Raw genomic sequence first — 57671 nt, 5'->3', positions numbered from 1 at the left:
ACCCACAATATCTTTAAACTGGCGGAACTTTTGTCTGAGCGTCTGGACCAGAAAAAAATGGTGGTAGATATTTGGGAGAAAGCCGATAAAATCGTTGAAGATCTGCCTGTTGAGCGGAAATATCCGTTTAAATCAGGTGTGAACATCATGTTCGGCTGTAACAATTTCTGCAGTTACTGCATTGTTCCATATGTCAGAGGACGGGAGAGAAGCCGGAATCCGGAAGATATTGTGGCTGAGATCAAGTCTCTTGTGGCAGACGGGGTTATTGAAGTGATGCTGCTGGGACAGAATGTGAATTCCTATGGAAAGAATCTGGAGCAGCCTGTCTCATTTGCAGAACTCCTTCAAATGATTGACGAGATTGAAGGGCTGGAACGGATCCGCTTCATGACCTCCCATCCAAAGGATCTGTCGGACGAACTGATCGAGGTGATGAAAAATTCCAAAAAGGTATGCCATCATTTACACCTTCCTCTCCAGTCGGGAAGCAGCCGTGTATTAGAGGTGATGAACCGGAAGTATACGAAGGAGCAGTATCTGGAGCTGGCAGAGAAGATCAGGGCGGCAGTGCCTGATATCTCGCTGACCACCGATATCATCGTAGGATTTCCTGGTGAAACAGAAGAGGATTTTCAGGAGACACTGGACGTGGTACGCCGGGTGCGTTATGACAGCGCGTTCACATTCATCTATTCCAAGCGGACCGGAACGCCTGCCGCCGCAATGGAGGATCAGGTTCCTGAAGAGGTGGTAAAAGACCGGTTTGACCGGCTTTTAGAAGAAGTTCAGCATATTTCGGCTGAAGTTTCCGGCCGCGATGAACATACGGTTCAGAAAGTCCTGGTGGAGAATATGGACGACCACCAGGCAGGTTTTGTAACAGGGCGGATGGATAATAACACCATCGTCCATTTCCCGGGAGACGAATCCCTGATTGGAAAAATTGTGGATGTATATCTGGATGAATCCAAAGGATTTTACTATATGGGGACACAAATAAAAAACTAAAGAAAAATTACTGAAATTAGAAAAGAGGAAAATTATGGGACTGTCACCTATGATGGTTCATTATACTGAAACCAAGAAAGAATATCCTGACTGTATTCTTTTTTACAGGCTGGGAGATTTTTATGAAATGTTTTTTGAAGATGCGCTGATCGTATCGAAAGAATTGGAGATCACCTTAACCGGAAAGGAATGTGGTTTAGAGGAACGTGCGCCTATGTGCGGCGTTCCTTTTCATGCCCTCGATAACTATCTGTACCGCCTGGTTCAAAAGGGGTATAAAGTAGCCATCGCGGAGCAGATGGAAGACCCCAAGCTGGCAAAAGGGCTGGTGAAGAGGGAAGTCATCCGCGTCGTCACCCCCGGTACGATTACCAGCGCCCAGGCGCTGGATGAAACTAAGAACAACTATCTCATGGGCATTGTTTATCTGGACGAATCCTTTGGACTGGCAACCGCAGATATTACAACCGGTGATTTTCTTGTGACAGAAGTGTCCAATGAAAGAAATTTATTTGATGAGATCAACAAGTTTGCCCCTTCTGAGATCGTCTGCAACGAGGCGTTTAATATGTCCGGCGTGGACCTTACAGATTTGAAAGAACGGTATCAGGTGACCATATCCTCTTTGGATAACCGTTTCTTTGCAGAAGAAACCTGCCATAAAATCATAAAAGAACATTATCGTGTCAACTCTCTGGAAGGGCTTGGGCTGAATGACTACGAGATCGGTTCCATCGCGGCCGGCGCTGTGATGCAGTATCTGTACGAAACCCAGAAGAACACATTAAACCATATCACCACGCTGATCCCGTACACAACGGGACAGTTTATGATGCTCGATACTTCCACCAGACGAAATCTGGAACTGGTGGAGACCATGCGTGAAAAGCAGAAACGGGGGACCTTGCTCTGGGTGCTTGACAAGACGAAGACCGCCATGGGCGCCCGTTTGCTGCGTAATTTTCTGGAACAGCCGCTGATCGACCGGGATGAGATATTGAAAAGGCAGAATGCCATTGAAGAACTCAACATGAATTTCATTTCCCGTGAAGAAATATGTGAGTATTTAAATCCGATCTATGATTTGGAGCGTTTGATCGGCCGGATCAGCTATAAAACCGCCAATCCCAGAGATTTAATCGCTTTTAAAAATTCTCTGGAAATGCTGCCCCATATTAAAAACATCCTAAAAGAATTCAGTTCCGGGCTGTTTCGGGAATTGGATGAAGACCTGGATCCGCTGGATGATTTATACCAGTTGATCGACAAGGCCATTGAAGATGATCCGCCCATATCCGTCCGGGACGGGGGCATGATCAAGGACGGATTCCACGAAGAGACGGACAAACTGCGCCATGCAAAAACAGAAGGGAAAACATGGCTGGCTGAATTAGAGCAGCGGGAAAAAGAAAAAACAGGCATAAAAAACCTGAAGATCAAATATAATAAAGTATTTGGATATTATTTCGAAGTGACCAATTCATTCAAGAATATGGTGCCGGATTATTTTATAAGAAAGCAGACATTGGCCAATGCGGAACGTTTTACAACAGATGAGCTGAAGAATCTGGAAGATATCATACTGGGAGCTGAGGACAAGCTGTTTTCCCTGGAATATGAACTGTTCTGCCAGGTCCGGGATCAGATCGCCCAGGAAGTATTAAGAATCCAGAAATCAGCCAAGGCTATTGCAGGAATCGATGTATTCGCATCCCTTTCCGTAGTGGCCACCAGGAATAATTATGTAAAGCCTTCTATCAATGAGAAGGGGATCATTCAGATTAAAAACGGCCGCCATCCGGTGGTGGAAAAAATGATGCGGGACGACCTTTTCGTCTCCAATGATACATACCTGGACAATGGGAAAAACAGAATTTCCATCATAACAGGTCCCAACATGGCCGGTAAATCCACATATATGAGACAGACGGCACTGATCGTTTTGATGGCCCAGGTGGGCAGCTTCGTTCCTGCGGAATCGGCCAATGTGGGGATCTGCGACCGCATTTTCACCCGTGTGGGGGCTTCCGATGACTTAGCCAGCGGACAGAGCACATTCATGGTGGAGATGACTGAAGTGGCCAATATTCTCAGAAATGCCACGAAAAACAGCCTGCTTATTTTAGACGAGATCGGCCGCGGCACCAGTACATTTGACGGTCTGAGCATTGCATGGGCTGTGGTTGAACATATCAGCAATACCAAACTGCTGGGCGCCAAAACCCTGTTTGCCACCCATTACCACGAGCTGACGGAACTGGAAGGAACCATGAGCGGTGTTAATAACTACTGTATCGCTGTAAAAGAGCAGGGAGATGACATCGTTTTCCTGAGAAAGATAGTCAAGGGCGGGGCGGATAAAAGTTATGGAATCCAGGTTGCCAAGCTGGCCGGCGTGCCGGAACCGGTGATCGAGCGGGCCAAAGAACTGGTAGAAGAACTGAGCAGCGCCGACATTACGGCCAAAGCAAAAGAGATCGCCCAGTCCTCCACCAACGTAAACCAGCGGAAATCCGTTCCCAAGCCGGATGAAGTGGATCTGCTTCAGATGTCTATTTTTGAGACGGTAAAGGACGATGACATCATTAAAGAGATATCGGAACTGGAACTTGGGAAAATGACACCCATCGACGCGTTGAATATGTTGTACCAGCTTCAGACAAAGATTAAAAACCGCTGGTAGAAGGAAAGGAATTTATGCCGAATATTACAGTACTGGATCAAACTACAATCAATAAAATTGCGGCCGGCGAAGTGATCGAGCGCCCGGCTTCGGTGGTCAAAGAGCTTTTGGAAAATGCCATCGATGCAGGGGCTACGGCTGTCACGGTGGAGATCAAGGACGGCGGAATCTCTTTTATCCGGGTTACTGATAATGGATGCGGAATTCCGAGAGAGGAGATCGCACTGGCCTTTTTGCGCCATTCCACCAGTAAAATCCGGTCGATAGAAGATTTATTTACCATTTCATCTTTGGGTTTTAGAGGTGAGGCGCTGTCCAGCATCGCGGCGGTCGCCCAGGTGGAACTGATCACAAAGGTCAGTTCCAGCATAACGGGCAGCAGATACCAGATTGAAGGCGGGGCGGAAAAGGGGCTGGAAGAGATCGGCGCGCCGGAAGGCACCACCTTCATTGTGCGCAATTTATTTTTCAACACTCCGGTGAGAAAGAAATTTTTAAAGACGGCTCAGACGGAGGGGGCCCATGTGGCGGATCTGGTGGAGAAGATAGCCCTTTCCCATCCTGAAGTATCCATCCGTTTTATCCAGAATAATCAAAACCGCCTTCACACATCGGGGAACCATAATGTGAGGGACATCATATATACGGTGTTCGGGCGGGAAATTGCCGCCAATCTGCTGGAAGTTAAAACCGGTGATGCCGAAGCCGCTGTCAAAGGATTTATCGGAAAACCAGTGATCGCAAGGAGCAACCGGAATTTTGAGAATTATTATATTAACGGAAGATATATAAAGAGCAGTGTAATCGCTAAAGCCATAGAAGACGCTTATAAACCTTATATGATGCAGCATAAATATCCGTTCACCCTGCTTCATTTTTCCATTGATCCGGAATCACTGGACGTAAACGTCCATCCCACTAAGATGGAGCTGCGCTTTTCCCAGCCGGAAAGGGTCTACCAAATGGTATTTGAGGCCTTATCAGCGGCTTTGGAACAGAAAGAGCTGATACCGGAAGTATCGTTGAAACAGGAAAAGAGGGAAAAGGAAAAGCCTGTGCCCAGACGGGAGGATGTGCCTGAACCGTTTGAGAAAAGACGGCGGGAACTGACGCAGACATTTACCCGGGAAGCCTCGCCCGGATGGAAGTCTGACCGGGAAGTGATGAAGGAAATCATGGGAGAGAAGGGCAGAGTTTCTGAAAGCCTTCCGTTTAAAAGCCCGGAACGGATACCGGTTCCGGTTTTAAAAGATATTCCTAAGGATTTTTCAAAAGATATTCCCATCCGCGACGCCCTGATCATTCCCGGGCGGACACCGAAACAAGGTGGCAGTTTGGCGGGAAATGGGGAGAGTACAGAGACGCGGGAGACGTTCGAAGGAGGACGGCCGGGACAGGCAGCGGAGGAACAGGAGCTGTCTGCGCAGGGTCAGAGTGAACAAACGCAGCCCGTCCAGAGCGGGACTTCGGAAAAAATCCCGGAAAAAGCGGAGCAGCTGGATCTGTTTGAGGAAAAGCTTTTGGAACCAAAGGCCAGGGAACGCCACAAATTGATCGGCCAGTTGTTTGATACCTACTGGCTGGTGGAATTTAACCAGCAGCTCTACATCATCGACCAGCATGCGGCCCATGAAAAGGTTCTGTTTGAAAAGACAATGGCCTCACTAAAGCAGAGGGAATACACATCTCAAATGGTGAATCCTCCCATCATTCTCACTCTCAGCGGAAATGAAGAGATATTATTAAAAGAGTATTTGGAATATTTTAATAAAATGGGATTTGAGATAGAGCATTTCGGCGGTAAAGAATATGCGGTCAGAGCGGTTCCTGACAATCTGTTCTCCATCGCCAAAAAAGAACTTCTGATGGAAATGATCGACGGGCTGTCTGGTGAAATAGCCGGACATAACCCGGATATTATCTATGAAAAGGCTGCGTCCATGTCATGCAAAGCCGCAGTAAAAGGAAATCACCGGATGTCGGCGCTGGAAGCGGACAACCTGATTGACCAGCTTCTGGAGTTGGACAATCCTTACGCCTGCCCCCACGGAAGGCCCACCATTATCTCCATGAGCAAATATGAGCTGGAGAAAAAATTCAAGCGCATTGTTTAAATACAGGATTCGCGCAAAAAATGTTTCGTCATGGAGGAATATCATGAAACAACCAATTATCATTTTAACCGGCCCAACGGCGGTAGGAAAGACAGCGCTGTCCATTGAACTGGCTCACGCCGTGGGAGGGGAGATTATCAGCGCCGATTCCATGCAGGTTTACCGCCATATGGATATTGGGTCAGCCAAAATCCGCCCGGAGGAAATGGACGGGGTTCCCCACCATCTGATCGATGTTCTGGAACCGACGGAGGACTTTAATGTGGTGGTTTTCCAGTCCATGGCAAAAGAGGCGCTGAGTAAGATCTATTCGGCCGCCCACGTTCCCATTGTGACCGGGGGAACCGGTTTTTATATTCAGGCCCTATTGTATGATATTGACTTTAAAGAGGATGACGGGGACAGCCGGATCAGACGGGAACTGGAAGAATTGGCGGCAGAACAGGGAGCAGAATTCATGCATGGCCTGCTGGCGCAGATCGATCCGGAATCAGCGGACGCCATTCATCCCAACAACCAGAAACGGGTGATCCGTGCCATTGAATATTACCGCCTGACAGGAGAAAAGATATCAGCCCATAATGAGGAGGAACGGAAAAAGGAATCCCCTTACCGTTTTCTTTATTACGTGATAAATACGGACCGGGAAAAACTCTATTCCCAGATAGACCTCCGGGTGGATCAGATGATAGAAAACGGTTTGATTGATGAGGTGGAAAAACTGGCATCCATGGGATGTGAGAAAGGAATGGTGTCCATGCAGGGACTTGGCTACAAAGAAATCCTGGATTATTTAAATGGGGAATGCACCCTGGAAGAGGCCATATATGTTTTAAAAAGAGATACCAGGCATTTTGCCAAGAGACAGTTGACCTGGTTTAAACGGGAACGGGATGTCAGATGGTTAAATCTGCCGGAGTTCGGCTATGACCGCAGCCTTGTCCTTAAAAAAATATTAGATGATGTGGAGAACGAAAGATGGAGTTAGATCAGATGTATGAACAGCTTGGAATCAGCAGTAAAGTGCTGGATTTCGGCAGAGAAATTGAAAAATCCCTGAAAGAACGGTTTGAGAAAATAGATGAAACAGCGGAGTATAACCAGTTAAAGGTGTTAAAAGCGATGCAGGATAACCGGGTAAGCGATATTCATTTTGCCGCCACCACCGGTTATGGATATAATGATCTGGGAAGGGATACGCTGGAATCCGTGTATGCCAGCGCATTTCACGGGGAAAGCGCCTTAGTAAGACCCCAGTTAATCAGCGGAACCCATGCGCTTCATATCGCCCTGTCAGGCAACCTGCGTCCGGGAGATGAGCTGTTATCCCCTGTGGGGAAACCGTATGATACCCTGGAAGAGGTGATCGGCATCCGTGAATCCTGCGGATCCCTGAAAGAATATGGAGTGGTTTACCGCCAGGTGGATCTGTTGGAAGACGGATCATTTGACTATGACAATATCAGAAAGGCCATTAATGAAAAAACAAAACTGGTTACCATCCAGCGCTCCAAAGGTTATGCCACCAGACCTACCTTGTCGGTGGAAAGAATCGGGGAACTGATCCGGTTTGTGAAAGAAGTGAAACCGGATGTGATCTGTATGGTGGATAACTGCTATGGAGAATTTGTTGAAAAAATCGAGCCGACGGACGTTGGAGCCGACATGATCGTAGGTTCTCTGATTAAGAACCCCGGAGGCGGGCTGGCCCCCATCGGCGGATATATTGTAGGCCGTCAGGATTGTATTGACCGGGCGTCTTACCGTCTGAGCGCGCCTGGGCTGGGCAAGGAAGTGGGCGCCAGCCTGGGGCTGAACCAGTCCTTCTATCAGGGCCTGTTTTTATCGCCTACAGTGGTCGCAGGCGCTTTAAAAGGAGCCATATTTGCCGCTAATGTCTATGAAAAGCTTGGCTTTTCCGTTGTGCCTGACAGCAAAGAATCCAGGCATGACATCATACAGGCAGTAACATTCGGAACTCCTGAAGGTGTTATCGCATTCTGCCAGGGAATCCAGGCCGCCGCTCCGGTGGACAGTTTTGTAACCCCTGAACCTTGGGCTATGCCTGGATATGACGCGGATGTGATCATGGCAGCAGGCGCATTTGTACAGGGTTCCTCCATTGAACTGAGCGCCGATGGGCCGATTAAGCCGCCTTATTCGGTATTTTTCCAGGGAGGGCTTACCTGGTATCATGCTAAGATGGGGATTTTAAAATCTCTTCAGAAGCTGGTGGAAGCCGGTATCGTTACTTTGCAGTGACGGGCAAAGTAAGGAGAAAAAATTGTATACATGAGGACAAACTTATGATACAATGATTCAATACGAAAAAGAGGAACGTCAGATGAGAAATAAAAATTTCTGGGTATTATTGCTTTTGATGCTGTCCGGGATTGTGCTGGGCGGCTTCATCGGTAACCTGGCAGAAGGGGTGTCCTGGCTGTCCTGGCTGAATTTCGGGCAGTCCTTTGGACTGGACAGTCCCTTGATTCTGAATTTTGGAATTCTGGTTATCACCTTCGGCCTGAGTATAAAGATTACGATGGCGAGTATTATCGGCGTCATTATTGCCCTCATCACTTACCGTATGATATAATTCCTGACAAAAGTTACTTGGAGAGTTGCGTAGTTGGGAGAAATATGGAAACAATAACTATGAAAGACATCCCCGCCGCTGAACGCCCCTATGAAAAATGCCTTCAGTACGGCGCGGCTTCCCTGACCGATGCCGAACTGTTGTCCATCATCATAAGGACCGGCAGAAAGGGAGAAAACTCCTTAGACCTGGCAAATAATATATTAGCCTTAAACTATCCGGGTGAGGGTATTTTAGGGCTTTTGCATCTTTCCCTCCCTGAACTCATGAATGTAAAGGGGATCGGACAGGTAAAAGGGACACAACTGCTGTGTATCGGGGAATTATCGAGAAGGATTTGGAAACGGGCCGCTGTTAACGATACGGTTTGTTACGACCATCCCCGTGCCATTGTCAATTATTACATTGAAGATATGAGGCATATGGAGCAGGAACAGCTTAAAATAATGCTGCTCAACACAAAAAACATGCTGATAAAAGACGTTTTGATATCTAAGGGGACAGTGAACGCCTCCATTGCCACGCCCCGTGAGATCCTGATCGAAGCGCTGCGGTATCACGCGGTGAAGATGATTATGGTCCACAATCATCCCAGCGGGGATCCTGCGCCGAGCCAGGATGACCTGCGCCTGACAAAGAGGGTGTACGAGGCCGCCGAACTGGTAGGAATCGAACTTTTAGATCATATCGTCATAGGAGACAACTCTTATATCAGCTTTAAAGAAAAAGGAATGTTATAATGGATTCAAAGCGCAGTAAATACATTTTAATGGGGTTAACCGCATTTTGTGTGCTGTTAATCGGAATCACCTCAATTAATGATACATGGCTTTCTCCACTTCGGACAGGAGTGGGGTATTTTTTAATACCGGTCCAGTCCGGAGTCAACACCGTTGGACGGGCTTTATATGAGGATATCACGGATTTTAAAAAGTTAAAAACCGCCTTAGAGGAAAACCAGAAATTAAAGGACGATATCTCAGCCCTGACCGAAGAGAACAACCGCCTTCAGTCAGAACAGTTTGAACTGGAGCGTTTGAGAGATCTCTATCAGTTAGATCAGGATTATATGCAGTATGAGAAGATCGGTGCCAGGGTCATTGCCAATGATTCCGGCGACTGGTTCCAGGTCTTCAGAATCGATAAAGGATCGGCCGATGGAATTGAGGTCGATATGAATGTGCTCGCAGGCGGCGGCCTGGTGGGCATTGTGACGGATGTGGGGGCTAATTATGCCACCGTGCGTTCCATTATAGATGACTCCAGCAAAGTCAGCGCTATGGCAATGCAGTCGGGTGACACCTGTTTTGTGGGAGGGGATCTCACTTTATATAAAGAAGGCAGGCTCAGGATTACCAATATCAAAAAAGGCGGAGATGTGAAGGATGGGGATAAGATCATCACTTCCAATATCAGTTCAAAATTCCTTCCCGGCATTTTGATCGGCTACGCTGCGGATATTACGGTGGATGCCAACGAACTGACCAGTTCCGGGTATTTGATTCCGGTCGCGGAGTTCAGCAGTCTACAGGAAGTCCTGATTATAACAAAAGTAAAAGAAACGGAAGATCAGGCAGGTGAATCATGAAACGTGCGTTAATTAATGTGGTTCTCATCATACTGGCATTTACCATACAGAATTGTGTGTTTCCGCTTTTGCCGTTTTTATCGGCGGCCCCTAACCTTTTGCTGATTTTGACCTTTTCCTTCGGATTTATCGAGGGGAAAGAGGCAGGAATGTTCTACGGGCTTTTGTCCGGCTTGCTGCTGGACCTGTTTTACAGCGGGCCTTTTGGTTTTTATACGCTGATTTATATTTATATCGGTTATACCAACGGGATCTGCACAAAATATTATTATGAAGATTATATCACCCTGCCATTGATTTTAAGTGTGGTCAATGAGCTGGCATATAATATATATATCTATGTACTGCGTTTCCTTATCAGGGGGCGTCTGAACTTTATGTTCTATTTCAGGGAGATCATTATTCCTGAAATCATTTTTACCGTTGTGACAACGCTTTTGGTTTACCGGTTGTTCCTGTTTACCAACAGGCGCTTGGAAGGACTTGAAAAGAGGAGAGACGGCAGGATTGTTTAACGACTTATGTGAAGTGCTGAAAGAATTTTTAAAAAAAGTGTTTACTTCCCGATTGTTTGCGCTGGCAGTGATTTTTACCTGCCTGTTCAGTATGCTGGTATCCAAGCTTTTTGACCTGCAGATTGTAAATGGCAAACAATTTTTAGATAACTATGTTCAAAAGACAATGCGGACGGTTTATACGGCGGGCACCAGGGGCAACATCTATGACAGAAAAGGAAATATCCTGGCTTATAACCAGCTGGCCTATTCTGTAACCATTCAGGACACCGGTGCCTATAAAAAAAACCAGACGAGAAATACTATGCTTTTAGAGCTTGTCCGGATTCTGGACAAACACGGAGAGAACGTACAGGGAAAATTTGAAGTTGCAATTGATAACAATGGTGATATGGTGTATACGTCATCGTCGGAAGCCGCCAGGAAGCGGTTTCTTCGGGACCTTTACGGCCGGACATCCGTCGATGAACTTACGGATTCTTCCGGAAAATACCCATCCACCGTCACTGCACGGGAATTATTTGAAAAAAAGAAAAAAGATTACGAAATTGACAAGTTAAAAGATGAAAAGGGCAACCAGCTGATCGTGCCTGATGATGTGGCTCTTAAAATGATCAACATCCGCTATACCATGTCACTGACTGCCTACCAGAAATACGAAACCACCACAATCGCATCCAATGTCAGCGATGAAACGATGGCAGATATTATGGAACATACGGCCGAACTGCAGGGTGTCGGCATAGAGGAATCCACAATCCGCGTTTACAACGACAGCAAATATTTTGCCCCCATAATCGGATATACGGGCAAAGTCCAGGAAGATCAGTTAGAGGAACTGAGAAAGGCAGACGAAAACTATCAGCCCACGGATATTGTGGGACGAATCGGAATTGAACAGGCTATGGAAACAGAGCTTCAGGGCAAAAAAGGGGTCAGAAACATGTATGTGGACAATGTGGGCCGGATCCTGCAGATCGAGGATGACGAAACACAGCCTGTAGCGGGAAAGAACGTATATCTCACCATAGACAGGGATCTGCAGATAGCCACCTATAACCTGATTGAAAAGCAGCTGGCCGGTATCCTGGCCAAATGGCTGGTCAATGAAGATGTGGAACCGTCGATCCTTACCGACCCTTCTAAAAAGAAGATTCCGGTTAAAGACGCATATTACCAGCTGATCAACAACAATGTGCTTTCACTGAAGAAAATAGCGGCTGAAGATGCGTCCGACATTGAAAAACAGATCTATTCCAAATTTTTAAACTCCCGGGAGCAGATTCTTGGTAAGATAGAAGCGGAGCTCCAGAGTGAGCAGGCGGCTGTTATGAACGACCTGCCTGAAGATCTGGTGGCTTACATGCAGTATATCTATACCTATCTTTCCTCTCCGACTGTAGGCATCATCATGAAGGAAAAGATCGATACTTCAAGTCCGGAATATCTTGCATGGACAGACGGCACCATCAGCCTGAGGGATTTTATCTATTCAGGTATTGCAAACAGTTGGATTGATACGACTAAACTGGAGATAAAGAGTAAATACTCTAATGCAGATGACAGTTTTAATACTCTGGTCGATTATGTGCTGACTCATCTGGTGGATGATACGCAGTTTACCAAAAAGATATACAGGTATCTGGTCAACGACGAGGTGGTTACGGGAAGGGAACTCTGTCTTGCATTATATGCGCAGGAAGTGCTGCCTTATGACGAACAGCAGATCGCAATGCTGACCAATAATGGAGATAATTATGCCTTTACCTTCATTGTGGATAAGATATCCAAGATTGAGATAACGCCGGCCCAGCTTGCTCTCGACCCATGTACGGGAGGGTGCGTGGTTACCGATGTAAAAACCGGCGAAGTCCGGGCTCTGGTCACATACCCCAGCTATGATAATAACCGCTTATCGGGAACCGTGGATGCGGCATATTACAATCAGCTCAATGAAGATATGTCGCTGCCCCTTTGGAACAATGCCACCCAGGTTAAAAAGGCGCCTGGTTCCACGTTCAAACCGATCACGGCCATTGCGGGGCTGGAAGAAGGGGTGATTTCCCTGACAGACACCATCAATTGTACCGGAGAATATGAAGAGGTGGCTCTGCCCATTAAATGCTGGATTTATCCTGGACGTCACAATCAGTTGACAGTTGAAGGCGGAATCATGAATTCCTGCAACTATTTCTTCGCGGAAGTGGCCCACCGGCTCAGCACGGAACCGGACGGAACCTATTCTACCCAAAAGGGACTGGAAACGATTCAGAAATATGCCACCATGTTTGGGCTTGACCAGCCTTCCGGTGTGGAGATCGCGGAGACTATGCCGGAGATTACCACGGAAGACCCGGAACGTTCCGCCATGGGACAGGGAACCAACTCCTATTCCAATGTACAGCTGGCGCGTTATGTTACAGCCATCGCCAACAGGGGAACGGTGTTTGATCTGACTTTAATTGACAAGATCACCGATTCCAAAGATAATCTGCTGGAAGAACGGCAGCCCAAAATCCACTCCCAAATTGAAATCGCAGATTCTACCTGGGATGTGGTCCAGAGCGGTATGCGCGGAGTGGTTGCCCAGGGCTCGGCTAAGGACATTTTCAAAGATCTGGAAGTCAATATTGCCGGAAAAACAGGTACGGCCCAGGAAAACAGGATGAAACCCAACCATGCGTTCTTCATTTCCTATGCGCCGTTCGACAACCCTGATATCTGCGTAACAGTGAATATTCCATTTGGATATTCCTCTTCCAATGCAGCTACAATCGCCAAAAACGTGTACCGGTTCTATTACGGATATACACCGCTTGACCAGATTTTAAATACCGGTGCGTTAGATGTATCCAATGTAACGATTGGGGACTAAAAAGATAAGAGGTGTTACTATGCACAGTTCAGTGGTCATCAAGGGCAATAAATCCGGAATGTCTGTTTATCTCGATCCTGAGATTCCATTTGAACAGCTTCTGGAGGACATTGCCAGAAAATTTCACGAAAGTTCAAAATTCTGGGGATCGGTGCAGATGGCGCTGACCCTGGAAGGAAGAGAACTTACCTCCGATGAAGAATTTCAGATAGTGAATACCATTACGGCCAACTCAGACGTTGAAATTCTATGTCTGATCGATACGGACGCCAAGAGAATTGAACGGTGCGAAAAAGCATTGAATGAGAAACTGATGGAGCTTTCTTTCAGCACCGGGCAGTTTTATAAAGGCAATATTAAGAGAGGCGATACTCTGGAATCCGAATCCAGCATCATCATTATCGGTGATGTGAATCATGGCGGAAGAGTGATCGCCAAGGGCAATATCATTGTGTTGGGCGAGCTGCGGGGCAGCGCCCACGCAGGAGCCGCAGGCAATAAAAACGCCGTTGTGGTGGCCCTTGAGATGGCCCCGGTTCATCTTAGGATCAGTGATTTTACCGGCCCTGGCTCTGAAAAAGGCAAACGGCTGGGCAAGAATCCCATGATGGCTTGTATCGAAAACGATACAATTTGTATCAAAAACCTTAAAAAGAGTTTTTTTAGCCTATTAAATTCCATTTAATACTGGAAATATTTCGAATTTTAAGGTAAAATGGATACGTTAGGGTTATAAAGAAAACGGAGGAATTGGCATATGAGTGAAGTCATTGTTATTACTTCCGGAAAAGGCGGAGTCGGCAAGACGACGACTTCAGCAAACATCGGCACCGGCCTGGCTATGCTGGGCAAGAAGGTGGTTCTCATTGATACGGACATCGGGCTTAGAAACCTGGATGTGGTCATGGGGCTGGAAAACCGGATTGTATATAATCTGGTGGATGTGGTTGAAGGAAATTGTCGCATGAAACAGGCTCTGATAAAAGACAAAAGATATCCTAATTTATATTTACTGCCGTCTGCACAGACAAGAGACAAATCTTCGGTGAATCCGGAACAGATGATAAAGCTGGTGGATAACCTGAGAAGTGATTTTGATTACATATTACTGGATTGTCCGGCGGGAATCGAACAAGGTTTCCAAAACGCCATAGCAGGCGCCGACCGGGCTCTGGTAGTAACTACCCCAGAAGTTTCAGCCATCCGTGATGCGGACCGCATCATCGGCCTCTTAGAGGCGGCTGAACTGGAACAAATTGACCTCATTGTAAACAGAATACGTATGGACATGGTAAAACGGGGAGACATGATGTCGATTGACGATGTCATGGATATACTCGGCATGGATATTATCGGAGCCGTGCCGGATGATGAAAGCATTGTGGTTTCCACCAATCAGGGGGAACCGTTGGTTGGGTCGGAGTCTACGGCCGGACAAGCTTATATGAATATCTGTAAAAGGATTTTGGGCGAAGATGTCCCGCTGCTGGATTTAAAAGTTCCCAAAGGCATTCTCTCCAGGCTGAGCTATTTTATCAAGACAGCCAGCTTCTGAGAAAAGGACAGGAGGGAACGGCATGAATCTTTTATCTTTTTTCCAAAAGAAAAATTCAGGGGAAATTGCCAGATCAAGGCTGAAAATCCTGCTTGCATCGGACAAGCTAAACTGCTCTCCTGAAATCATGGAGATGATAAAGGATGATATGATTCATATGATCTCAAAGTACATGGACATTGATCCGGGCGGTGTTGAGCTTGAGATAACGCATAATATAATCAATGGCTGCAGCGACACACTTCCCTGTCTTTGCGCGAATATTCCAATTCAGGCCATACCATACAAAAGGACCTTTTAAATATGTTGTTTGACTATAAATTAAAAAATTTTAATTTCCGCATCATCATCTATATGCTGGTATTGAGCTGTATTGGGATTGCTGCCATATGGAGTGCAACAAACCAGAACAGATCTATGGTAATGAAGCAGATATTAGGTATTATGGTAGGGCTGACAATCGCTGTCATTCTGTCTCTGATCAATTACCACCGTATATTATCGCTGAGTTTTATCGTCTATCTGATCTGTGTGATCAGCCTGGCTGCCGTTTTATTGTTCGGCAAGAGCAAGGGCATTGCCGTCAGATGGATTGTATTACCGGTAATCGGTCAGATACAGCCGTCGGAGTTTGTTAAGATAGGGCTGATTTTATTTTTCTCCTGGTATTTCGATAAATATCAGGAGAAAATCAATCAGGCGTCAACTCTGGCAATCGCTTTTGTTTTGTTCTCACTGCCGGTTGCCCTGATATTAAAACAGCCGAACTTATCGACCAGCCTGGTAATTGTCGTGATTATCGCTTCCATAGTTTTTACGGCAGGAATCAGTTATAAATGGATATTGGGCACCTTAGCGGTGATGACGCCGCTAGCGGCCTTATTTATATATTTATTACAATATGAAATGATACCATTTTTAAGGGGATATCAGGCGAGGCGTATTCTGGCCTGGATTGATCCAAAAAAGTATGCAGAAGCCTATTATCAGCAAGAGAATTCCATCATGGCCATTGGTTCGGGAATGCTCACGGGTAAAGGCGTTAATAATACATCGATCGCTTCAGTTAAGAACGGTAATTTCCTTTCAGAGGAGCAGACAGATTTTATCTTCGCCATCATTGGTGAAGAACTGGGATTCATCGGAGCAGTGGTGGTGATTGCATTGTTTCTGCTGCTCGTGTATGAATGCCTGATTATGGCAGGCAGGGCCAAAGATATGGCCGGCCGGCTGATTTGTACCGGCATGGCAACGCTGATCGCATTTCAGGGATTTGCCAATATCGCAGTAGCTACCGGTATTTTTCCCAACACTGGTCTGCCATTACCGTTTGTAAGCTATGGAGTTAGTTCCCTTCTGAGTATTTTTATTGGGATGGGCTTTGTATTAAATGTTGGACTGCAAAGAAAAATCAGCAACTAATTTAAGGAGGTATATGAGATGAATGTCGGATTTATTGCCCACGATTCAAAGAAAAAATTAATGCAGAATTTCTGCATCGCTTACAGAGGAATTTTAAGCAAAAATGAATTATTCGCTACAGGAACTACGGGAAGATTGATTGAAGAGGTGACTAACCTCAATATACACAAGTATCTTGCAGGCCATTTGGGCGGCGAACAGCAGATGGGAGCTCAGATCGAGCACAATGAGATGGATCTCGTTATTTTCCTGCGTGATCCTTTAAGCCCCAAGAGCCACGAACCGGATGTCAACAACGTAACCCGTCTTTGTGACATCCATAATATACCAATTGCCACCAATCTGGCCACTGCCGAACTTTTGGTGAAAGCCCTTGACCGTGGCGATATGGAGTGGAGAGAAATGTATAAATAGGAGCCGGCATTGAAACCTTATATTCAGATAATGAGCCTAACGGCGGTATTATGCCTTGCAACAGGCTGCGCGCCGGGCAAGGTGAAGTTAGAAAACCAATATGACTTTAATGAGAGAACCATTGTGACGGCCGGACAGACAGATACTGAAGATCTGGCGGTTCCTTTTGCCGCCGGGCTTTGCGTGATATTTGACGAAAGCCAATATGAAGATACTGCCGTCAATTCGGAAGCCGCCGGGCTTTTTGATATTTCCGACGCCCGGGCTATGTACAGCAAGAATGCATTTGAACGGCTGTATCCGGCCAGTACTACAAAGATTATGACGGCTCTTCTGGCTATTAAATACGGCAATCTTACGGATGAAGTTACCGTTACGGAAGACGCTGTGATCACGGAACGTGGGGCTACCCTGTGCGGCATTAAGCCTGGGGACGTACTGACGATGGAGCAGTTATTATACGGCCTTATGCTTCCTTCCGGCAATGATGCCGGGGCTGCCATTGCAGTCCATATGGCGGGAAGCATCGAAGGGTTCAGCGACATGATGAATGAGGAGGCCAGAAGTTTAGGCGCCACAGGCACTCATTTTGTTAATCCTCACGGCCTGTCCGATGAACAGCATTATACGACGGCGTATGATTTGTATTTGATGTTCAATGAAGCTTTAAAATATCCTGAGTTTAGAAAAATCACCGGTTCCACTGCCTATACGGCGGACTACAAAAACAGCCAGGGAGAATCCGTTTCCAAAACCTGGTCCGGAGGAAACTGGTATTTAACCGGAGAGCGGAAAACACCGGATGGGGTAACTGTTTTCGGCGGAAAAACCGGAACCACCAATGCGGCCGGTTATTGTCTTGTGATGGCAAGCCGTGATGAATCCGATAAGGAATATATATCGGTGGTGCTGAAAGCAGGCAGCCGACCCAACCTATATGAAAACATGACAAATATAATTTCTAAAATTGTCAATTAGTGATTGCGTTTTTTATTAATTTATACTATAATTACATTAATATTAAATGACTTTTTATACAAATTAAATAAACTCAAGGAGGACATTATTATGGTGCAGATTATAGCAGGGAAAAAGGGAAAGGGCAAAACAAAGCATTTGCTGGACAAGGCGAATGCAGCCATAAAGGATTCCAAGGGCTCGATCGTTTATTTAGACAAAAGTTCAAAACATATGTATGAATTAAGCAATAAGATCAGACTTATTAATGTGAATGAATATTCGATTACCTGCAGCGAAGGATTTTTAGGTTTTATCTGTGGAATTATTTCACAGGATCATGATTTAGAGATGATGTTCTTAGACAGTTTCCTGAAACTGTCCTGCCTGGAAGGCGAAGATATTTCGGAAACAGTGGCGGCTTTGGAAAAAATCGGTGAAAAATATCACGTGACATTTGTACTGAGTGTTTCCTTGGATGCGAATGAACTTCCTGAGAATGCTAAGAAAAATGTGGTTATTTCATTATAATATACATAGAGAAAAGGGACTGAAATTCAGTCCCTTTTTCCATGTTGGGAAATGAACCTCTTTGTTATGCTTGAACTTTTATAAGATTCCTCTTATAATACTTAAAGGAAGGAGGCTTCATTCATGGCGAAGAAAAAAAACAAGAAAATTGTACGCTATCGCAAGCCTTTAAATATCAATGTGGGTATGATCATATTCGCTTTGATTTTTGTTTATATGGCATTTAGTGTTTATACATATATGAGAAAAGAAAAGGTGCAGTTTTACGAGGTGGTGGAAGGGAGTATCGTAAAAGACAGAAGCTATACGGGAATTGCATTGAGAGAAGAAAAAACCAAGTATACGGACCGGGCCGGTTATATTAATTATTATATCCGGGAGGGAAAAAGGGCATCCGTGGGGACAAGCATCTATTCCATCGATGAAACGGGTGCGCTGGCCAATTTTCTGGAGGAGCACGCCGACGAAGGGACGGGAATGAGCCCGGAGGGCCTTTCCGATATAAAAAAGCAGCTTTCCGCCTTCAGCCTGTCCTTTTCGGACGACAGATTCCGGTCCGTGTACGATGCAAAATATACGTTAGAAGCCACGGTCCTGGAATATGCGAATTTCAGTTCCATGGAAAATATGGATACTTTAATGAAAGAAAAAGGCATCAGTTTCCAGCAGGTGCGGGCGGATCAGGCGGGCGTGATTTCCTATGCCATAGATTCGTATGAAGAACTGACTGCAAGCGGAATCTCGGAAGCGGTATTTGACCGTGCGAATTATTCAAAAGCAATTACAAAGACCGGCCTGATCGATAAAGACGCTCCGGTTTATAAAGTGATAACATCTGATTCCTGGTCGCTGGTATTTCCATTGACAGAAGAGGACATAATTCAATATGCGGATAAAAAAAGCCTGCAGGTTTCTTTTACCGGCCACGATTTAATCACCTCAGGCGCATATTCACAGATCATGGGAACAGATGGAAAACCATACGGTAAGCTGGATTTTGATAAGTATATGGTGGAATTTGTGTCGGACCGCTATATCGATTTTGAAATCTTGTCGGATAAAGTTTCAGGTCTTAAAATTCCTGTCAGCGCCATTACAAAAAAAGATTTTTACCTGGTTCCGGCAGAATATCTGACCAAAGGCGGCGACAGTTCGGAAACAGGCTTCTTTAAAGAGACTTATGGAGAAACCGGAACTTCGGCTGTTTTCGTTCCAACCACTCTTTATTATGCGACGGAAGAATATTATTATATTGATTCAGGCCAGGGGGCCGCATTTGCGGCAGGGGATTATATCGTAAAGCCCAATTCAACCGAGCGCTATCAGGTGGGCCAGACCGCATCCTTAGAAGGCGTATATAACATTAATAAGGGTTATGCCGTATTTAAGCAGATAGAAACTTTAGATTCCAATGATGAGTACTGTACGGTGAAGAAAAATATGAATTACGGCCTGTCCGTCTATGACCATATCGTTTTGGATGCGGATATTATCGAAGGCGAAGGCGTGCTAATCTATCAATAGGAGAGTGAAAAGAATGGTTGCAGAGAATATAACCCAGGTAACGAAACGGATTGAAGAGGCCTGCCGCCGCAGCGGAAGAAACCCGGAAGAAGTTACGCTGATTGCAGTGAGCAAGACAAAACCGGTATCCATGATTAAGGAGGCCGCAGAGGCCGGAATCAGGGATTTCGGAGAGAATAAAGTACAGGAGATTCTGGAAAAATCCGTTCAGTTTCCGGATGATTTCAGATGGCATATGATCGGCCATCTCCAGAGAAATAAAGTTAAACAAGTGATTGATAAAGCCTGCCTGATCCACTCTGTGGATTCTCTCAGACTGGCATCCCAAATAGAGGAGGAAGCCGGTAAAAAAAGCAGGATAGTTCCTATACTCTTAGAGGTCAACGCAGCCCGCGAGGAGAGCAAATACGGCTTTTATATGGAGGATGTGGAAGCTGCCGTCAGAGAAATTAAAAATTATCCCCATGTTAAGATATGCGGCCTTATGACAATTGCTCCGTTTGTCGAAGATGCAGAAGAAAATCGCGAAATTTTTAGAAAATTAAATCAATTTTATGTTGACATGAAAAGTAAAAACATTGATAATGTTACTATGAGTGTGCTCTCAATGGGAATGACAGGCGACTATGAAGTAGCCGTTGAGGAGGGCGCAACCATGGTAAGAGTTGGCACCGGTATTTTCGGCGCAAGATAAGAGTAGAGAGGTAAAGGTATATGAGTCTTTTAGGAAAGATTATGGACACAATGCGTTTAAACGATAGAGAAGATGATGACTATTTTTTAGATGATGAATACGATGACGATAAAACGGTAAAAAGAGGCATTTTCAATAAGAGGGAAGACGATTATTACGATGACGGCGATGACCTTCCCGAACCGGCAAAACCCCGCTTTTTAGGCCGTTCCAATAAAGTGGTTCCGATGAAACGAGGGATGGAAGTATCCCTGATTAAACCAACTTCCATTGAAGATGCCAGAGAAATCTGTGATTATCTTTTGGCCGGTAAAGCAGTTGTGCTGAATATGGAAGGACTGCATATGGAGATTGCCCAGAGAATCATTGACTTTACTTCAGGAGCAACCTATTCTATGAACGGAAATCTTCAAAAGATCTCCAATTACATATTTATCGCAACGCCGGAATCCGTGGAGCTGTCGGGAGATTTTACCGACCTTTTGAATAATGGGACTTTGGATGTATCCGGTCTTAACTTTCGCTTATAACAATTGAATGGTTTATGAGAGATCAGGGCCTTTTGCGCCCTGTTTCTTTATTCCATAGGAAGATTTTTTCCTGTTCCACCCAACGGTTTTATTCTACAGAAAAATGAGGTGTTTATTATGTCTGAATTAATGACTGTCCATATGAATGGAACCCCTGTCTATGATATTATATTGGAGTCCTCTTTTGGAAAACTGAAAGAAGAGGCTGCTAAACTCGGCACTTTTGGGAAAAAACTCTGTATTGTTACGGATACCAATGTGGCCGGCCTTTATCTGGATGAGGTGACGGAGATTTTAAAAGAATGCGGTAAAGAGGTTCATTCTTTTGTCTTTCCGGCTGGAGAAGAACACAAAAACCTGGATACGGTAAGGGAATTATATACCCATCTGATCCGGCTCCATTACGACCGCAATGATATGCTGATCGCTTTAGGCGGCGGCGTGGTGGGGGATTTATGTGGTTTCTGCGCTGCAACTTATCTGCGTGGGGTGGACTTCATACAGATTCCCACAACGCTGCTTTCCCAGGTAGACAGCAGTATCGGCGGTAAAACGGGTGTGGATTTCGACGCTTACAAGAACATGGTGGGGGCGTTCCATATGCCCAAACTGGTTTATACCAATATACAGACACTGCTCACGCTGCCGGAAGAACAATTTGCTTCGGGTATGGGGGAGATTATTAAGCATGGCCTGATTAAAGACAGGGAATACTATGCATGGCTGTCAGAACATGCAAAACTGATTCAAAATCGTGATCTCACTGTATGTGAAAAGATGATCCATATCAGCAACCTGATCAAGAAAGAGGTTGTAGAGGGGGATCCTAAGGAAAAAGGGGAACGGGCGCTTCTGAACTTCGGCCATACGCTGGGACACGCCATTGAAAAACTGATGAATTTTCAGATGCTGCATGGACATTGTGTGGCGGTTGGATGTCTGGCCGCGGCCCATATCTCAGCAGTCCGCGGGCTGATCTCATCAGAAGAGGTGGAGCAGCTTCGCAGTATATTGAAGTATTTCCGGCTTCCCACCGGTGTTTCCGCCCTGGATCCTGACAAAGTGATAGAGGCTACGAAAAATGATAAAAAGATGGAAGCCGGCGTCATTAAATTCATTCTGTTAAACAGCATTGGCTCTGCCTATGTGGACCGTTCTGTTACAGAAAAAGAGATGAAGTCCGGGCTGGAATATATTACTGAATAAGGAGTTATTATCATGGAGAAAAGAAAACATATAATATGGTTTTTGCTGGGCACCGTTATAGCTGTGGCATTTGACCAGTGGACCAAATGGATGGCGGTTTTACATTTGTCGCCCAATCCGCCTTTTGTATTATGGGACGGAGTATTTGAACTGCATTATTCAACTAATGACGGCGCGGCATGGGGGATGCTTTCCGGAAAACAGGGCTTCTTTTTCCTTGTGGCGGTTGTTGTCGCCGCTTTAGTGGCTTATACCCTCTATAAACTGCCGGCTGAGAAAAAATATCTGCCTCTGGAGATCTGTATGATGCTGATCTTATCGGGAGCTGTGGGCAATATGATTGACCGGGTAAGACAGGGATATGTTGTGGATTTTCTCTATTTCAAATTGATTAACTTCCCGATTTTCAACATTGCAGACTGTTATGTGACCATCGCAACGGCGTTATTGCTGGTATTGTTATTTTTCAAATACTCGGAAGAGGATCTGGCCTTTTTTTCCTGGAAGAAGAGAGGAGAATGAGTTTGAAACAGCAGTTAATTGTTTCGGAAGATCTGGCGGGAACACGGATTGACAGATATCTTTCTCTGGTATGTGAGGAGATTTCGCGTTCTTATCTGCAGAAACTGGTGAAATCAGAAACCGTTCTGGTGAATCAGAAGGCGGTGAAAAGCAATTATAAGGTGGCTGCCGGAGATCTGATTGATTTAGAAATTCCGGAAGCTGTAGAGCCGGAAATAGAGCCGGAGAAGATGGACCTGGATATTTTATATGAAGATTCTGATATCATCTTAATCAATAAGCCGAAGGGAATGGTGGTGCACCCGGCGGCAGGTCATTACAGCGGAACCCTGGTTAACGGCCTTATGGATCACTGCCGTGATGATTTATCCGGAATTAACGGGGTGCTGCGTCCCGGAATCGTACACCGGATCGATATGGATACTACAGGCGTTCTGATTGTGTGCAAAAACGACATGGCCCACAATTCAATCGCCGCACAGTTAAAAGAACACTCCATTACAAGAAAATATTATGCCATAGTACATGGGGTGATAAAAGAGGAGGACGGAACCGTTGACGCTCCCATAGGACGCCATCCAACAGACCGGAAGAAAATGAGCATTAACCATAAAAACGGCCGGGAAGCGGTGACGCATTATCATGTTCTGAAACGTTTTCGGCAATATACCTATGTGGAATGCCGGTTGGAGACAGGCAGAACGCATCAGATCAGGGTCCATATGGCAAGTATCCACCATCCTCTGTTGGGGGATCAGGTTTACGGCCCCGCCAAATGTCCGTTCCGGCTTCAGGGCCAGACCCTTCATGCCGGCGTCCTGGGCATCATACATCCCAGAACCGGTGAGTATATGGAATTTACAGCCCCTCTGCCGGAATATTTTCAGGAACTTCTTATAAAGCTGGAAAACCAATGATCTGTTCCAAAATCTGCCGTAAAATTTGTTGCAAAAAAAGAAAAATAGACGGATTTCTCACTTGTGTTTATATACTTTTCTGATACTTTGGTGTATAATATATTATATAGGATCAGTTATTAGACAACTTGTACAGCTGAAAGGAGAGGTATTTATGAATGAGAAACTAGTTATTACAATAGGACGTCAGTGCGGCAGCGGTGGACGCGTGATTGGTCAGAAGCTGGCCGAAGAATTAGGCATTAAATGCTATGACAAAGAATTGCTGGCCATAGCATCTAAGAACAGCGGTTTATGTGAGGAGCTTTTTGAAACTCACGATGAAAAACCGACCAGCAGCTTTTTATATTCGCTTGTTATGGATACCTATTCTCTCGGCTATACAACATCAGGTTACATGGATATGCCAATTAACCACAAAGTGTTCCTGGCCCAGTTTGATACTATTAAGAAACTGGCCGAAGAGGAGTCCTGCGTGATTGTTGGACGGTGCGGTGATTACGCACTGGCAGAACGGCCTAATACGGTAACTGTATTTATCTGTGGAAATGAAGAAGATAAGATCAAACGTATGGAAGAGGTCTACAAGATGACAGAATCCAACGCAAAGGATGCTATGGTTAAGACAGACAAGAAACGTTCCAGCTATTACAACTATTACTCCAGTAAAAAATGGGGAGATGCCAAAAGCTATGACTTATGCATTAACAGCAGCGCTGTGGGCATTGACGGCGCAGTTAAGATGATTATAGACTTTGCAAAGGTTAAGCAGGAATTTAAAAGCAGGCAGTAGCAGCTTAATTTCTATATGTAAGTTTAAAGTGTAACCGTATAGACGGCCCTTTTCCCGCCGTCTGTACGGTTACTTTTAAATTTTGAGCTGAAATTATTCTACTGTTACTGATTTGGCTAAATTTCTAGGCTGATCCACATCCAGGTTCTTGCCAATAGAAGCATAATAGGCAACAAGCTGGAGGGCAGCAGCAATGGGAAATACAGTAAATTTATCATCGATATCAGGGATTCTGATATGAAGATCCGCAACCCCTTCATCTATAATCGCGCTGTCTTTGGTAAACAGGATCACAAAAGCGCCTCTGGCCTTAACTTCACGGATATTGGATATGGTTTTACTGAAAATTTTATCCTGAGTGGCTATTGCGATGACAGGAACGCCTTCCGAAATCAATGCGATCGTACCATGTTTTAATTCACCGGCTGCATAGGCTTCCGCATGTATATATGAGATTTCTTTTAATTTTAATGCTCCTTCCAATGAAAACGCGTAATCAAGGCCGCGGCCGATAAAAAATGCATCAGGATGATGAATCAAATGAGTGGTTACATGGCGTTTAATGGTTTCTTTTTGGCTTATCATCACATCCATAGCCGGAATCGCATCCATAAGGCCGGAGAGGAAGTCTCTGGCTTCCTGCGCGGTGCAATTGCCTCGCACATACGCCATTTTGCAGCACACCATATAGAGAGCCGCCAATTGAACGGAATAAGCTTTGGTGCTGGCTACAGCTATCTCTGGACCGGCATGGGTATATAAGACATAGCTGCTTTCCCTGGCGATGGTAGAACCTTTTACATTGACAATAGCCAGAGTGGTGGAACCGTATTCATGAGCCAGGCGCAAAGCTGCCAGGGTATCAATGGTTTCACCTGACTGGGAAATGATAATAACCAACGTTTTGTCATCGATCAATGGCTCTTCGTAACGGAATTCCGATGCGATAGATACCGTTACCGGCAGGCGGAGCCGGGGCTCCATCAATACTCTGGCCACCATTCCCGCGTGCATGGCCGTTCCGCAGGCGATAATATGTATCTTACTGCAGGTCATAAAAATTTCATCCGGAATATGATCCTCTGAAAAGTCGGGAAGTCCCTTATTGAGCCTTGGCAGAATTGTATTTTTCATCGCCTCCGGCTGTTCGTGTATCTCCTTCAGCATGAAGTGAGGAAAACCGTTTTTCATGGCGGCATCCATATTCCAGTTCACTTCCAGAAGTTCCGGCTCCAATTTATTGAAATCCATATCGTATACCCGGATCTTATAAGGCGTCATACGGACGATACAGCCTTCGGGAACAACGAAATACTCCTTTGTATAAGGAATTAATGCGGTCAGGTCTGATGCTATAACCGCTCCTGAGTGCGTATATGCGGCAACAAGAGGGCTTACGCTGCGGATGGCATATATTTCACCAGGCCGGTCTTTAAACATAATACAGAAGCCATAGGAGCCTTTCAACAGCCCGGCCAGTTGTTTTACTGCCTCTAAAGGATCGCCGGTGTACAGAGCATCCAGAACCCATGCAGCCACCTCGCTGTCTGTCTGAGACTGAAGTTTTTCCTCTAAATGATATTGCTGGGTTAAATTGTGATAATTTTCAATGATGCCATTGTGTATCAATGTGACGGCTCCGGCCTGATGGGGATGTGCGTTGACATCCGTCACGCCTCCGTGGGTCGCCCAGCGCGTATGGCCGATTCCACAGTGATATGTGCCTTTTTGCCTTTCGGAGCATTCCTTTAAAGCGGCCACTTTACCTACATGTTTCATTAGCTCTATTTCTGAATTGATATTAAACATGGCAATTCCTGCGCTGTCGTAGCCTCTGTATTCCAGACCGGCCAGACCATCCAATAAAATCTTTTTTGCATCCAACGGGCCTGTATATCCTATTATTCCACACATAATATTCTTTCTCCATTCTATATTTGATAGTAAAAAAGGGCGAACAAAAGTAAGCTGTCACGTTTTATGGTATGACAGCAAATCCTGATCTGTTTTGTTCCGGTTATGCTGAGGTTGTTTTGCAGTCACCTGCATATTTCACAGCATATAACACGCCCGGAACGGCATGGAAGAGCATCCGCCGAATTTTCGATAAACTCTTCACCTCGTTAACCTGGCAATGGCAATAACGGCTGTTATTGTTCACGATCCCTCACCTGGTACATGGCGCTTAGCTTTGCTATTAAAAGTCTATTCCTCCTTGACATAGATTTAGACCATTATATCTCCTAAGTCCATTTACGTCAATTAAAAGATTTCTCTGTATTTTCTCCAATAAATATGATATATTCATATAGTTAAGAACTAAATTCTCGATATTTTACTTAAATATAAATTCAGGAAAGCTAACTATAATGGACGATGGAAAGAAAAAACAGATAATAAGCGTATTATTCATGCTGGCGGCCGGAATCGGTACGGCAGTTACGGCAGATCATATGGCAGCGCCTTCAGAGGCCTTTAAACCTGCTATAGGTACAACGACTGCCACCCCTTCTTCAGCGTTATCAGCGTCACCAAATGATGCCGCCTATGAGGAATCCTCCTCTCAAAAGGCAGGTCTTTCTTATAAATCAGACCTTTCCTATACGGGAACTGAACCGGAAACAGAGGAAGATGATGAAAGGCAGATTTCGGCAGCCGCCCTTAATCAGGCTTTTCTCATGCAGCCTGGAATTGACGGCAGTGATATAAGCGCCGCAGAAATAATTTTAACAGAATTGGCAGACCGCGATTCCCAATGGTTTAATAATTTATATCACATCATTGATAAAACGCCACAGCAATTGGCGGCTGAACTGGGATCAGGAACAGAAAAATTTATGGGAAAATATAATCCGGAGGATCCGCTGCACATGATGGAAGATTCTTCAACGTGGATGGTAAATTCCTGGGAGAATATCAAGGTAGAAGCATGTGACGGGGATGGTAATCCTATTAACATTTATTCCAATGTGAAAGAGATCATGTCATTAGCCAGCGTTTTTTGTTATTACAATGGAATTGACAATATAGAACTTTTCCGTGAATATGCAGGTCTCTTGTGGGAGGAATCACACAGTTATACATTGGGTATGAGCGATGTTTATTACTGTGAGGGCTGCCAGGAGATAGCAGAGGGAATTCCAGGGTATGATTCTGCGGCTGCATCAGGATCTGGCGTCCAAATCCCGGAAGAAATACTGGCTGTGGAAGGGCCCGGAAGGGATGCGCTCATTGCAGAATACATGGAGCGCATAGCAAATGAGGAATGTAAACAGGATGAAGCTGCAAAAGATATTAGCGCGGATGGGATTGACACAGAAGAAATCGGTATAGAGCAGTCATCTAAGAACTCATCTGTGGGAGAGAGGGATATTGAACAGGCATCTGAAGGACAGCAGACCGCAGAAGAGGCTGTAAATGAACAGGCCCCCCCGGATAAGGAGCATATAAATGATACGGGTGAAAAAACACCAGTGGTGAAAAACTTAGTTTGTCCCGGTCATGTTGATCTGCAGCTCACATTAACAATTAAAGGAATCGAAGAGGAGAATGGGTTATTTCAGCTCAATCCCAATCTTACACAGTTAAATCATGATGATGGCAATGACCTGGTTATAATGTCATCCGCATGGAAAGGCTGGGATCTTTATAATAAAGTTTATGCCAAATACATAAACCGGCAGGATTGGGAGGCTTCTTACGGGCTGAATGTAAGCCTGGAAGCTGCCATGGGAATGCCCTTGTCCGGAGCAGAAATACGGATCTACATGAATATGCTGCCTGAAGATACGTCAAAGGAGCGGAAACAGGTCATTAAGACCGCTTTGCAGTCTGTAGGTAAGATTCCTTACTATTGGGGCGGAAAGCCTTCACAAGCCGGTTATGAGGGGAATTCCTTTGGTTCAAATGTGCCCCCGGATGAGCATGGACGTGTATTAAAAGGCCTGGACTGTTCCGGCTGGATCAATTGGGTGTATTGGACGGCCACAGGCCAGCCGCTGCCTTATCAGGGCACAGAAGGACTGAGTAAAATTGGAAGAGGAATTGTTCCGGAAGAATTAAAACCGGGAGATATTATGGTACGTCTGGGGGCAAATGCCCATGTGGTAATGTTTTTAGCATGGTCCGATACAGGTGAAATGATAGTCATTCATGAAAGCAGCGACCAGAATGGCGGTAATGTCATGATCAGCGCAAAACATCCGGATTGGCCTTATTTCCGGGCCCTTTTAGACTAGAACATGTTTTAAACTCACTCTAACTTCTTATGCCATAGGTAATGTAATATTAAGAGAAAAGCAAGAAATAATGTAGAAATTTCTGTTAGAATATACTGTGGCTTTGCAGAAACGAGAAAGTAAAGAAAGAGGTCAGGCAACATGGAATATAAGGATGAACTGGACCGCATGAGGGACAGGCAGAGAAACCCGGAACGTTATAGAAAAAAAGCAGTAAAAAAGCAGATGGCAGAGGAACCATATGAGGACGAATACTATAATCCGTCCGGCAAAGTAACTTCACGAAGCCGTAAAGAAGAACTGCACCGGGATATACGCACAGCCCGCAGGAAGAGGAGACGCAAAAAGAGAATCATTCTGGCTGTTGAATTAGTAGTTCTGGCTGTTTTGCTGGTATCTGTTTACCGTTTTTTCAAAAAGGATACCGGATATTGGAACATAGCGGTTTTTGGTGTGGATTCCAGGGATGGAAATCTCGGAAAAGGAGCACTGGCGGATGTAGATTTAATCTGTAGTATCAATAAAGAGACCGGTGAAATTAAGCTGGTATCCGTATTCAGAGACACCTATTTAAAAATCGATGATAAGGATACATATTTTAAAATGAACGAGGCGTATTTTAAGGGAGGCCCCAAACAGGCATTAGATACCTTAAATACAAATCTGGATTTGGATATAGATGACTATGTCACGTTTAACTGGAAAGCGGTAGCGGATACCATCAATATTTTGGGCGGTATAGATTTGGAAATATCGGACAGCGAGTTTAAGTATATCAATTCCTTTATTACCGAAACCGTTGAATCCACCGGAGTTGCATCGGTTCATCTGGCAAATGCGGGAATGAATCATTTAGATGGGGTACAGGCTGTAGCATATGCCAGATTAAGGCTTATGGATACCGACTTTAACCGGACCGCCCGTCAGAGAAAAGTCATCATGCTTGCGATGGAAAAGGCCAGAAATGCTGATTTTGCAGTGTTGAATAACATATTAGTAACTGTATTTCCACAAGTGTCCACGAACCTGGGGATTGATGATATAATTCCATTGGCAAAAAATATCAAAAAGTACCATATTGGTGAAACAAGCGGGTTCCCATTTGCACATGCCGAAACAAAGATTAATAAACGTGATTCGGTTATTCCATTAACGTTGGAAAGCAATGTAATACAGTTACATGAATTTTTATTCGGAATTACCGATTTTAATCCTTCTTCCACTGTAAAAACGATCAGTAAGCGGATTGCCAAAGACAGCGGTATGGGTGAGGTAGGAACGGATACGGAAACCGGAAGGAAAGATCCTTCTTCAGGAGGCAGCAGTAAAAAGGAGAGCAGCGCCCAACCTGCACCCGTGGAAACAGTCCCGCCTGAGACAGCACCAACAGAATCTGTCATTGAGGAAACATCTGCCGAGGAGGAAAGCAGTATAGAAGAAACCACTGAAGAAGTGGAGACAAGGGAATCTGAACCGGAAAGTGAAATTGGTCCTGGAGTAAGCCTGGATGATAAAAAGAATGAATCCGAGACAGAGGAAAGCAAAAAAGAAACCAAACCGGATAAACAGGAAGAAACCAAAAAGCAGGAAGAAACCAAAAAACAGGAAGAAACCAAAAAACAGGAAGAATCTAAAAGGCCTGAATCAGACAAAACAACAGCGGCTCCGGAAAATCAAGGTCCCGGTTCAAATACCCCAAGAGATCCGGTTTCCGAAACAAATGGCCCAAAAGGCAGCGTTGGAAATGAACCCAGCGGAAATGCGGCCGCTCCTGGAGAGACTCAAGCCGGTCCAGGGCTCTGATATGATATAGTTTAGTTTGCGTATCCTTATAGCTGTAATGTTTATGGCGGATAAGGATGCGCTTTTTGTTTAAATAAAGATATTTAACTAGTAATTGACTTTTTAAGATAGACGAAGTACAATTAATAGCAGTATCCAACTATTCGCGAAAGTCTACTTTAACGAATAAATAGAGGCGAAATTCCTTTCTACATTACATATCATCCATACATCAATTAAGGAGGTTTTGGTTTTATAACCATCACTATAATATTATGAAATTACAACGATTATTTAGCTTAACCCGTCAGGCAGTTGATAGATACCATATGATCGATGAAGGCGACCATATCGCGGTTGGTTTATCCGGGGGTAAAGACAGCCTGACTTTACTTTATGCCTTACAGGGCCTGATGAAATTCTATCCTAAAAAATTCACCATTACTGCGGTTACTGTTGATTTAGGCTTTGACAATTTTGATCTGACGCCTGTAAAAATGCTCTGTGAGCAATTATCAGTTCCTTATACGATAGTTTCTACAGATATAGGGAAAATATTGTTTGATATCCGCAAAGAAACAAATCCCTGCGCTCTGTGTGCTAAAATGCGTAAAGGGGCTTTCAATAAAGCAGCTAAGGACCTAGGATGCAATAAAGTCGCTTATGCGCATCATAAGGATGATTTGGTTGAAACCATGTTATTATCCTTAATTTACGAAGGACGCTTTTATGCTTTTTCTCCTTATACTTACTTAGATAAGATGGATTTAACTGTAATCAGGCCTTTAATCTATGTATCAGAAGCTGATGTAGTTGGATTCAAAAACAGATATGATTTACCTGTATGTAAAAATCCCTGTCCAGTGGATGGACATACGAAACGCGAATACGTTAAAATTTTAACTAATAGGATAGAGCATGAAAATCACGGGGCTAAGGACCGTATGTTCCATGCTGTATTAAACGGAAAAATCAACGGCTGGCCTGAAGAACTTTTTATATCACAAGGAGGCGAAGAAAATGAATAACCTGCCCTATCATGAACAAAAAGACAGAGAAAATACATTAAAACTCCGTTCTAAAGTTAAAGAACTCCCCCCCTTCTGCGCTGACTTTTTCCGCGGAATTGAACCCAGAACTTCGTCCAGAACAAGAATCGCTTATGCGTATGACTTAAAGGTTTTTTTTGATTTTTTAAAAAAAGAAAATCCTATTATAAATAAAATTGATATGATGGATATCACCCTCTCCCATCTTGACCGGATAACAGTATCTGATTTAGAAGAATATATGGAATATCTGAAATACCGCTTCAATGATCAGAATCAGGAAATCGTCAATAAAGAACGCGGTATTATGAGAAAAATTTCATCTTTAAAAAGCTTTTATAATTATTACTATAGAAAAGAAAAGATAAAGAATAACCCGGCAGCATTAGTCGAACTTCCTAAATTACATGAAAAAGAAATTATTCGTTTGGATATCGATGAAGTAGCTCTGCTATTAGATGAGGTAGAAGCTGGGGATAATCTGACAGAAAAGCAGAAAAAGTTTCATGAAAAAACAAAAATACGGGATTTAGCTTTGCTCACACTGTTACTTGGAACCGGAATCCGCGTCTCTGAATGCGTTGGACTTAACATTCAGGATATTGATTTTAAAAACGGAGGAATCAGGATTCATCGGAAGGGAGGCAAAGAAGTTACAGTTTATTTTGGCAGCGAAGTGGAACAGGCTTTATATGATTATTTGGAGGAACGTGAGCATATAACCGCAGAAAAAGGTCATGAAGACGCAGTATTTCTCTCTTTGCAGAGAAAGAGAATCAATGTACGAAGCGTTGAAAATCTGGTAAAGAAATATGCAAAAATTGTAACACCATTAAAAAAAATCACACCTCATAAACTGAGAAGCACTTATGGAACCAATCTTTATCGGGAAACCGGCGATATTTACCTGGTTGCTGATGTTTTAGGGCATTCGGATGTGAATACAACTAAGCGGCATTATGCGGCACTTGAAGACGAACGCCGCAGGAGCGCCAGAAATGCAGTTAAACTTAGAGAAGATTAGAAGTAATACCTGAAGAAAAAATTCCCAAAATAATTAAAACAGTGACAGATAACTCATTAAAAAATCAACATATTTTATCCTTTTATATAGGGACGTATATAAAAGCCTGTGATATAATAGGATTGACTAAAGGAGATTGACTAAAGGATTAACAGGGATGAGGAGGAAATAATTATGGATGATAATAAAGATATTATTGTATGGAAAGACAGGAAACATCATCTTTGGTTTCCATGGAGCTTTACAAAATACTACATTCAGAATGACCGCTTGATGATCCAAAGCGGACTGTTCAATACTACTTTGGATGAAACACTGTTATATAGAATTGTAGATATCACTTTAAAACAGTCTTTAGGGGGTAAAATATTCGGAACAGGTTCAATTATTATAAAAGCAAAAGTGGATCATACTCCGGAGATTATTCTTCAAAACATCGCTAAACCAGTCAAGGTCCGTAATATGCTTTCTGAATTAGTAGAGGACAGCCGCCAAAAACGAAATGTGGTCGGCAAGGAGTTTTACGGTCAAAACGGTCATGCATGTATGGAGCATGGTGAATCAGATGAGTTTGATGATTATGACTTTGATAACCGATAAAATATAACCGATAAAATAAGAGTAATATGGGATGCCGGCAAACAATATTTAAATACTGCCGGCATCCTATCTTTTATAATAAAGAATTTATCAATCATTGACAACAGGATCCAGCGAATAATAAACTACAGTCAGATAATGACCTGCATGAATGGTATCATCTTTTAAACTGTTGATATTCTTTAATTCATTAACATACTGGACGGTATCCATACCGCTCTTTTCTTTATATTCCTGGGCTATGTTCCATAATGTATCACCCTCTTCTATCTTAATACTTTTATAATAAGGATGCAGTTTTTGACTGGAAGCTTCTTCTGCCATGACATTCAATATGGAATTACCGAAAAAATTAGATCCTAAGATAACAATAAGCGCTAAAAATAACAAAGTCTTTTTCATATGTGTGCCCTCCTAAACCAAACGTACTGTCGGGAACGTATGTTCCGAACCTATGTTCTTATTATAGTATTCGAACATTTGTTTGTCAATCTTTTTTTGCACTTTTTTCGAACAAAGGTTTGCATTTTGATCGAACATATGTTAGTATATAAAATATAAAACTGATTTTAGGAGGTCTCCATATGGCACAAGGCAAGATTACTGCAAAACAACAGGAAATCCTTGAATATATTAAAGAAACTATTTTGAAGAAGGGGTATCCGCCGGCTGTGCGCGAGATCTGTGAGGCAGTTCAGTTGAAGTCCACCTCTTCCGTTCACTCCCACTTGGAAACATTGGAGAGAAACGGTTACATAAGGCGTGACCCTACTAAGCCCAGGACGATTGAAATTATTGATGAATGTTTTAATCTGACAAGACGTGAAGTTGTGAATGTTCCTTTAGTGGGCACGGTTGCTGCCGGACAGCCTATTTTAGCAGAAGAAAATATACAGAACTACTTTCCGATTCCGGTAGATATGCTTCCCAATACAGAACTTTTTATGTTAAAGGTAAAAGGGGAAAGTATGATCAATGCAGGTATCTTTGATGGGGATCAGGTCATCGTTTCCATGCAGCCAACAGCGAATAATGGTGATATTGTAGTGGCTCTGCTGGAGGATTCCGCAACAGTGAAACGTTTCTATAAAGAGGACGGCCATTACCGTCTTCAACCGGAAAATGATTCCATGGATCCGATCATCGCAGATGATGTCAAGATACAGGGGAAAGTAATTGGTTTGGTACGTTTGGATATATAACATTTTAGAAAAGACAGCAATAAAAGAAAATTAAGATGTATCACATAAATATAAGTCAAAAACAAAAGTCAAAAAGATGCAAGTTAACATAATATTTTTATGTCAACTTGCATCCGGTTAAATATTTAAATAATATTTTCTGCTAATTCAATTCTGAAACTGAAGTTACAATAGAACCGTCTCTCCAGATTCTTTCCAGATCATAGAACAGCCTGTCTTCTTTATTAAATGCATGGACGATGATATCGCCATAATCCATCAGAATCCAGTTACCACTTCCATATCCTTCTGTCTGTTTGCAGATATAGCCTGATTTTCCAAGCATTTCTTCTACATTGTCAGCCATAGCCTGCACCTGGTTTACGTTGTTTCCATGTGCGATAATAAAGTAGTCTGCAAGAACAGAGACTTTTCGGATATCGATAATTTTAATATCCTCTCCCTTTTTTTCTTCTAAAGCCATTACTGCTAATTTTGCCATGTCTTTTGAGTCGTTCATATGATGTTTTCTCCCTCCTGGTCGTTCCTCAATGCCTGATAATATTCATAGGCCTTTAAGGTCATGGAATCTATATAGCTGCCTTTTCCTTTAAGATAAACTAATGTGGATCTCAATATTTCAAATGCGGTATCTTCCAGACTAACATATGCCATCTTTCTCATTTCAGGCAGATTAGAGGCTTTATATCTTCTGGGTTCAATATAATCCGCAATATATAAAATTAAGTCCAGGAACTTCATATCTGGCTTTCCTGTGGTGTGGCAGGCAATAGCGCTGAGAATTTCTGGATCTGTTACTCCAAACTTATTGCAGGCCAGCCAGGCTCCATATTTTGCATGCAGAACAGCCGGAGCACGAAGTTCATCTTCTGTTATTTCTAACTTGTGTTTTTCGCATTTCTGAATGATAATTTGATCTGTATATCGTTTTGCGCAGTCATGCAGCAATCCGGCCATTTCAGCCTTATCTATATCATAACCATACCGCATAGCCAGATTCATACAGGTATAAGATACGCTGATGGAATGTTCATAGCGCATTGGATCAAGTTTATTTTTTAATTTCTCACGAATCGCCAGTATTTGACTGTCCATTCTATTACCTCCGATATACTCAAACGCCGGAATACAGGCCATGGGCATTTATATACTCATCTACGGAAGGAGGCAGATATCTGGATATGGATTTCCCCTCCCGTATCATATCTCTAAGCTGTGCCGATGATACATCCATCTCCGGGCAGTGAAGCCTGTAGATGGCAGCTCCATAGGTCCGCATGAGATATGCGATCTGTTCATCAATTGTTAAATGGCTGTGGTCATATTCCCGTCCGGCAACGAGCAGCGTCGTCTGTTTCATCACCTTTTCCGGATGATACCACGTTTCAATCTGATATAATGAGTCCGCTCCTATAATGAAATAAAAGTTATATTCCTGAAATTCTCTCTTTAACAGCTCCAGGGTTCTTGCAGTATAGCTGTTTCCGCCCAAATTTACTTCAAAATCAGAAAAGACAAAATAAGGATATTGTTTAATCGCTAATTTTGTCATTTCACAACGGTCTTTGATATCTGTTACCTTATGGTCTGTTTTATGCGGCGGTCGTCCGGATGGCATATACCAGATTTGATCCAATCCATATTCTTCATAGGCCTGCTGTCCAAGCAGCAGATGGCCGTTATGAATTGGATCAAATGTTCCGCCCATGATTCCAATATTTGACATAGGTATACAATCCCCTTTATTTAGGTAATGTAATTTTCCTCTTTTTGGCATCTTTTGCTTCCCTGTAGAGTACAATCTTTTTACCGATCACCTGCACTACTTCGGAATGAGTTCTTTCTGCCAGCACCTCTGCAATCGATCTGCCATCATCCATGCAGTTTTTTAAAACTGTCAGCTTTATCAGCTCCCGCGCTTCCAGGGCCTCATCGATTGCCGCTGTGATCTCTGGTGTTACGCTGGACTTACCGATCTGGAAAATCGGATCCATAGTCATGGCAAGCCCTTTTAAATAAGCTCTTTGTTTACTTGTCATAATATCTCCTATTTGTAATAATCAAATTCCAGGCCATACATACGAACCGTATCGCCCTCCTGAATTCCAGCTTCTTCTAATTCACCTAAAATTCCCGTTTCTTTCAGGAATTTCTGGAAGAACAAAAAGCCTTTTTCGGATTCAAGATTTGTATAACCCAGCATTTTTTCAATTTTCGGTCCTTCAACAACAAATACACCGGAATCATCCCGTTCAATCGTATAAGGAAGATTGAAATCCGGACGCACCTGGGAAAGATCAAATTCTTTTTCAAAAATAACAGGGGTACGGTCAACTGTTTGAAGGAGCGCATAGACTGCATAAAGCAGTTCCTTTACCCCTTTTCCGCTGACTGCAGATATTGGATAAACTTTAATTCCTTCCGGCTCAAATTCAGCTTTCAGTTTTTCTACCGGATCTTCGTCCTCCACATAAATCGCATCCGTTTTGTTTGCAGCAATCACCATTGGACGTTTTAAAAGTTCCGGATTATAAGCCCCAAGTTCGGCATTGATCGATTTAATATCAGCGATGGGATCGCGTCCTTCCGTAGATGCAGCATCCACAACGTGAATCAAAACTTTCGTCCGCTCAATGTGGCGCAGAAAATCGTGTCCTAATCCCACTCCCTGAGATGCGCCTTCGATTAATCCAGGAATATCCGCCATTACAAATCCTGCTCCGCCATCCAAATCGACAACACCAAGATGAGGATCTAATGTGGTAAAATGGTAGTTGGCAATTTTAGGTTTTGCATTGCTCACTCTGGAAAGAAGGGTTGACTTGCCTACATTGGGGAAACCAACCAATCCCACATCAGCAATGACTTTTAACTCCAGCTGAACCCATATCTCCTGCCCTGCCTGTCCGGGCTGGGCATACTTGGGAGCCTGCATGGTAGGTGTGGCGAAGTTCATATTACCAAGTCCGCCTTTTCCGCCTTTTAAAATAATCTCCCGCCGGTTCTCCCCCGACATATCTGCAATTACTTTTCCGGTCTCAAAATCCTTAATAACCGTGCCTTCCGGAACTTTAATCACCAAATCGGATGCATTGGCTCCATGACACCGTTTTTTACCACCCTGCTCACCATCCCTGGCAACGTATTTACGCACCTGACGGAAGTCTGTAAGCGTGTTTAAACCATCGTCGATTTCAAATATAATATCGCCGCCTTTTCCGCCGTCACCGCCATCCGGACCGCCGTTTGGGACATATAACTCTCTTCGGAAACTGACATGGCCATCGCCGCCTTTTCCTGATTTAATAAATATTTTTGCTCTGTCGGCAAACATTTACTCACCACCTTATTCGAAAAATGGCTTCATACTAATCAGAAGTATGAAGCCACTCAAATTATTCGTTGATTGTTCTTGGATAAACAGAAACCTGTTTTTTGTCTCTGCCTTTTCTCTCAAATCTTACGACACCGTCAACAGTAGCGAACAATGTATCGTCTCCACCACGTCCTACGTTGATACCAGGATGAATCTTAGTACCACGCTGTCTGTAAAGAATATTACCAGCCAATACGAACTGACCATCTGCTCTCTTAGCGCCTAATCTCTTAGATTCGGAATCTCTACCGTTCTTGGTAGAACCAACACCTTTTTTATGAGCGAATAATTGAAGGTTCATTTTTAACATAACTTACACCTCCTCAAAACGGATTATTATATATTGTTTTCCATATTCACTCTGAATATTCTCTAAACCGAGAACTAATGAGTTCATAAGGAGTTTTGATTCTAAACTGATATCTTCCGTAAAACGGAAGAGAAAGCGTCCCGTGTCCTCTTCTACCGATCCCTCAAATGCATCTTCTGTAAATGTTTCAACAGAATTATACATATTCAAAGCCAGAGATGAAACAGCGGCACATATAATATCTTTTCCGGACTGAGCATAACCTGCATGTCCTGCAATATCAATTCCTCTATATACCTGATCAGAATCACGAAATACAGTTACTTTAATCATAGTCTCATTAAGCGTTGATCTTTTCGATCTTTACCTGAGTATAAAGCTGTCTGTGACCATTTTTCTTATGGTATCCAGATTTTCTCTTATACTTGTAAACGATAACTTTTTTAGCTTTGCCTTCTTTAACTACAGAAGCGGTTACACTTGCTCCGTCTACAGTTGGGCATCCTACAGCTAATTCGCCGTTGTTTACTGCAAGTACCTGGTCGAATGTTACTGTTTCACCAGCAGCAACACCAAGTTTTTCTACTTTAATGATATCGCCTTCAGCTACTTTGTACTGCTTACCACCTGTTGCAATAATCGCGTACATATGGCACCTCCTATTATCATTACTCGCCAACTTCGGTGCTTTGACAAAAGTCAACTCTTTTAGACCTCATTGTGCGGCATACTTGTATATGATAACATTTCAATATTATATTGTCAATAATAAACTGACTTTTTTTGTAATTTTTTACAACAGTTCATACGCAACTTAACTGGATTTTTCGGTCAAGAACATTACCTGTCTCAACTGTTGCATGAAATTTCCATAAAAACCACATATTTACAAAATCACTGTTTCCGCCAGGTTGATGGAGAAAATAGTAAAAGCATTGGGAATATTTCCAATCTTCCCGCCAGCATATCGAACATCAAAACATATTTAGTAAGCGGGGATAATATGCTGAAATTTGCGGATGGCCCCACTTGTTCCAAACCCGGTCCGATATTGTTAAAGGTAGCGGCAACCGCTGTGAATGTGCTGGTAAAATCCAGATTATCCAGGCTCACAATCAGCATGGAAATGGCAAATATCAAAATATAGGCCAGAATAAATGCATTCACAGAACGGACCACCGTATGTTCCAATCCCTTGCCCTCTAATTTGAGGACCCTTACGCTTCTTGGATGAATGACAGAAGATAATTCTTTTTTTACCGCTTTACAGGCGATGATGACTCGGGATACCTTTATTCCCCCTCCGGTACTTCCTGCACATGCTCCTATAAACATCAAGAAAACCAGGATTGTTTTGGAAAATCCGGGCCACAAGTTGAAATCCACTGTGGAATAACCGGTTGTGGTTATGATAGACCCCACCTGGAAAGCAGCGTGATGGAAGGCCGTAAATATATTTGTAAAACTGCCGCGGATGTTCCAGGTAATGAGCAGAACACTGACCAATATGATGCCGAGATAGGTCCTGGCTTCCTCACAGCGGAACGCTTCTTTAGGCTTATGTATCAGAAAAAGATAATACACGTTAAAGTTGATTCCGAATAAAATCATAAAAAGTGTGATCACTGTCTGATTGAAGGTACTGTAGGATGCTATACTGTCATTTAAAACACCAAAACCACCGGTTCCCGCGGTGCCAAAGCTGAGAGCTATTGAATCAAACCAGGGCATGCCGCCTAAGAGAAGCAGGCCTATCTGGATTAAAGTCATGAGCAGATAAATACCATAAAGAATTTTAGCAGTCATTTTCACTCTGGGCACCAGTTTGCCCACTGCGGGCCCAGGACTTTCCGCACGCATGATATGCATATTATACCCTCCGGCTAAGGGAAGAACAGCCAGAATGAAGACCAGTACTCCCATGCCGCCGATCCAGTGTGTAAAGCTCCGCCACATCAGCATACAGCGGGGAAGCGCTTCCACATTGGTAAGAATGCTGGCTCCCGTAGTGGTAAAACCTGATATTGTTTCAAATAACGCATCTTCGAAAACTGGTATTGAACGGCTTAGATAAAAGGGCAGGGCCCCAAAAAAGCTGAGAACAATCCAGCTCAAAGCAACGGAAACAAAGCCCTCTTTAGCAAAAAAAACAGTGTTAGCCGGTTTTTTATGTGTTGCACACCAGCCCAGGAATCCGCAGACAAAAGCAACAGCCAAAATATACAGCCCGCTTGATTCCCTGAAAATGACCGCAATCATGCATGGAAGGAGCATCAGAAGGGCTTCGATGTTCATAACCCATCCTAAAAAATATATGATTACCTTGGTATTCATAGTGAATTCACCTTTACTTTAATATGTCTTTAATATCCTTTAAGCCTGTAACGGTAGTTACAATTATTACAGTATCTCCTACATGGATGGAATCTTTACCCCGCGGTGTTATAATATGACCATTACGGTTAATACACGCAATCAGCAGATTACTCTTTAAATTTAACTTCTCAATAGGAATACCAATCATCGGGGCATCCTTTCCAATGCGGAATTCCAAGGCTTCCGCGCGATTGGCCACTATCTTATAGAGGGTTTCCACATTGCTGCCAAGAGAGTTCTGCATCGCTCTCACGTACTGGACGATGGAATCCGCCGTTATTAATTTAGGGTAGATAATACTGCCCAGATTCATGCTGTTAATCACATTTTCAAATGCAATCCGATTTACTTTTGTAATAAGCTTTGCATTTGACTGACTGGCAGCATAAAGGGACAGCATAATATTCTCTTCATCAAATCCGGTAAGGGATGCGAACGCTTCTGTCTGGCGGATTCCTTCCTCCAGCAGAAGCTGTTGGTCTGAACCGTCTCCGTGTATAATCATAGCTTTCGGAAGCAGTGTGCTCAACTCGTTGCAGCGCTCGAAGTTCTGCTCGATAATCTTGATTTTTATGTTGGTGTCTTCCAGCATTTTTGCCAGATAATATGTGATCTTTCCGCCGCCTACGAACATAGCTGTTTTAACGCTGTTATTTTCAATTCCAACCTGACGGAAAAATTCCATGGATTCTGTTGGTGAAGCGATAAATGATATCTTGTCTTTAGCAAATATTTCCGAATTACCATCCGGTATGATGACCGCGTCCCCCCGTTCAATGGCGCAGATCAAAACATTACATCTCAGCCGCTGAGGTACCTCATATACCTTAATTCCATTTAAAACGGATTTTTCAGGAACCATGAATTTGAGGATTTCAACACGCCCCTTTGCAAATGTGTCGATTTTAATGGCTGATGGGAACTTTAACAGCCTGGAGATTTCCCTTGCGGCGGCAAGTTCCGGGTTAATTGCCAGGGATAGGTTCAGTTCTTCCCTGATAAAATTGATTTCTGTCGCATATTCCGGATTACGGATTCTGGCAATTGTGTGGCAGTTACCTGCTTTTTTTGCGATCAGGCAGCATAACATATTGAGTTCATCGGAATTTGTTGTTGCTATAAGGAGGTCGGCATCGGCAATGCCGGCGTCCATCTGAACCTGGTAAATTGCTCCGTTTCCTACAACTCCCATAACATCAATTGTATCCGTAACGGAACGCAGTTTGCTGTTGTCACAGTCAATCAAAGTAATGTCGTGGCCCTCACTGTTTAACTGGTCTGCAAGGGACAGCCCGACTTTACCGCACCCCACAATAATTATCTTCATACGCTACTCTTCTCCTCTGTTAAAAGAAACCTGTTCATAGAGAGGTCTTCTCACTTTTTTTCTGGTTATTTCAACCAGATTTAACCGGGTCATATCTACAACCGTAGTTTTAACCGGATCTTTGGCCGTAAGCGCTTCCAAACAGGAAAGCAGTTCTTTTTTGTCTTCTTCTTTCTCCATATCAATAAAATCCACAATAATGATGCCGGAAAGATTACGGAGACGGAGCTGTCTGGAAATTTCTGAAGCAGCTTCCAAGTTTGTTTTTAGGATTGCAGCCTGTATTTCTTTTTTCTCTGAAAATTTTCCTGTGTTGACATCGATCACCACCAGGGCCTCTGTTGGCTCGATCACCAGATACCCACCGGACTTCAGCCAGACCCGCTTATTCAACGCATGATCCAGCGCCGATTCCAGGCTGTATAATTTACCCAGCGGAAGCATTTTATCCTGATAATGAGTTAATTTCCGGCTGTCTCCCGGCTGGAAGACAGCCATATATTCCTTTAACTGGTAAAATATCTCTTCGTCGTCCGTGATAATCTCCTGAAGCGTTCCTGAATTCAGGTCGCGGATATCGGATATATAGGACGGTACGGAATGGTAAAGCTGAGAAAAACAAGTGCGGTAGGCTGCTTCCGACAACATACGGCGGCTTGTTTCACATAACGATGCTAATTCACTTAAAATTGAATCCGGTTCCGTCTCCTGCGCATTCGTTCGGATGATTACCCCGTATTCTGTACCGGCCTCTTTCGGCAGAATCTGTTTTACGGAAGCTTTCCACTCCTGGTCTCTTATCTTTGAAGAAAAACCAACTACATGTTTCCCGAGAGTAAGAACACAGTATTTTCCGGGAAAGCTTAAATTTCCTGTTAAAACCGGGGCTTTTGTTTTAACCGCATCCCTGGATACCTGGACAACGATCTCGTCTCCCGCTTTTAACCCGCCGCCGGAATGGGGTTTTGCATAGATATGGCATCTGTTTTCGGAAAGGCTGTAATATCCCATTTGGCCGCTGGCAAACTCCACGAAAGCGGAATTAATGTTTTTAACAATATTTTTTACTTTTCCTATATAAATATTGCCCAGAATTGAGGTTTCAGGGCCGGGATCCAGGTTCAACTGGATGATTCCCCCTTCTGACTGAAGCGCAGTCAGAATACCCTGATTCCATCTTGTAACAATTAGCTTATTCAAAATCTTCTCCCAGATCCTCTAATGATATCAGTTTTCCATTTTCTTGTGCAGCATAAAGCTCTTCCCTCTGTATCTGGAACGCGATGCTTCGAAATTCCTCACCTCTGAAATTGGAATAGGCTTCTAAAACCAGCTCCGGTTTCAGATTATTAGCGCTTCCAGAGGAAAGCTGCATAAATATAGTGTTATCTTTTACAGAGAGACAGTAAATGAAAGGACGGATGTCCACTTCCTGCTCCCCTCTTTTTGTTTTTTTAATAACCGGAATACTTTCCCTCTTGTAAAACCTGGAAAGCCCGCTGAAAAAATCATCTGCATCTTCCGGCTCCCAGCCTTCGCGGAATCGTACCGTATAATCTGCAGCGGCAACAATGGACATGGCGTTTTTAGCCGTATCGTTCAGGCGGCGGCAGCTCAACACCTTCATCCCCTCTACCATAACACTATTCAGCCGGTTTGTCATCTCTTTTGAACCGGTTGTTCCCGATACTTCAATATCCATATATTCACCATTGCTGGTAAGCCCCACCCCCAGCGGGGAGGCAAAGGACATGATCTGATGCGGGCTGAAGCCTTCGCTGTAGCAAATATCTATATTGCCGCGGCGCATCGCTTTCTGGAAATATCTCATGATATCCAGATGGCCGATAAACTTCATAGGGCCTTGTTTTGCAAATTTAATTCTTATCTTCAAAACAAACACCTCCTCCAAATCCTTTTGCACCGCAGCCGGAACATTTTTGACGGCAGTTGGGGGTTACTTTTTCTGCAACCGCATTCTGCCATTCCCTCTTTAAGAATTCTTTTGTTACCCCGGCATTGATAAAATCCCATGGGAACACTTCGTCCAGGCTTCTTTCCCTTGTTGTATAGAAATCAATGGACAGTCCGCACGCGTTGAAACTTTCCATCCATAATTCATTATGAAAATGCTCGGACCAAGAATCATACAATGCCCCTCTTTTATATACGTCTTCAATCAAACGCCCGACTCTGCGGTCGCCACGGGCCAGAACGCCTTCCAGAACCGTCAAATCCGCCTCATGCCAGTTGTACTTCAGACTTTTATAGTTGAGCATTTCTCTAAATTTATTCTTAACAATATAGGCGCGCTCCAAAAACTCTTCCTTTGTGCACATTCTTGCCCACTGGAAGGGGGTAAATGGTTTTGGAACAAAGAAAGAGGAGCTGGCAACAACCTGAACCCTGCCATGGCGTTCTTCTTTAGGAATCTTATAGTATTCTTCTGCTACCAGTTCCGAAAGTTCAGCGATTCCTTCCATATCCGAAACAGTTTCTGTTGGAAGTCCGAGCATAAAATACAATTTAACCCGGTTCCAGCCGCCCTTAAATGCCTCAGCCGCTCCTTTTAAGATAATTTCTTCCGTCAGTCCCTTATTAATAACATCCCTCAGCCTTTGGGAACCTGCTTCCGGCGCAAAGGTAAGGCTGCTCTTTCTGACATCCTGAACCTTACTCATAACATCCAGGGAAAATGCATCAATTCTCAGGGACGGCAGGGAAATATTGATTCCTTTTCCTTTAAATTCATCGATCAGGAAATTTACCAACCCTTCCAGCTCGGTGTAATCGCTGGAACTCAGGGAGCTTAGGGAGATTTCTTCATGTCCCGTTGATTTTAACAGCTTATATGCATACTCCTTCAGATATTCCAGGCTGTGTTCACGCAGAGGGCGGTAAACATTTCCAGCCTGGCAGAAACGGCAGCCGCGGATGCAGCCTCTCTGGATTTCTAAAACCACGCGGTCCTGGGTGATCTTGATGAACGGCACAACCGGGTTCTCAATGTAATAAGCGTCATCCATATCTCTGACCATCTGCTTAATGATAACCGGTTTGGCATTCGGATTATTTGGAAGAAAATGCTCAATCGTTCCGTCGTCTTTGTATGATACATCATAAAAAGCGGGCACATAGATGCCGTCAATCTGCGCCGCGAGTTCTAAAAATTCTCTGCGGCTGCCTCCATTGGCCTTATTTTCCTTATAACGGTCCATCAGTTCGTAATACACCGTTTCCCCTTCTCCAATATAGAAAAGGTCAAAAAAATCGGCAAGAGGTTCCGGATTATAAGCGCATGGGCCGCCTCCAATTACAATCGGGTCTTCCTCCCCGCGGTCACAGGCATGAAGAGGAATCTGCCCTAAGTCCAGAATCTGTAAAATATTGGTGTAACACATCTCATATTGAATGGTGATCCCTAAAAAGTCAAAATCCTTAATAGGATCCTGAGATTCCAGCGCAAAAAGAGGGATTTTCTGCTCCCTCATAATCTTATCCAGATCTGTCCACGGTGAAAAAACACGTTCGCAGTAAATGTCTTCTCTGCGGTTAAACATATCATATAGGATCTGCATGCCCAGATGCGACATGCCAATTTCATATACGTCGGGGAAACACATGGCAAACCTTACATCTACTTTGGATGGGTCCTTATTTACCATGTTCACCTCACCGCCGATGTAGCGGGCAGGCTGCTGGATACTCAATAATACTTCATCATTTAGTGCTAATTTTCTCATCTTATACGCTCTCTTTTTTTGTTGATAATAAAATTTTCAACAGATTTATTTTATCTTAACTATTTGGTACTATTTAATATAGTCAAACACTCTGCATAATTATAAGGTATTTCCCGTTATATTTCAATAACAATTATCCACGTATAAGTATCATTCCCGCATCACCAGACGTTTTGCCTATGATTTTTATCATCTCCTCCTTTTCAATCCAGACATCTGTCAAGCCCACACACAGGAATACCGGAATTAGATACCATAAAAACTGCTGGTGTCCGATATTACAATCCGTCTGGGAAGCAAGCTGTACAGACAACTAAATAACGATGAAATAAATCCACATCCCATCTGTTGTACCAGGACATGGTTGTCCAAACATCCATACATGGCTTTTAATTTAAATTTATTTGAAAATATTTGAAAGGATTCCAGTCTTTCAATCGTATTATTAATGAAAAACCATAAAAGGAGATTGAAATACATGAAAATCAGAACTATAATTGCAACAGGAGCCACTGGAATCCTATTAACCATAGCAGGAAGCAGTCTTGCATTCGGAGCCGATTGGACATGTCCCAGAGGATATGCTGATTGTACGGATTACGAATACTGCAGGAGCCATGAGCATGGGGAATGCGAAGGATACTGGTCGGATGATGAAACTTGGATATGCTCAGATGGAAATCACGGGCAAAACGTTTCTTCCGGAAACGGATGCCATGGCGGCAGCCACAGACATGGCGGACATGGCGGCAGACATCACAGATAGAGAAAAAAGCACATGGAGCAGCTATGCGGCAGGAATCAGATGTAGAACAGGCAATCGAACAATATGCGGATATGATAAAACATATCTGCTTTGTCTATATGAAAAATGAAAGCGATACGGAGGACGTATTTCAGGATGTGTTTTTGAAATACGCCCTTTTTTCTGAACCCTTTCAGTCTGAAGAACACAAAAAAGCCTGGCTGATCCGGGTAACCGTAAACAGGTGTAAAGACATGTTGAGAAGTTTTTTCCGGACCCATACCTGCTCTCTCGAAGAGGCCATGACCATGGCCGATGACAAGGATCCTGATCTCTCCCATGTGTTGGAATCCGTGCTGAAACTCCAGGACAAATACAGGATCATCATATATCTGCATTATTATGAAGGTTATTCCGCGGTGGAAATCGCAGGTATTCTGAATAAAAAAGTCAATACCATATATACACATCTTTCAAGGGCTAAGACCGAATTAAAAAAGATGCTGGGAGGTGAAAATGATGGAACAGATGATACGCGATGCATTTGACACAGTGGCCTGTGACGCTATGCTGAAAAAGCGGACCTATGATCGTGTGACCAGGCAGATGGGCGGCTGCCGGAAAAAAACAATGGGTAAAATGAAATGGGCTGTCTCCATGGCTTGTCTCCTGATTTTTGCTGTCACCGGTGTGGGAAGTTACGGCCTGTACTACACAGAAGCGGCTGTTATCAGCATTGATGTGAATCCCAGCATAGAACTGGACATCAACCGCTGGGGGAAGGTGGTGGATCAGACTACCTATGGACTGGAAAGTGAAAAACTCCTGCAGTCTCTCTCGCTGAAACACATGGAGTACGGCGAAGCCATGGCCCTTCTGCTGGGCAGTGAGGAAATGAAGAAGTATTTAAAGCAGGATTCCCTTGTCTCCATAACGCTGGTCACAAAGAATGATGACCCGACACTGCTTCCAAACCTGAAGGAATGTGTGGACACAGCCTTAAAACAGTGCCATGACGGCATAAAAACGGAATATGCCAGCGTGAACAGCCATCTTTGTGAAGAAGCCCACGAGCAGGGAATGTCTTTAGGAAAATACTACGCTATACAGGAACTGCTTACCGTTGACCCTCAAGCCACCCTGGATGAGTTTAAAGAAAAATCCATGAAAGAAATCAAAGGCCATACAGAACATTGCCAGCATCGGGAACAGGGAAAAAACAGGGAAGAAACCAAAGCGTCTCAGAACGGTTCAAAAGATGAATCCCCCCAGCCGCCTGAGACCGAGAAGAGCTCAGATAAACGGCCGGAAGAACATAATACCGGGCATAATGGTACAAATCGCAGCGGCACTGGGCACAATGGCACCGGATACAACGGTACAAAGCACAGCGGCACTGGGCACAATGGCACCGGATACAACGGTACAAAGCACAACGGCACCAGACACAATGACGCCCGGCATCACTGATTTACGCCTTTTTATATACCGCCGGTTTTTTCAGCGGATACCGTTTGCAGAAAAGCAGGTATTTGCCGGATGATACCTGCGGTTTATCCCCAGGATATCAAAAACACCCGGGAAAATTATCCGGGTATTTTGTGATTCAAATATATATTATTCATTCAAAACCATCATCCGTAAGGCAGGAGCAAGCCGCAGTTCCTCCATTTCAATCCCGTTCTGCTCCAGAAACCGTTTCCCATCGGGAAACTGCTCATGAATATATTCTTTAATGGCTCCAGTGAACTGTTTTGGATTATTTTCTTTCATATGCCGGATCATGGAATCTGCCAGTTTCTTTCCCCTGCGTTCCGTATCAGTCACTGAACCGATGGCTGCCTTTAATGGATATCCCCAGAGAAAAAAGCTATAGGTCGTAGCATAGATTTCCCGGAGCGCCGGCAGACGGCTGTGTTTTATTATGAAAAGCAGATACGTCCATATGGCCAGTTCCGAATGCCCGTCACACCTGTCTTTCTCTAGCTTTTGAACCAATTCCTCCCTTTCATCAGCGTGAAGGGACTGGATGAAACTGTCGGAAACATCCTCACAGGTATACAGAAGCAGTTCAAAGGACTGGATGAAATAAGAAAGGCTGCGTCTGACAATGGGGCTTGTAAAATCCGGCCAATTGCATTGTTCTCCGATCGTAAAGACCCTGGTCCCCTTTCCGTTAATGGACTGGGCTGCCCCGATCTGGTTCAGCATACGGACGGTGCGCCGCATGGTACTGACAGAAACCCCATATTCAGCGGCGGCTTTTTCATAGGAAGGCAGATATTTGGTTTTGCCGTACTCACCCAGGTATATCTCATGAAGCAGACGCGATGCCAGATTATAACAGATTTGAGGGCGGTCACGGTAAACCCGCCAAATAAATGGAATCCGCTCCTCTTCTGGTACAACCCGGATTTTAGGCCCCATGCATTCGATAATCGTGCCTATATGGCTTCTTTGATATTGAATCAGGGTTTCCCGGACGATCTCCCAGGAACCTTCTTTGATGAGAGAAACCATCGTCTGTAACCTTTGCTGCCCTGCTTCCTCATCATATTGGAATGGATGGCGTCCTGACTTCGCAAAGGGATAACCTAAGAACAAAGAAGTTTCCCAAAACAGATTTAACAGAAGCGGATTCTCCATTTTCTGCAGCGTATAACAGTAAAAGAGGATGATATCATCTGCCCTGGCCCGTTTTGACAATTGGCAGATGTATGTAATTTCCTCGTCATTCATGCGGCGGAGCCCTTCAACCATCAAAGGGATATAGATCAGCTCCGTTGTCCGGTAGAGGTCGTCATAGGCCTGCCATCGTTTGGAAAAATAGTCAATAATAAAATTCGACTGTTCCTGTTCTGTCTGTTCAAAAATCACCTTTGTCATTCTTCCGTTTTTCATATCAATATAACCCTCTGCGCGCAGGCGTCTCAGGGCCGACCAAATGGTGTGCTCAGATACATTGAACTCACGGCAGAAGACATCTATGGTGGGCAGACTGTCTCCGCATCTATAATAACCGAATTGCAGACGGTTCAAGAGATATTCATAAATCAAATTTGAAAACTGCTGTTCGTATTCCAAAGCGTTCTTCCTCCTCATACCTTCCTATTTTACCAGTTGGGAGGAAAATTTTCCATATTTTCTTGTATTTTATTCGTGATCCGCCTCATCCAGCAGCCGCTCATATTCGTCTTGAGGCATCGGCCGGTAAAAAACATACCCCTGGACATAGTCACAGCCAATCTGCTTCAGCATTTCCACCTGCTTTTTGGATTCCACCCCTTCGGCCACCGTCTTGATATGGAATTTATGCACCAATTCCACAATTCCCTGTACAACATCCATATCCCGTTCCGGATCATTGCTTTCCGCAAAGAAAAAACGGTCAATTTTAAGGACGTCAAATGGAAGGGTTTTTAAAAGGCTCAGTGAGGAATAACCCTTTCCGAAATCATCAATAGAACAGGAAAAACCAGCCTGGCGAAGCCGTTCCACGATCCTTGTCAAAATGTTGGTATTATCGATGGCGATGGATTCGGTAAATTCAATCTCCAACAGCTCCGGCGGAACCTGATACCGGTCCCGTATTTCAACATACCGGTTCACAAAATTCTGGTCAAAAAATTGAAGCCGCGATACGTTAACGGAAACCGGCAGCACTTTTTTACCTTCCTTTAACCGTTTGCTCAGGAACCGGCAGACTTCTTCGAATACGTACTGGTCAAGACGGTCAATCATATATTTGCTCTCAAATACGGGGATAAACCTGTCCGGGGGGATGATGGAGCCGCCCTGTGATTTCCAGCGCACCAGCGATTCAGAACTGGCTGTCTTCCCGGTTTTGAGTTCAACCTTGGGCTGGTAAAAAACAACGAATTCCCGGTTTTCAAGAGCCACCAGCATACGGCTTTCCACATCTTTTTCTTCCCGGAGGCGGCTGCGTATGCTTTCGTTATAATAGACATAATTGGAATTCGTTCCATTTTTCACCGTTTTACGGGCGAAGTTTGCCCTGTCCAGAAAACCGTCGATATTCAAGTCTTCAGTCACATCCTCTACACAGCAGATTCCACAGCAGGTGGGCACAGACTGGTGGTCATGGGAGTTATGCATAAACCTTGTGATCTCTTCATCTGCCTTTTGCTGGCGCAGCGCTGCCTCTTCCCGTTCCTGATAACGGAGCAAAAGGACAAAATTATCCGCCGAAACCCGGCCGCACAATTCTCCCGGCTCCATCATTTTATTGAGTATTTCCCCATACCTCTTTAATATGCTGTCTCCATAGGCATAACCAAACACATCATTGATGTATTTGAAATCTGAAAAATCCGTATAAACCACCGCCAGTTTTTTTGATGTCCCAGCATCGAGAATGCGCTGCGCCTCTTCTTTGAAGAAATCCATCTGATATACGCCGGTTAAATTATCCCTGCGTGTCAATTCATTCAGCTTCTGGTTGCTGTTTTCAAGCCTGAGCATTTTCTTCCAGTAAGCCCATAGGATGAAAACCCATGTTAGAAGCATGATCCCCAGCATTACGGTGCAGATTACAAACAAAGTGCGGACCTGTCCGGCAGCATATTCATCAGCCGCAAAAACCGTATCATTGGCCTGGTTAAAAAATGCTTCGCTCAAAGATAAAAGATCTGCTTCTTTATCCATTCCGCTGCGGTAATCCCTGATCTGCTCCTTGATATCTGTCCACATCCGGTCCAGAATATCCAGATTTTCCCGATAGCTTTCATCTTCAGGCAGGAAAAGGCCATACCCGCCATTTCCCGTTGTCAGCTCCTCCAAAATCCCGTCCAGATATTCAATGAGCGGATTGGCGGGCTGGTCCATCAATTCCAATTTTACCAGACGCTGGGATGCGCCCCGCACAATCCCCACATAATTGACCAGCCGGCTGTAATGCTGGGACTGGACCACAGTATGAAGGGTTAAACTGCCAAATAAAATAAGCAGTGTGAACAGGATCACTAACCCCGGTTTTAAGAAACGTTTCATCATTCACCTCCATCAGCTTTTTGCTGCTTCTGCCGGTACATGTCCGCATCGGCTGCCTGAATTAAATCGCTCAACTCCCGGAATCCAGCGCTCTCTGTCAGTCCATAACTGAAAGACATCGGGTAGGGAAAAGACTGGCTGTCCATAGCCAGCTTCAGCCTTTTGTTAGCTGTTTCCATTTGTTTCCCAGCCACTTTTGCATCCATGTCCGGAAACAGGATCAGGAATTCATCTCCTCCGTAGCGGAACAGCAGATCGCTCCCCTCCTTGCAGATACTGCGGATTTGTTCAGTTACCGTTAAAATATAATGATCCCCCTCCTCGTGCCCATAGCGGTCATTGACCTCCTTCAAGCCGTCCAAATCCAAAAAACAGAGGGTAAAAAAACGGCTCTGCCCCATCATGGAGGCGATTGTTTCTTCCGCATACCGTCGGTTATAAAGGCCGGTCAGCACATCGACGGAAGCTTTCCGCCGCAAAGCGATTTCTTCCTGGCGGCGTTCTTTCAATATCTTTTCAATGTTCCGGTTTTTCTCACGGTATTCATCCAATTCACAGCTGCGTCTCGTGTACAGCATGGCAATATAGCAGCCGCAAATGCAGAACAGACAGGATTTGATGCTCCATATCTTCAGAAGAATATTGTTTAATGGAGTTGAATACAGCAGCAGATTGAGAAACAGATAAATAAACATCCCCGTCATTATCTGCAGCAAAAAAGATTGATGCCTGGGATACTTAACAATCAGCCGAAGCCGTTTCAAAATCCCGTCAATAGTAAAAGATTGCAGCGCAGCCCCTCCAAGCAGGAATCCAAGGAATACCGGAATTGCCTTAAAATTAACCGCACTGGTAATATTGCTGCCATAACTTTGCAGCGGCTGGTTCATCATGATAGAAATCACGCTCCTGCAGAAAATATTGATCGCAAGGCCATAAATAATGCTCATCAGTGTGCAGAACAGCGCCGTTCTGAAATCCCTGTGGTCATAAAGAAGGGTTTCAAACAACAGCAGGAACGCAAACAATATCCAGTTTAGGATTAACGGAAACTCCAATATGCTGCAAATAAAAAAGAATATATAATTGACCCCAAAACTGGTTATAACAAGTCCTAACCTGGGCTTTATTGATTCCATCAACTGGCTGGCGAGATGGAAATACTGCCAATTAAAATAAAAGTACACGGCGCCCACAAGCAGAATTATAAACATGCGGTTCCTCCCTCATCTATCTTCTGGTTCTTTTATCCCGATACATTGCCTGGTCGGCCATATTTAAAACTTCTTCCACTGTTAGGGCCGTCTCTTCCGGCACAAAGGCTGTTCCAAAGCTGAACAGCAGGGGCGGGTCGAACGCTTCACACAAACGGGTCCGGATTTTCTCCATGAGTTTGGCCGCCTCTTCCTCTCCGAATTCCGGCAGCAGCAAGAGGAATTCATCTCCGCCGATTCTGGCGAAAATATCCGTTTCACGTAAAGAAGCGGAAAAAGCAGCTGCAAAACGTTTCAGATATTGATCTCCTGCGTGATGTCCGTACCGGTCATTGATCCACTTTAGGTGGTCCAGATCAATATAGACCAGGGAAAATGAGCGGTTCATCCGCATCAAAACTTCCAACTTCTCCAATACGAAACGCCGTGAACAGATTCCGGTAAGCGGGTCGGAATCGCTCTTGCTGCGCAGTTCTTCCTCGGTTTTATTCTGTAATTCCAGTTCCTCCATAAGGCGCCGGTTCTCCTCTTCCAGATACTGGGCGGATAAAACGGAAAACAGGTGGCGCAAAAAGCGGATCAGATAAAACTCCATCAGCAGTGTGCTGCTGATCAGGAACACAGGCAGCAGATTCCATTCTATGATCAATGTACACAACACGCTGTCCAGAAGAAGGAACATATTGCAGAACCAGAGGAACATCATAAATGGCCGCACTTCCGCGCTGTCCATCTGGGTGCGAAGCACGCCGAGAAGCAGTTTCCAGCGGAGAACCAGAGCTGTGGCCAGGCTTTCGGCAGCCAGCACAACGCTGACCGTGATAATTCTCCATAACGGATTCTGTAAGAGTTCATTCATCGGCTCTTTTGCTATTAAAGAAATAAGGCCGATCAGGATCATATGTAAGGCCATAGCCATTAGATGGGTCAGGTTTATTAAAAACAATTTCTTAGTCCGCTCCCTGCTTTCAGGAAAAAGCATAAGCAGTTTTGTAAAAAAAGCCAGAATATATAAGAGAGGCAATGGATAATCAACCATTCCCCATGTGACGAACAAAAGCATGAGATAAAAAGAGCACCGGATCATCTCCCCTACCGCGTTCTTCTGTCTGTATCCTAATACACCCTTCGCATAATGAGCTGTCAGCCCATTGCATATGGAAAAAACGGCTGGAACCAGCAGACCCCAGCCAAAATATTCAGAAACCGTCAAATTATCCCTCATTTCCTCGTGTAACTCATTTTAATTTATCTGAATCCATCAGACCTTGTTCATGATATCGTCTTTCATTATACCCTATTTCTGAATGAAACACAATAAAACAGAACTCAGCAGGCCGCGTCTTTCTTCCGTCCTTGGATTCCCTCCAATTCCCCTTTCGGCGGACAAAAGGCTGTCGTCCGCTGACTAAACGGCAACAGCCTTTTGTTATGTCCCAATCATATCTCTGTCAGGGCCTGAAGAGCCATTACAAAGTCGCAGCAAGATGGAGCAGAGTTTTTCCATATCCAGCGGTTTGCTTATATGGGCATTCATCCCCGCCGCTATCACTGTTGAAACATCTTCTGCAAAAGCATTGGCCGTAGTCGCGATAATCGGAATGCGCCGGGCGTCAGAACGCCCGCAGGCCCGGATCTGTCTGGCTGCTTCACAGCCGTCCATAACCGGCATCTGTACATCCATGAGGATTGCGTCATAATATCCCGGTTCCATCTTTATAAAACGTTTTACAGCCTCCTGGCCGTTCTCAGCGTGTTCCACAACTGCGCCGTTCATTTCCAGAAGAACGATGGCAATCTCCCGATTAAGCGCATTGTCTTCCGCCACTAAAAGACGTTTTCCGTCCAGAGAATGTCCCTTAACTCCCGAATGGGCTTCGCTCATGCCAAAGACGCCGTTTGTTACATTGACCAGCACATTGTAGATGGAGGACTGGAACATGGGTTTGGCGATAAATGCATTAACCCCGGCTGCCCGCGCCTCTTCTTCAATATCAGACCAGTCATACGCCGATATGATAATAATCGGCGTGTCCGGGCCCACCTTTTCCCTGATCTGCCGGGCGGTTTCCACACCGTCCATCTCCGGCATTTTCCAGTCGATGAAACAGACGTCAAATCCGCAGCCGCTTTCATGGGCTGATACCACACGCTTGACCGCTTCCGCTCCGCTCAGAACCCATTCCGCATGGATCTTCATTTTTTCCAGAAGCAGAACCGTATGTTCGCAGATATCCTGTTCATCATCCGCTACGAGAACATCCAGCGTTTCAAGCGCCCCCTCTTTGAGCGGCTGTAAGTCGATATCACTCTGTTCAAAGGGAAGTTCCACAGTAAATGTGGTTCCCTCTCCCGGCTCGCTTTTCACATTGATATATCCGCCCATCAGTGTAACCAGATTCTGTGTGATGGACATTCCAAGCCCTGTGCCGCCGTATTTGCCTGCTATCGAAGCATCCGCCTGTTCAAACGGCGTATAGAGCCGGCTCAATCCCTCTTCGTCCATTCCGATTCCGGTATCCGACACCACAAAGCGCAGCCAGCTCTTATTATTACGGGACGGCAGATGGATGACCTCAAGGCTGACTTTTCCTCCGGCAGGCGTAAATTTTATGGCGTTGGAAGCCAGATTCAGAAGAATCTGGTTCAGGCGCAGCGGATCTCCCACATAGGTGGTATGACCGGAAAATCCGTAAGATTTCTCCGTAAACTCCAGCCCCTTGGCGATGGCCTGTGGATAGACCACAGAAACAAACGTGTTGAGAAACTGGAACAGTTCAAACGTCTCTCTATTGAGCTTCATCCGGTTGCTTTCAATTCGGGACATATCCAGTACATCGTTGATCAGCATCAGCAGATGTTTGGAAGAATAACTGATCTTTTCCAAACAGCTTTCCACCCGGTTCCGGTCTTCTATGGAGGCCGCCGCGATTGTGGTCATGCCTATAATCGCATTCATAGGCGTGCGTATTTCATGGCTCATTCTGGACAGGAAATCTTTTTTTGCATTATTGGCCTTTTGGGCATTGATCAGGGCATCCTGAAGGGCCTGGCTGGACCGGCGTTCTTCCGTTCGGTCGGTAAATGTCATGATATATTTTGGCGCCCCATTTTCCCTGATCCGGTAGAACCTGAGCTGCAGCCAGCATGTCTGCATACTTTTGGGATTCTTGTACTCGATGACCGTATCCCATGAGGTTTTGGGTTCGGAAAATATATTATTATGGATTTCTTCCGCGGTTTCGCTGTTTATATATTGATAAATCAAAGTACGGTTTTCACGCAGAGCTCCGGCAGGCAGGCCCAAAACGCGTTCCGAACTGCCCGAGACGAAATCACATTGTTTTTTATCCTTATCGAAAATCAGGAATGTTTCATCTATCGTGTCGGAGAGGACTTCAAACTGCCGGTTTTTCTGATACAGCCGCTGATTCATCCTTTTGATCACGGTTTGGAAAAAGAGCAGCCCTGCTGTTACTGCAACCATGATGACGAATGACCAGATAACTGTAGTCCTGCTCATATGGCTGGCAGAAGTGAAAATCCTCTGCTGGGTTCCCCGGACATAACTGAGTATCCGCCCAGCATCCATTTCGAACTGATCGTAAAGAGGATAAAGATGCTCCTTTTCATATTCGGCAATTACGACGGTTGTGGAACTTGGCAGCGCTGAAAAATCCAAAAATTCCTGATGGCTTTTCCGGATATTCTCATAAGTATTTCTGAGAGCTGCCGTATCTTCATCAGGTCCCAGATACAGAGTGTCAATTTCATCCAGCAGCGTCTCCATATTGACATAAAGCTCGTCCAAAGCAACGCGCACTTTTTCAATATCTTCAGGCTGGTTATAGGACTGGAGCCGTTCCGTCCTTATGCGCATCAATGCCAGATTCGTTTTTACATCGCTGATATTTCCGTTTACGGTGAAGGGGTGTTCTGTAAGAAGCTTGATCTGTGAAGCTAATCTGTTCGTACTGAGAATTGTTATTACCAGGAAAAGCAAAAGCAGGGCAAGTAAGGAAACAGTACCTGCCAATGTGACCTTATTAATTGCAGTATTCTCCTGAGCAGCTTTTTGTTTGCCCATGTTCCTTCGTCCTTTCATAGCGGCATGGATTATTTCTTTCCATGTCAATCTTATTGTAGTATATCAAAATAAAAGGAAAAGAGCAACTACAGGAATCTGATGTATTGACGGGATTTTTACACAGCCAGGAACGTACTGGACTGATTATCTTTCTCAATACTGGCTATTTCAGACCAGTCCATTTTCTGCTATACTTCATACATAAAAACTTATTAATGAAAAACGATCACATGAGGAGGCAGAATATGAAAAGAATCATCACGCTCCAGGACATATCATGCGTTGGAAGCTGTTCTATTACGGTTGCCCTTCCCGTCATTTCAGCCATGGGCGTGGAATGCGGAATCCTTCCTACAGCAGTCCTGTCCACACATACCATGTTTAACACGTTCACCTGTAAGGATTTATCCGATCAGATCTCTCCGATTTCCGATGCATGGGAAAAAGAACAGATTACCTTTGACGGCATCTACACCGGCTATCTGGCATCAGCCGGACAATGCAGCCAGATATGCTCATTTTTCGACCGTTTTGCCACAGATCAGAATCTGGTGCTGGTGGATCCGGCCATGGCGGATAACGGAAAGCTGTACCCTGCCTTTGATTCTTCTTTTCCGGCAGCTATGGCAGAAGTCTGCTCGAAAGCGGATATCATCCTTCCGAACATCACGGAGGCCGCCCTTTTAACAGGAATGCCTTACGAAACCACATATGATGAAACCTATATCCGGGGATTATTAGAAAAACTTCTGGGACTTGGCTGCCGGACCGCGGTTTTAACGGGCGTGAGCTATGAACCCGGGAAATTAGGCGTTGCATATTTGACCAGTGAGGGCGAGTCCTTCTCCTACTTCACCCACCGATGTCAGCAGAGCTATCATGGAACGGGAGACCTCTACTCTTCTGTCGTCATGGGCGGACTGATGCGGGGACTGAGCCTGGAAAAATCGGTCAGCCTGGCGGCAGACTTCGTAGTTGCCTGTATTGAATCAACAGCCAAAACAGAGGGCGCGCGCTGGTACGGAGCCGAGTTTGAACCTCAGATTCCGTTGTTGTGCAGGATGCTTCAGGAGCGTATCTCTTAGCAGAATTATGGGACTTTAGCGGCGAAGAAGCGCAGGAAAATTGATACGTGCGGGCA

At 44.3% G+C, this 57671-nt stretch carries 54 protein-coding genes (1 of these 54 running past the window's edge); 34 read left to right on the top strand and 20 right to left on the bottom strand.

Features of this window, described 5'->3' with window-relative positions; all coding sequences use genetic code 11:
• The 24 genes from miaB to GPL15_RS10705 all read left to right on the top strand — a co-directional run.
• Nucleotides 1-1011, top strand: the 3' portion of a protein-coding gene (gene miaB, locus GPL15_RS10820) for a tRNA (N6-isopentenyl adenosine(37)-C2)-methylthiotransferase MiaB (RefSeq protein WP_215698689.1). Its footprint begins 441 nt before the window's first position; the window shows 1011 of its 1452 coding nt (coding positions 442-1452); its start codon lies off the left edge, out of view; the stop codon is at nucleotides 1009-1011.
• A 34-nt stretch (nucleotides 1012-1045) separates the two neighbouring features.
• Nucleotides 1046-3694 (top strand): DNA mismatch repair protein MutS, encoded by a 2649-nt coding sequence (mutS, locus tag GPL15_RS10815; RefSeq protein ID WP_252198304.1) that lies wholly within the window; start codon nucleotides 1046-1048, stop codon nucleotides 3692-3694.
• Nucleotides 3695-3708: 14 nt separating this feature from the next.
• Nucleotides 3709-5808: a DNA mismatch repair endonuclease MutL gene (gene mutL / locus GPL15_RS10810; RefSeq protein ID WP_215698688.1), complete on the top strand. Its 2100-nt coding sequence runs from the start codon at nucleotides 3709-3711 to the stop codon at nucleotides 5806-5808.
• Nucleotides 5809-5851: 43 nt separating this feature from the next.
• Entirely contained in the window at nucleotides 5852-6796 is a 945-nt protein-coding gene (gene miaA, locus GPL15_RS10805) for a tRNA (adenosine(37)-N6)-dimethylallyltransferase MiaA (RefSeq protein ID WP_215698687.1), read from the top strand.
• Nucleotides 6787-8070 carry a methionine gamma-lyase family protein gene (locus GPL15_RS10800; protein ID WP_215698686.1) on the top strand — a complete coding sequence of 428 codons (1284 nt, stop codon included), beginning with the start codon at nucleotides 6787-6789 and terminating at the stop codon, nucleotides 8068-8070. Before miaA ends, GPL15_RS10800 begins: the two co-directional genes overlap by 10 nt.
• Nucleotides 8071-8152: 82 nt before the next feature.
• On the top strand, nucleotides 8153-8404 hold the full coding sequence (locus GPL15_RS10795) for a DUF4321 domain-containing protein (protein ID WP_215698685.1): 252 nt from the start codon (nucleotides 8153-8155) through the stop codon (nucleotides 8402-8404).
• A 44-nt stretch (nucleotides 8405-8448) separates the two neighbouring features.
• The gene (gene radC, locus GPL15_RS10790; protein ID WP_215698684.1) at nucleotides 8449-9144 is read left to right on the top strand and encodes a DNA repair protein RadC; all 696 of its coding nucleotides are present in this window, start codon (nucleotides 8449-8451) and stop codon (nucleotides 9142-9144) included.
• A complete protein-coding gene (gene mreC / locus GPL15_RS10785) occupies nucleotides 9144-9992 on the top strand; it encodes a rod shape-determining protein MreC (protein WP_215698683.1) in 849 nt (282 codons plus the stop codon). The genes radC and mreC overlap by 1 nt, the downstream gene beginning before the upstream one ends.
• A complete protein-coding gene (mreD, locus tag GPL15_RS10780; RefSeq protein WP_215698682.1) occupies nucleotides 9989-10507 on the top strand; it encodes a rod shape-determining protein MreD in 519 nt (172 codons plus the stop codon). The genes mreC and mreD overlap by 4 nt, the downstream gene beginning before the upstream one ends.
• Entirely contained in the window at nucleotides 10500-13382 is a 2883-nt protein-coding gene (locus GPL15_RS10775) for a penicillin-binding transpeptidase domain-containing protein (protein WP_215698681.1), read from the top strand. Before mreD ends, GPL15_RS10775 begins: the two co-directional genes overlap by 8 nt.
• A 19-nt stretch (nucleotides 13383-13401) precedes the next feature.
• Nucleotides 13402-14067 carry a septum site-determining protein MinC gene (locus tag GPL15_RS10770; protein WP_215698680.1) on the top strand — a complete coding sequence of 222 codons (666 nt, stop codon included), beginning with the start codon at nucleotides 13402-13404 and terminating at the stop codon, nucleotides 14065-14067.
• Between the two features lie 72 nt (nucleotides 14068-14139).
• Nucleotides 14140-14937: a septum site-determining protein MinD gene (minD, locus tag GPL15_RS10765; protein ID WP_215698679.1), complete on the top strand. Its 798-nt coding sequence runs from the start codon at nucleotides 14140-14142 to the stop codon at nucleotides 14935-14937.
• A 22-nt stretch (nucleotides 14938-14959) separates the two neighbouring features.
• Nucleotides 14960-15238 (top strand): cell division topological specificity factor MinE, encoded by a 279-nt coding sequence (gene minE, locus GPL15_RS10760; RefSeq protein ID WP_215698678.1) that lies wholly within the window; start codon nucleotides 14960-14962, stop codon nucleotides 15236-15238.
• A 2-nt stretch (nucleotides 15239-15240) separates the two neighbouring features.
• Nucleotides 15241-16359 carry an FtsW/RodA/SpoVE family cell cycle protein gene (locus tag GPL15_RS10755; protein WP_215698677.1) on the top strand — a complete coding sequence of 373 codons (1119 nt, stop codon included), beginning with the start codon at nucleotides 15241-15243 and terminating at the stop codon, nucleotides 16357-16359.
• An 18-nt stretch (nucleotides 16360-16377) separates the two neighbouring features.
• Nucleotides 16378-16773: a methylglyoxal synthase gene (locus tag GPL15_RS10750; RefSeq protein WP_215698676.1), complete on the top strand. Its 396-nt coding sequence runs from the start codon at nucleotides 16378-16380 to the stop codon at nucleotides 16771-16773.
• A gap of 9 nt (nucleotides 16774-16782) precedes the next feature.
• Nucleotides 16783-17751 (top strand): D-alanyl-D-alanine carboxypeptidase family protein, encoded by a 969-nt coding sequence (locus GPL15_RS10745; protein ID WP_346344942.1) that lies wholly within the window; start codon nucleotides 16783-16785, stop codon nucleotides 17749-17751.
• A 90-nt stretch (nucleotides 17752-17841) separates the two neighbouring features.
• Entirely contained in the window at nucleotides 17842-18261 is a 420-nt protein-coding gene (locus tag GPL15_RS10740) for a twitching motility protein PilT (protein WP_215698675.1), read from the top strand.
• Nucleotides 18262-18384: 123 nt separating this feature from the next.
• On the top strand, nucleotides 18385-19785 hold the full coding sequence (locus GPL15_RS10735) for an HlyD family efflux transporter periplasmic adaptor subunit (RefSeq protein ID WP_215698674.1): 1401 nt from the start codon (nucleotides 18385-18387) through the stop codon (nucleotides 19783-19785).
• 13 nt (nucleotides 19786-19798) lie between these two features.
• Nucleotides 19799-20479, top strand: a complete 681-nt coding sequence (locus tag GPL15_RS10730) for a YggS family pyridoxal phosphate-dependent enzyme (protein ID WP_215698673.1) — start codon at nucleotides 19799-19801, stop codon at nucleotides 20477-20479.
• Between the two features lie 20 nt (nucleotides 20480-20499).
• Nucleotides 20500-21009: a cell division protein SepF gene (locus GPL15_RS10725; RefSeq protein WP_215698672.1), complete on the top strand. Its 510-nt coding sequence runs from the start codon at nucleotides 20500-20502 to the stop codon at nucleotides 21007-21009.
• Between the two features lie 117 nt (nucleotides 21010-21126).
• Nucleotides 21127-22215 carry a 3-dehydroquinate synthase gene (aroB, locus tag GPL15_RS10720; RefSeq protein ID WP_215698671.1) on the top strand — a complete coding sequence of 363 codons (1089 nt, stop codon included), beginning with the start codon at nucleotides 21127-21129 and terminating at the stop codon, nucleotides 22213-22215.
• 12 nt (nucleotides 22216-22227) lie between these two features.
• Complete coding sequence (lspA, locus tag GPL15_RS10715) at nucleotides 22228-22737, top strand: signal peptidase II (RefSeq protein ID WP_252198302.1); 510 nt, start codon at nucleotides 22228-22230, stop codon at nucleotides 22735-22737.
• Complete coding sequence (locus GPL15_RS10710; protein ID WP_215698670.1) at nucleotides 22734-23654, top strand: RluA family pseudouridine synthase; 921 nt, start codon at nucleotides 22734-22736, stop codon at nucleotides 23652-23654. The genes lspA and GPL15_RS10710 overlap by 4 nt, the downstream gene beginning before the upstream one ends.
• A gap of 154 nt (nucleotides 23655-23808) precedes the next feature.
• Nucleotides 23809-24447 carry a cytidylate kinase-like family protein gene (locus GPL15_RS10705; RefSeq protein ID WP_215698669.1) on the top strand — a complete coding sequence of 213 codons (639 nt, stop codon included), beginning with the start codon at nucleotides 23809-23811 and terminating at the stop codon, nucleotides 24445-24447.
• Between the two features lie 93 nt (nucleotides 24448-24540).
• Here GPL15_RS10705 and glmS read toward each other — a convergent pair whose 3' ends face one another.
• Nucleotides 24541-26361, bottom strand: coding sequence for a glutamine--fructose-6-phosphate transaminase (isomerizing) (glmS, locus tag GPL15_RS10700; RefSeq protein WP_215698668.1), 1821 nt, complete (start codon nucleotides 26359-26361; stop codon nucleotides 24541-24543).
• Nucleotides 26362-26816: 455 nt separating this feature from the next.
• On the opposite strand from glmS, the gene GPL15_RS10695 reads away from it, so the two are divergent.
• The 5 genes from GPL15_RS10695 (at nucleotide 26817) to GPL15_RS10675 (ending at nucleotide 33140) form a co-directional block, all read left to right on the top strand.
• Nucleotides 26817-28685, top strand: a complete 1869-nt coding sequence (locus tag GPL15_RS10695) for an NlpC/P60 family protein (protein ID WP_215698667.1) — start codon at nucleotides 26817-26819, stop codon at nucleotides 28683-28685.
• A 141-nt stretch (nucleotides 28686-28826) separates the two neighbouring features.
• Complete coding sequence (locus tag GPL15_RS10690; protein ID WP_215698666.1) at nucleotides 28827-30488, top strand: LCP family protein; 1662 nt, start codon at nucleotides 28827-28829, stop codon at nucleotides 30486-30488.
• 254 nt (nucleotides 30489-30742) lie between these two features.
• Nucleotides 30743-31495 (top strand): tRNA 2-thiocytidine biosynthesis TtcA family protein, encoded by a 753-nt coding sequence (locus GPL15_RS10685; protein WP_215698665.1) that lies wholly within the window; start codon nucleotides 30743-30745, stop codon nucleotides 31493-31495.
• Nucleotides 31488-32540, top strand: a complete 1053-nt coding sequence (locus GPL15_RS10680) for a tyrosine-type recombinase/integrase (protein WP_215698664.1) — start codon at nucleotides 31488-31490, stop codon at nucleotides 32538-32540. The genes GPL15_RS10685 and GPL15_RS10680 overlap by 8 nt, the downstream gene beginning before the upstream one ends.
• 174 nt (nucleotides 32541-32714) lie before the next feature.
• Nucleotides 32715-33140 (top strand): PH domain-containing protein, encoded by a 426-nt coding sequence (locus tag GPL15_RS10675; protein WP_215698663.1) that lies wholly within the window; start codon nucleotides 32715-32717, stop codon nucleotides 33138-33140.
• A gap of 90 nt (nucleotides 33141-33230) precedes the next feature.
• Here GPL15_RS10675 and GPL15_RS10670 read toward each other — a convergent pair whose 3' ends face one another.
• On the bottom strand, nucleotides 33231-33542 hold the full coding sequence (locus GPL15_RS10670) for a LysM peptidoglycan-binding domain-containing protein (protein WP_215698662.1): 312 nt from the start codon (nucleotides 33540-33542) through the stop codon (nucleotides 33231-33233).
• A 182-nt stretch (nucleotides 33543-33724) separates the two neighbouring features.
• On the opposite strand from GPL15_RS10670, the gene lexA reads away from it, so the two are divergent.
• Nucleotides 33725-34342 (top strand): transcriptional repressor LexA, encoded by a 618-nt coding sequence (gene lexA, locus GPL15_RS10665; protein WP_215698661.1) that lies wholly within the window; start codon nucleotides 33725-33727, stop codon nucleotides 34340-34342.
• Between the two features lie 142 nt (nucleotides 34343-34484).
• On the opposite strand, the gene rsfS is transcribed toward lexA, so the two are convergent.
• The 13 genes from rsfS to GPL15_RS10600 all read right to left on the bottom strand — a co-directional run bounded on the left by rsfS (nucleotide 34485) and on the right by GPL15_RS10600 (nucleotide 45474).
• The gene (gene rsfS / locus GPL15_RS10660) at nucleotides 34485-34841 is read right to left on the bottom strand and encodes a ribosome silencing factor (RefSeq protein ID WP_215698660.1); all 357 of its coding nucleotides are present in this window, start codon (nucleotides 34839-34841) and stop codon (nucleotides 34485-34487) included.
• The gene (yqeK, locus tag GPL15_RS10655) at nucleotides 34838-35437 is read right to left on the bottom strand and encodes a bis(5'-nucleosyl)-tetraphosphatase (symmetrical) YqeK (RefSeq protein WP_215698659.1); all 600 of its coding nucleotides are present in this window, start codon (nucleotides 35435-35437) and stop codon (nucleotides 34838-34840) included. Before yqeK ends, rsfS begins: the two co-directional genes overlap by 4 nt.
• A 19-nt stretch (nucleotides 35438-35456) precedes the next feature.
• Nucleotides 35457-36068, bottom strand: a complete 612-nt coding sequence (gene nadD / locus GPL15_RS10650; RefSeq protein ID WP_215698658.1) for a nicotinate-nucleotide adenylyltransferase — start codon at nucleotides 36066-36068, stop codon at nucleotides 35457-35459.
• A 16-nt stretch (nucleotides 36069-36084) separates the two neighbouring features.
• Nucleotides 36085-36381, bottom strand: coding sequence for a ribosome assembly RNA-binding protein YhbY (yhbY, locus tag GPL15_RS10645; RefSeq protein WP_215698657.1), 297 nt, complete (start codon nucleotides 36379-36381; stop codon nucleotides 36085-36087).
• Nucleotides 36382-36389: 8 nt separating this feature from the next.
• Complete coding sequence (gene obgE / locus GPL15_RS10640; protein ID WP_215698656.1) at nucleotides 36390-37676, bottom strand: GTPase ObgE; 1287 nt, start codon at nucleotides 37674-37676, stop codon at nucleotides 36390-36392.
• Nucleotides 37677-37737: 61 nt separating this feature from the next.
• Nucleotides 37738-38028: a 50S ribosomal protein L27 gene (gene rpmA, locus GPL15_RS10635; RefSeq protein WP_103225873.1), complete on the bottom strand. Its 291-nt coding sequence runs from the start codon at nucleotides 38026-38028 to the stop codon at nucleotides 37738-37740.
• Between the two features lie 3 nt (nucleotides 38029-38031).
• Complete coding sequence (locus GPL15_RS10630; RefSeq protein ID WP_215698655.1) at nucleotides 38032-38361, bottom strand: ribosomal-processing cysteine protease Prp; 330 nt, start codon at nucleotides 38359-38361, stop codon at nucleotides 38032-38034.
• A 7-nt stretch (nucleotides 38362-38368) separates the two neighbouring features.
• On the bottom strand, nucleotides 38369-38677 hold the full coding sequence (rplU, locus tag GPL15_RS10625) for a 50S ribosomal protein L21 (protein WP_103225875.1): 309 nt from the start codon (nucleotides 38675-38677) through the stop codon (nucleotides 38369-38371).
• Nucleotides 38678-38922: 245 nt separating this feature from the next.
• A complete protein-coding gene (locus GPL15_RS10620; RefSeq protein ID WP_215698654.1) occupies nucleotides 38923-40362 on the bottom strand; it encodes a TrkH family potassium uptake protein in 1440 nt (479 codons plus the stop codon).
• Nucleotides 40363-40375: 13 nt separating this feature from the next.
• On the bottom strand, nucleotides 40376-41731 hold the full coding sequence (trkA, locus tag GPL15_RS10615) for a Trk system potassium transporter TrkA (RefSeq protein WP_215698653.1): 1356 nt from the start codon (nucleotides 41729-41731) through the stop codon (nucleotides 40376-40378).
• A 3-nt stretch (nucleotides 41732-41734) separates the two neighbouring features.
• Nucleotides 41735-42931, bottom strand: a complete 1197-nt coding sequence (locus GPL15_RS10610; RefSeq protein ID WP_215698652.1) for a ribonuclease E/G — start codon at nucleotides 42929-42931, stop codon at nucleotides 41735-41737.
• On the bottom strand, nucleotides 42924-43625 hold the full coding sequence (locus GPL15_RS10605) for a TIGR03936 family radical SAM-associated protein (protein ID WP_215698651.1): 702 nt from the start codon (nucleotides 43623-43625) through the stop codon (nucleotides 42924-42926). The genes GPL15_RS10610 and GPL15_RS10605 overlap by 8 nt, the downstream gene beginning before the upstream one ends.
• The gene (locus GPL15_RS10600; protein WP_215698650.1) at nucleotides 43609-45474 is read right to left on the bottom strand and encodes a TIGR03960 family B12-binding radical SAM protein; all 1866 of its coding nucleotides are present in this window, start codon (nucleotides 45472-45474) and stop codon (nucleotides 43609-43611) included. Before GPL15_RS10600 ends, GPL15_RS10605 begins: the two co-directional genes overlap by 17 nt.
• A gap of 478 nt (nucleotides 45475-45952) precedes the next feature.
• On the opposite strand from GPL15_RS10600, the gene GPL15_RS10595 reads away from it, so the two are divergent.
• The 3 genes from GPL15_RS10595 to GPL15_RS27420 are packed head-to-tail and all read left to right on the top strand — an operon-like array spanning nucleotide 45953 to nucleotide 47689.
• Entirely contained in the window at nucleotides 45953-46240 is a 288-nt protein-coding gene (locus GPL15_RS10595) for a hypothetical protein (protein ID WP_215698649.1), read from the top strand.
• Between the two features lie 23 nt (nucleotides 46241-46263).
• Complete coding sequence (locus GPL15_RS10590; RefSeq protein ID WP_215698648.1) at nucleotides 46264-46767, top strand: RNA polymerase sigma factor; 504 nt, start codon at nucleotides 46264-46266, stop codon at nucleotides 46765-46767.
• Complete coding sequence (locus GPL15_RS27420) at nucleotides 46736-47689, top strand: hypothetical protein (protein WP_252198300.1); 954 nt, start codon at nucleotides 46736-46738, stop codon at nucleotides 47687-47689. The genes GPL15_RS10590 and GPL15_RS27420 overlap by 32 nt, the downstream gene beginning before the upstream one ends.
• Before the next feature lie 147 nt (nucleotides 47690-47836).
• On the opposite strand, the gene GPL15_RS10580 is transcribed toward GPL15_RS27420, so the two are convergent.
• From GPL15_RS10580 to GPL15_RS10560, 5 genes are all read right to left on the bottom strand, one after another.
• Entirely contained in the window at nucleotides 47837-49303 is a 1467-nt protein-coding gene (locus GPL15_RS10580; protein ID WP_215698647.1) for a GntR family transcriptional regulator, read from the bottom strand.
• A 69-nt stretch (nucleotides 49304-49372) separates the two neighbouring features.
• The gene (locus GPL15_RS10575) at nucleotides 49373-51229 is read right to left on the bottom strand and encodes a GGDEF domain-containing phosphodiesterase (RefSeq protein WP_215698646.1); all 1857 of its coding nucleotides are present in this window, start codon (nucleotides 51227-51229) and stop codon (nucleotides 49373-49375) included.
• The gene (locus GPL15_RS10570) at nucleotides 51229-52443 is read right to left on the bottom strand and encodes a GGDEF domain-containing protein (protein ID WP_215698645.1); all 1215 of its coding nucleotides are present in this window, start codon (nucleotides 52441-52443) and stop codon (nucleotides 51229-51231) included. Before GPL15_RS10570 ends, GPL15_RS10575 begins: the two co-directional genes overlap by 1 nt.
• Before the next feature lie 16 nt (nucleotides 52444-52459).
• Nucleotides 52460-53656: a GGDEF domain-containing protein gene (locus tag GPL15_RS10565; RefSeq protein WP_215698644.1), complete on the bottom strand. Its 1197-nt coding sequence runs from the start codon at nucleotides 53654-53656 to the stop codon at nucleotides 52460-52462.
• Between the two features lie 216 nt (nucleotides 53657-53872).
• A complete protein-coding gene (locus tag GPL15_RS10560; protein ID WP_215698643.1) occupies nucleotides 53873-56530 on the bottom strand; it encodes a response regulator in 2658 nt (885 codons plus the stop codon).
• A gap of 245 nt (nucleotides 56531-56775) precedes the next feature.
• On the opposite strand from GPL15_RS10560, the gene GPL15_RS10555 reads away from it, so the two are divergent.
• Nucleotides 56776-57615 carry a pyridoxamine kinase gene (locus GPL15_RS10555; protein ID WP_215698642.1) on the top strand — a complete coding sequence of 280 codons (840 nt, stop codon included), beginning with the start codon at nucleotides 56776-56778 and terminating at the stop codon, nucleotides 57613-57615.
• The last annotated feature ends 56 nt before the right edge of the window (nucleotides 57616-57671 follow it).

The organism is Clostridium sp. MCC353, assembly GCF_018785315.1.
Classification (GTDB): Bacteria; Bacillota; Clostridia; order Lachnospirales; family Lachnospiraceae; genus CHH4-2.
This window is presented reverse-complemented; position numbering and strand designations above follow the sequence as displayed.

Coding starts and splice junctions, on each gene's coding strand:
- GPL15_RS10600 (WP_215698650.1), bottom strand. CDS start 45,474: ATGAGAAAATTAGCACTAAATGATGAAGTATTATTGAGTATCCAGCAG.
- GPL15_RS10690 (WP_215698666.1), top strand. CDS start 28,827: ATGGAATATAAGGATGAACTGGACCGCATGAGGGACAGGCAGAGAAAC.
- minE (WP_215698678.1), top strand. CDS start 14,960: ATGAATCTTTTATCTTTTTTCCAAAAGAAAAATTCAGGGGAAATTGCC.
- GPL15_RS10620 (WP_215698654.1), bottom strand. CDS start 40,362: ATGAATACCAAGGTAATCATATATTTTTTAGGATGGGTTATGAACATC.
- glmS (WP_215698668.1), bottom strand. CDS start 26,361: ATGTGTGGAATAATAGGATATACAGGCCCGTTGGATGCAAAAAAGATT.
- GPL15_RS10755 (WP_215698677.1), top strand. CDS start 15,241: ATGTTGTTTGACTATAAATTAAAAAATTTTAATTTCCGCATCATCATC.
- GPL15_RS10680 (WP_215698664.1), top strand. CDS start 31,488: ATGAATAACCTGCCCTATCATGAACAAAAAGACAGAGAAAATACATTA.
- GPL15_RS10725 (WP_215698672.1), top strand. CDS start 20,500: ATGAGTCTTTTAGGAAAGATTATGGACACAATGCGTTTAAACGATAGA.
- GPL15_RS10770 (WP_215698680.1), top strand. CDS start 13,402: ATGCACAGTTCAGTGGTCATCAAGGGCAATAAATCCGGAATGTCTGTT.
- GPL15_RS10670 (WP_215698662.1), bottom strand. CDS start 33,542: ATGAAAAAGACTTTGTTATTTTTAGCGCTTATTGTTATCTTAGGATCT.
- mreC (WP_215698683.1), top strand. CDS start 9,144: ATGGATTCAAAGCGCAGTAAATACATTTTAATGGGGTTAACCGCATTT.
- GPL15_RS10740 (WP_215698675.1), top strand. CDS start 17,842: ATGGTGCAGATTATAGCAGGGAAAAAGGGAAAGGGCAAAACAAAGCAT.
- mutS (WP_252198304.1), top strand. CDS start 1,046: ATGGGACTGTCACCTATGATGGTTCATTATACTGAAACCAAGAAAGAA.
- aroB (WP_215698671.1), top strand. CDS start 21,127: ATGTCTGAATTAATGACTGTCCATATGAATGGAACCCCTGTCTATGAT.
- GPL15_RS10560 (WP_215698643.1), bottom strand. CDS start 56,530: ATGGGCAAACAAAAAGCTGCTCAGGAGAATACTGCAATTAATAAGGTC.
- GPL15_RS10695 (WP_215698667.1), top strand. CDS start 26,817: ATGGACGATGGAAAGAAAAAACAGATAATAAGCGTATTATTCATGCTG.
- GPL15_RS10710 (WP_215698670.1), top strand. CDS start 22,734: ATGAGTTTGAAACAGCAGTTAATTGTTTCGGAAGATCTGGCGGGAACA.
- rpmA (WP_103225873.1), bottom strand. CDS start 38,028: ATGTTAAAAATGAACCTTCAATTATTCGCTCATAAAAAAGGTGTTGGT.
- rsfS (WP_215698660.1), bottom strand. CDS start 34,841: ATGAACGACTCAAAAGACATGGCAAAATTAGCAGTAATGGCTTTAGAA.
- GPL15_RS10675 (WP_215698663.1), top strand. CDS start 32,715: ATGGATGATAATAAAGATATTATTGTATGGAAAGACAGGAAACATCAT.
- GPL15_RS10630 (WP_215698655.1), bottom strand. CDS start 38,361: ATGATTAAAGTAACTGTATTTCGTGATTCTGATCAGGTATATAGAGGA.
- GPL15_RS10555 (WP_215698642.1), top strand. CDS start 56,776: ATGAAAAGAATCATCACGCTCCAGGACATATCATGCGTTGGAAGCTGT.
- GPL15_RS10685 (WP_215698665.1), top strand. CDS start 30,743: ATGAAATTACAACGATTATTTAGCTTAACCCGTCAGGCAGTTGATAGA.
- obgE (WP_215698656.1), bottom strand. CDS start 37,676: ATGTTTGCCGACAGAGCAAAAATATTTATTAAATCAGGAAAAGGCGGC.
- GPL15_RS10735 (WP_215698674.1), top strand. CDS start 18,385: ATGGCGAAGAAAAAAAACAAGAAAATTGTACGCTATCGCAAGCCTTTA.
- GPL15_RS10800 (WP_215698686.1), top strand. CDS start 6,787: ATGGAGTTAGATCAGATGTATGAACAGCTTGGAATCAGCAGTAAAGTG.
- GPL15_RS10570 (WP_215698645.1), bottom strand. CDS start 52,443: ATGTTTATAATTCTGCTTGTGGGCGCCGTGTACTTTTATTTTAATTGG.
- GPL15_RS10595 (WP_215698649.1), top strand. CDS start 45,953: ATGAAAATCAGAACTATAATTGCAACAGGAGCCACTGGAATCCTATTA.
- GPL15_RS10795 (WP_215698685.1), top strand. CDS start 8,153: ATGAGAAATAAAAATTTCTGGGTATTATTGCTTTTGATGCTGTCCGGG.
- yqeK (WP_215698659.1), bottom strand. CDS start 35,437: ATGGACAGTCAAATACTGGCGATTCGTGAGAAATTAAAAAATAAACTT.
- trkA (WP_215698653.1), bottom strand. CDS start 41,731: ATGAAGATAATTATTGTGGGGTGCGGTAAAGTCGGGCTGTCCCTTGCA.
- GPL15_RS27420 (WP_252198300.1), top strand. CDS start 46,736: ATGATGGAACAGATGATACGCGATGCATTTGACACAGTGGCCTGTGAC.
- GPL15_RS10730 (WP_215698673.1), top strand. CDS start 19,799: ATGGTTGCAGAGAATATAACCCAGGTAACGAAACGGATTGAAGAGGCC.
- GPL15_RS10750 (WP_215698676.1), top strand. CDS start 16,378: ATGAATGTCGGATTTATTGCCCACGATTCAAAGAAAAAATTAATGCAG.
- rplU (WP_103225875.1), bottom strand. CDS start 38,677: ATGTACGCGATTATTGCAACAGGTGGTAAGCAGTACAAAGTAGCTGAA.
- lexA (WP_215698661.1), top strand. CDS start 33,725: ATGGCACAAGGCAAGATTACTGCAAAACAACAGGAAATCCTTGAATAT.
- nadD (WP_215698658.1), bottom strand. CDS start 36,068: ATGTCAAATATTGGAATCATGGGCGGAACATTTGATCCAATTCATAAC.
- minD (WP_215698679.1), top strand. CDS start 14,140: ATGAGTGAAGTCATTGTTATTACTTCCGGAAAAGGCGGAGTCGGCAAG.
- mreD (WP_215698682.1), top strand. CDS start 9,989: ATGAAACGTGCGTTAATTAATGTGGTTCTCATCATACTGGCATTTACC.
- GPL15_RS10575 (WP_215698646.1), bottom strand. CDS start 51,229: ATGAAACGTTTCTTAAAACCGGGGTTAGTGATCCTGTTCACACTGCTT.
- lspA (WP_252198302.1), top strand. CDS start 22,228: ATGGAGAAAAGAAAACATATAATATGGTTTTTGCTGGGCACCGTTATA.
- GPL15_RS10590 (WP_215698648.1), top strand. CDS start 46,264: ATGCGGCAGGAATCAGATGTAGAACAGGCAATCGAACAATATGCGGAT.
- yhbY (WP_215698657.1), bottom strand. CDS start 36,381: ATGACAAGTAAACAAAGAGCTTATTTAAAAGGGCTTGCCATGACTATG.
- radC (WP_215698684.1), top strand. CDS start 8,449: ATGGAAACAATAACTATGAAAGACATCCCCGCCGCTGAACGCCCCTAT.
- mutL (WP_215698688.1), top strand. CDS start 3,709: ATGCCGAATATTACAGTACTGGATCAAACTACAATCAATAAAATTGCG.
- GPL15_RS10705 (WP_215698669.1), top strand. CDS start 23,809: ATGAATGAGAAACTAGTTATTACAATAGGACGTCAGTGCGGCAGCGGT.
- miaA (WP_215698687.1), top strand. CDS start 5,852: ATGAAACAACCAATTATCATTTTAACCGGCCCAACGGCGGTAGGAAAG.